Origin of the sequence: Acinetobacter sp. FDAARGOS_559 (genome assembly GCF_003940475.1) — a bacterium.
Lineage (GTDB): Bacteria > Pseudomonadota > Gammaproteobacteria > Pseudomonadales > Moraxellaceae > Acinetobacter > Acinetobacter baumannii.
The window spans coordinates 3,112,778-3,170,448 of record NZ_RKJG01000005.1; the positions used below are offsets into that span (position 1 = coordinate 3,112,778).

The following is a 57,671-nucleotide window of genomic DNA, read 5'->3' on the forward strand; positions in this document are numbered from 1 at the left end:
ACTAAACCGGCAATCCATAGGGGGGTACTAATATATAGTGTCCCACGTTGACCCGCTGGAATGTAGATTGGATCAACTGGTTTAATTACCACTGATCGGTCCGCCAAACGTGGCATGAGTAGAAACTTCGGATTAGTTTTCCGAAACATATAACGTTCGACTTGTACAGAATGTGGAAAACCAAAATTTGAATCCGTTATGATGTGCCAATCTTGCTCATTATCATCTTGGAGAGTCGGGCGATAATATTCGATACGCCATTCTTTTATGCCGCGTGTTAAACGAAAGAGCATTGAACCGAATTGCCATGCTTTGGACTGGTTAATTTCAAAGTGCTGTTCACCCCACCATTTTAAAGAATTCTGGGGGTGAGGCTGATATTCATTATTTTCAAACAAGACGTAAAATTCCTCTACCGAGTTGTTAAACAGACTTCACGCTGTAATCTGCTTAGAGTACACTCAAAATCATCTTACTCATCATTATAAATTGTGATGCAAATATTGAAACAAATACAAGTTCCATATAGTTTTGCCAAGCGTCATGGTGTTTTATTTCGTTATGACGGTGATCAAGTTTTTATTGTTAGACGTCAAAATACAGAAAAAGTTGCATTGCAGGAAGCAAGACGAATTTTGGGGAAACCTGCACACTATCAATTATGCACTGAACAAGAATTCAATAGCTTATTAAGTACCAGTTATGCAGGTGATACAGGTGAATCTCAACAAGTAGCTGCGGGCTTAGAAGACCATCCAGATTTATTAAGCCTTGCAGATCAGGTGCCTGAAACAGAAGACTTAATGGATCAAGAGGATGACGCGCCTATTGTTCGTCTAATCAATGCTCTTCTTTCTGAGGCAATTCGTGTTGGAGCTTCAGATATCCATATTGAAGCCTTTGAGAAAAAGCTATCAGTTCGTTTACGGGTAGATGGTCAATTACGTGAAATTGTGCAGCCACGCCGTGAACTGGCCCCGTTACTTGTTTCGCGTATTAAAGTTATGGCGAAACTCGATATTGCCGAAAAGCGTATACCGCAAGATGGACGTATTTCTTTACGTCTTGCTGGTCGTGAAGTCGATGTCCGTGTTTCAACTTTGCCATCGTCACATGGTGAAAGGGTGGTCATGCGTTTACTCGATAAACAAGCGGGTCGCCTTAATATGACTCACCTAGGTTTAATGGCAAATGACTATGAACGTTTAACTCAGCTAGTACATCGTCCGCACGGTATTATTTTGGTCACAGGGCCTACTGGTTCGGGGAAAACGACGACTTTATATGCTGCCTTATCTGATCTAAATGACAATACCCGTAACATCTTAACTGCCGAAGATCCAATTGAGTATCAGCTTGAAGGTATTGGCCAAACTCAAGTGAATACCAAAGTGGATATGACTTTTGCTCGAGCTTTAAAGGCAATGTTACGTCAAGATCCAGATGTGGTGATGGTGGGGGAGATTCGTGATCTGGAAACTGCTGAAATTGCAGTTCAAGCATCTTTAACAGGTCATTTGGTTTTATCGACGCTACATACCAACACTGCTATTGGTGCAGTGACTCGACTTAAAGATATGGGGATTGAACCTTTCCTGCTTTCAAGCTCTTTAATTGGGGTGGTTGCGCAGCGTTTGGTTCGTACTTTATGTCCACATTGTATGACATGGCGTGAAGCCGATACTTTTGAGAAGCAAGTTTTTCAGCATATTTCCCATGAACCAAGTTTAAAGTTACCAGAGGCTCAAGGGTGTGATCAGTGTTCTCATTTAGGGTTTAATGGCCGTACAGCGATTTATGAAATTGTACCTATTGATGAACCTATGCGCCGTCTCATTCATGGTAATGCAGCTGAATTTGAATTAGAAAATCATGCTCGTCAGTATTCTGGTTCTATTCGCGATGATGGTTTACGTAAGGTGCTCTCAGGTAAAACTACACTTGAAGAAGTGCTTCGTGTAACCAATGAAGCAAGTGAAGCATAATTTGTAAGATATAAAAAATGCCCGATATGATTCGGGCATTTTTTATATTAAAACTTATTCAGTCACAATATTAAACGTCACATCAATATTGTTACGAGTTGCATTTGAATATGGACAAACGATATGAGCTGCTGCAACTAACTTTTCAGCTTCTTCACGGTCCATACCGATTAAATAAACATTTAAAGTAACTTCAATACTAAAACCTGTTGGAATTGGACCAATACCGACTTCACCTTCAACATACGCATCTTTGCTAATATTGAATTTATCGCGATTTGCAACAAATTTTAAAGCACCTAAAAAGCATGCTGAATAACCAGCTGCAAATAATTGTTCTGGGTTAGTTACAGCACCACCAGCGCCGCCCATTTCTTTAGGTACACCAAGTTGTACGTCTAATACACCGTCTGATGAAGTTGCACGACCATCACGGCCACCTGTTGCTTTGGCTTTTGCACGATACACAACTTTTTCTAATGACATCTTTTTATTCCTAAATTAAATTGAATGCAAATATATCGTACACGACTTAATTATTTTAACAAGTCAATTTTGTAAAAAAATTGGTGATTATTTAGCTATATTTGTACGGAGTTGTGTTAATTGATCTTTGAGACCGAGAAGGGTAGCCGTATCACAAGAACTGGCCTCTAAGATATGCGTTGGAATATTTACGGCCTGTTCTTTAAGTTTTTTCCCCTTTTCGCTAAGCGTGATAATGACTTGTCTTTCATCTTCTTTTGAACGAGTACGATTAAGAAGCTGCAATGCTTCTAACTTTTTTAAAATTGGAGTTAAAGTTGAAGATTCTAAAAATAACTTACTGCCAATTTCTGAAACAGTAATCTCATCTTTTTCCCACAACACCAACATCACCAAATATTGAGGATAAGTAATCCCTAATGGAGTTAAAAGTTTGCGATAAAGTTGATTAAGGGCTAAATTTGTTGAATAAATGAGGAAACATAATTGATTCTCAAGCTTTAGATTTTGACAGTCTTGGTCCATATATTCCTCAGAAAACTAATGGGTGCTTTTCTAGTATATCGCTTTATGTTTAATTTCTTAAATGCTCATAATTTAGAGCTATTGATAAAAATAAGATAACGTAAAAAATGGAGTAATCTAAACATTACTCCATCACTTAAAAATACTAATTTAAAATGGTTACCAAAGGTCGGCAATTTTTTTCATTAAACGAGCACGATATTTTGCAGTTGGGTTATTTTCATTACGTTGTTGCTCTTGTTCATAAAAATCTTGCCAAGCCGTGATCATTTCTAAAGTTGTTCCTTGTTTTTTAATCATAGAAACATCGGCAGGCTGAATATTCTCTAAACGCTGTCTGGCACCTTCTGCACCTGTCCCCCAACCAATAATCCGCTGGCCAAAAGCAGGCAGAGGAATATTTTTTGGAGTAGGAGGTAGTACATTTTGTTTAAGCTGCAAATTTGGAGAGACAAAATTATTCGTTGTCCCGAAATCAGTCGCATAACAGTGAATATTTGCCCCTAAGCAAAAAATGCTAAATAAGTATTTCCACATGAATAATTAAGCTTTTAATAGTGAATTAATTTACGATGCATCATTAAAGGCATTGATGTACGCACAAGTTCTTGAGCAGCTAAATCAAAAGGTACCGTAATTAAACCGTTCCCTTCATAACCAATCATACTTAAAACTTGACCACGACTATCAGTTGCTCCTGCATGCCCCCAAGTTTGGCGTTTTTCCCCATGCCAACCTTGTTGCGCAGCCCCTAAAACATAGCATTGGCTATCCATTGCACGTGCTTGCAGCAAAAGCTGCCAATGCATCTGACCTGTTGTATAGGTAAATGCAGCAGGAGCAGTTAATAGATGAGCACCTTGCTGTCTAAGGGTTAAAGCTAACTCAGGAAAACGCAAGTCATAACATACCATTAGGCCAATATTGCCAAAAGGGGTAGATGTGACTACAACGTCTGTTCCTGGTTCAAAGAAACGAGATTCCTGATATCCACCCACAGCATCGCCAACTTGTACATCAAATAAATGTATTTTGTCATAACGTGCTTCGGTACGTTCAGGACTGATGCATAAACTCACTGTGCGCACTCGACCATCTTGTATGATGGAACCATCCGGACGAAATGGGCACGGTAGAGTGCCTGCAACAATCCAGATTTGATACTGATGGGCAAGTTTCTCAAGTCTTTGTTGAATCGACTCAAATTGCTCTGCTGTTTCACGCTGTTTGCCAGCCGCAAAACAAACAAAGTTTTCGGGAAAAACAATTAAGCTGGCATTTTGAGCCTTGCTTTGCTGAATCAATGACTCAATCACTTGAAAGTTGCTTTCAATGTCATCTTGAGAATTCATTTGAACAACCGAAACAAGAGTCATATACACATCCAGATTAGCAATAAAGTTTAGGCATTTTGCTTATCAGATACTTGTTCAAGCGTGTCTTGTTCTTTTTGCAATTGCTTAACAAGCGGCTCAAACATGTTCTGATTATTTGCATTGAGTTTCATCAATGTCTTATGTGCGTCCAGAACGGTTCTTAGCATCGCATTATGAGTAATGTGCTCGTCAGTTAACGTTAAAGTGCAAACGTTAGGATCGCCACAATAATTCAGGATGACAAAAACCTGCCCTAGCCCCATGCTGTTGGCTAAGGTTGTGATATCTGGATTGGTAGATAGCATCACAGCTTGAATATGATGAGTCTGTTTCAGTTTTAATCCTAGCTTAGCTAGGATACCTAATACAGTACTATCAATAAATGTTGTTTGGGTTAAATCAACGATTGCACCAACAACATTTTCTTGCTGTTCAATTCTGTTTAAAAGTTTGTCTAGACTTATACAAGAATGGGCTCGCACTTCACCAATAAGCTTGAAAATATGCGTTCCATTTAAACTTGCATATTCAACATGACCTGTTGACATATAAATGCCATTTTCAGAGAAGGATAGAAAAATTATCACATAGTGCCATCTCAGACTCAAGAGTCCTTAAGTCGTATATTGTGTAATTAATTGATTCTTAAATTAATTCATTCGACAAAGACTAAAGATGGCAATGTCATCAGCAACGTGATCAGGGGCTTGGAATGATTGATTTTGCAAATGTTGAACTAATTGTTGAAACTGATCATTCAAGCCGCCATCAAATGGTTCTAGTGCTCCATCTGAGCAAATAATGAAACGTGCATGACGATTTAATGTGCATACATGTTCTTCAACTTCTAACTCATCAGTTAACCCTAAGGGAAAGCTGCTGGTGGTTAAAATTTTTGGAGGTTGATTAGGTTCAAAAATAATTGGAGGAGGGTAATGACCTGCACTAGACCAGCGAAGACTATGAGTTTCAAGATTTAGAATACCGACCACAATTGTAATATGTTTTTCAATATTCTCTTGAACCAGCATCCCATTTAACTTTTTGATTAACTGTCGTGGTGTTTTGGAGCGACCATGAAAGGCTGCCATCCAAGAAGTTAATAAGCTACTTGTTACACCATGCCCCGATACATCGGCGAGATAAAATAAAACCTCTTTATCATTGAGCTTCCAGTAGTCGTACCAGTCGCCTGATAAATAGGCAGAAGGTTGGAAAAAAGTTTCAACCTCATAATTTAATAAATCAATAGGATTTGGCAATAAACGTTTTTGTAATTCTGCTGCCGAAGGTAAATCACGGCTATCCTGATTACGTTTATATTGTGCATCAATTCTTGTTAAAGCTTTATTTAGATCTTTAGGTAACTGGTTCCATACCCATCCTGCAAGAGCACCAGCTTCCCATGCTTGAGCTAAAGCACTACCTTCATGCTCAAAAGCAATCACGATTGTAGGTAAACGCCATTTATAAGTTAGGAAATCTTGTACATCAGCAATTGCGATAATTGTTGGGTCGTATAAATCGAGATCATCTATGTGAATGACTTGTAAGTCTGGTAATGCTTCCAGAGCTTGCTCTACGAAAGGGATAGAGCGTGTCGGTTTAATAAAATACATAGAAGATATGGTAGTCCTTTTTCAAGATCACTTTATCCATCATAGAGGATGTATGACCAAAATCAAGGTATTGCCTTATTATAAGAAAAATGCAATACCTTGATTTGTCCTTTAATTATTTTTCGGTTTTATCAGTGTTATCTTCTGGTACATCTTCGGATTCGTCATCATCAATAAAAGACACATCTGCCGAATCACCTTTTTTCTCGGCAATTTGGAACGCTTTACGTTGGAGATATAAATCACGAATCATTGCATATTGATCGCCTTGTATAGTTTGGTCTAAATCTAGATATTGAGCGCGTGTATCAACAGCTTGTAATAGATTAGTCGACCAATACAGGCCATCTTGATCATCCATAATGTATTTTTGTGGACGGGCCTGAGCATCTACAGCCAAGCCAACGCCATCACGTAAAGTGCTTGGCCCAAAGAAAGGCAGCATAAGAAATGGTCCAGAAGGAACGCCATAGTAACCGAGAGTTACACCAAAGCTTTCTTCTTCAGGAGGTAAGCCTAAGCGGCTCGCTGGATCGGCTAAACCTAAAGTTGTTAACGTATTAATAGTAAAACGACCTAAAGTTTTTGCTGCGCGGCCAGGACGTCCTTGAATTAGCTGGTTAACAGCATTCCATGGTTCGCCAAGGTTTTTACGAAATTGTCGGTAAGAACCACGTACATCTTCTGGCGTCTTTTCTCTATATTCAACAGCAACGGGACGCAAAACATGGCGGTCTAACATATCGTTAAAAGAATAAATTGGACGGTTCAGTGACTGTAACGGATCTTTCACTGTATCCGGTTGAGCAGCATTTGCGTTGATCTTTAAATCTTTAACTTTTATGCCTTTCAAATCTTTAATAATTTGTAAGTGAGGTCGGCTATGCTGAGTCTGGGTTGAAGTAACATCTTCCGAACTAGCGGCAGATTCTTCAGTAAGATTTTCTTGAGCATGGGCTGAGGTATAAAGACCTACAGTTAATAAGCTCGACAAAAGTAAATTAGAATAATTCATATAATTCCTTAACCGCTAGCCAGGCTATATTCAATATGCAGTTGGGTAGAGATATATTTTAATACAGAAGCGATAAGCTATTATCAATGTAAAATTGATCAAATTATCAAAATACACGACAATTTTTGCAGAATCTGCCAGCCAATGATGTTCTCCTTACTGGTTCACGCGGCACAGGAAAATCTTCAATTGTCCGTGCCCTTTTAACCGAGTATAAAGATCAAGGATTACGTTTAATTGAAATTGAACGTGATGATCTGTCCGATCTTCCTGAAATCCAGAAGCTCATCCAGAAGCGTCCGGAAAAGTTCATTGTCTACTGCGATGATCTGGCCTTTAATGCTGAAGATGAAAACTATCGCAGCTTAAAAAGTGTACTTGATGGCTCATTACAGTCAGGTTCAAGTAATTTTATTATTTATGCAACCAGCAACCGTCGACATCTGTTACCAGAATTTATGCATGAGAACACGCCAGTGACTCGTGTAGATGTACCGCAATATACCGAGTTGCATCCACAAGAAGCCATTGAGGAAAAAATTTCACTCTCGGATCGTTTTGGAATGTGGCTTTCATTCTATCCAATGGATCAAAACCTGTATTTAACCATTGTAGAACACTATCTTGCTAAAACAGATATGCCAATGAATGACGAAGCCCATGCTGAAGCCCTACGCTGGTGTCAGGCACGTGGTCAACGGTCAGGACGTGCCGCCTATCAGTTCTCTAAACACTGGATTGGATCACAACAACTAAAAGCACTGTAAAATTTTAAACTAGAAAAATTAACAGGTTTCATTATTAGTCAGATTATAAAAGGCCCATTTATCTCAAATGGGCTTTTTATAAAATTAGAGTTTCTGTCAAGCTCTTAAATAATATTCAGCTGTTTTAATGATTTCATCAATAATTCATTACGTATAGATGCCGGCATTTCTGACCGCATTTCCATATTTAATGCAAAAGCGACAATTTTTCCATCTGGCTGCTCAACCCAGCCGGTCAACCAGCCCACTTGTGGTTTTATATCCATTGCCCAACCAGTCTTTCCAAAAATTTTGTAGCCATTACTCTCTTCTAAAAGAAGCATATTTTTTACATTAGCCTGCACTTTTTCACTAAATGGAAGCTGTGTATGTGCTAATTGGGAAACAAACTCTACCTCTTGAATAGGCGTAACCTTTAATGGTCCTACCAACCAGAAATTATCAACCTGCTGTCCAATTTCAGCATTACCGAAACCAATACGTTTTACTTCTTTTTGCATGAGATCAAGACCGATACGTCGCGCAAGTTCCTGATAGACTGGGACTGCAGAAAGCTTCATGGCTTCTCCTAGTGTCATGTCTTTTTCCCAAGCGGTAAATGACCTTTTCTCGCCCTTCCATTTAAATATTTCATTAATATCCGTTTTCTGGTTCTCCAATCCGATCAGGGCATTCAACATTTTAAATGTAGAGGCTGGCACATATTCTGTATTTGCGCGGCTTAGAGCATTACCATATAGATTAATTTTTTTATCTGTTTGAATAACCAGCACACCTGAGGTGTTTTTTTCATCAAAGTATTGATGAATCACCTGATTATGTCCTTGAACAATCTGACTCGGGGTTTCATTTATTAAATTATGCTGAACCGTACAACCAGAAAGAAAAAGAGAAGCAACCACATAGCAAGTAAAATATTTATTCATTTTAAACACCAGATCAATAGAAAATAACTCTGTACACGACAAAAATAGATAACTCATTGAAATAATGTCACAATAATTGTTTTCTAACGACGAATACTATGACACATCTCAATGAGTTATATCTTATCTTAAACAAATCTCTAAAATGGAACAAGTCACATTTAAAGTGCTTTGCGCTCATCATGCTTGTGATTATTTTAAAGCAAACATGTAATCTTTCTTCTGCATCTAAAGCCTTGCCCATCAAGTGTTTACCACAATCATTTTATCGACGTATGCAGCGCTTCTTTGCAGGTCAGTATTTTGATTATCGTCAAATTTCTCAGTTGATTTTCAATATGTTTTCATTCGACCAAGTGCAACTGACTTTAGATAGAACCAATTGGAAATGGGGAAAACGAAATATTAATATCCTGATGCTCGCAATCGTTTATCGTGGAATAGCGATACCTATCCTTTGGACATTGCTTAATAAACGTGGAAATTCAGATACGAAAGAGCGTATTGCTTTGATTCAACGCTTTATAGCCATTTTTGGTAAAGACCGTATTGTGAATGTGTTCGCAGACAGAGAGTTTATCGGTGAGCAGTGGTTTACATGGTTAATTGAACAAGACATCAACTTCTGCATTCGTGTTAAAAAACTTCATTGTCACCAATCATTTAGGAAAGAATCATAAAATTAGTGATTTATTTCGCCATCTTAAAGTTGGTCAAATTGAATGTCGTAAACGACGGATTTTGGTTGGTCGGGTGAAACTATATATAAGTGCACTACAGTTAGAAAATGGAGAGCTTTTACTCGTCGTTTCTCCTCAGTTTAATGCCAATGCTATTCAGGATTATGCATTACGCTGGGAAATTGAAACCTTATTCAGTTGTCTCAAAGGACGCGGGTTTAATCTTGAAAATACGCGCTTGACAGACCCTAGACGAGTGAAAAAATTGATTGCGGTGTTAGCTATAAGCTTCTGTTGGTGTTACTTAACGGGTGAATGGCAACATAATCAAAAAAAAGCGATAAAAATAAAGAAGCATGGACGACTCTCAATGAGTTTATTTCGCTATGGTTTAGACTATGTTCAAATGGCGATTCAGCGTTTAATTGGTTTTGGGAAAAAAGAAGAGTTTAAGGAAATTTTGGCAATTTTAAGAAAGCAGAATCCTGATAGGATAAGGGTTCTGTGAAATTTGTCGTGTACAGAGTCAAATTATATAGAAATATAGCCAAAAAGCCTAAAAAATGTACGCTTGATATGAAATGCTAGAAAAAGGGGTTGCAAAGGGAGAGAGATGGTCTATAATGCACATCCATCGGCGGTGATGCAGATAGAAACTTGTTGAAAAACAGTTACTTGTGATTAGATTGGTTGCTTTAAGCGATGAGTTTGATGGTAAGTTGGTTTAGAGACTAAGTTTTAAAAATATCGAAATTACCTGTTGACTTTTAAGAGATTAAGAGTAATATAGCCGACCTAGCTTGCTGGTGACGAACCAGTAAGAAGATCATTAAGAGAATTGAAGAACAACTTGTGTGGATTTTTACTGATTGATTAATCGAAATAATTTTCATTGATTGATTGGTTTAAATTACTCGAAGTTTATTTGAGCGAAATTTAAGTCAGTAATTGATGAGCCAGAATTGGTACCTTGTCTATAAATAAGGTACAAAATGATTTTAACTGAAGAGTTTGATCATGGCTCAGATTGAACGCTGGCGGCAGGCTTAACACATGCAAGTCGAGCGGGGGAAGGTAGCTTGCTACCGGACCTAGCGGCGGACGGGTGAGTAATGCTTAGGAATCTGCCTATTAGTGGGGGACAACATCTCGAAAGGGATGCTAATACCGCATACGTCCTACGGGAGAAAGCAGGGGATCTTCGGACCTTGCGCTAATAGATGAGCCTAAGTCGGATTAGCTAGTTGGTGGGGTAAAGGCCTACCAAGGCGACGATCTGTAGCGGGTCTGAGAGGATGATCCGCCACACTGGGACTGAGACACGGCCCAGACTCCTACGGGAGGCAGCAGTGGGGAATATTGGACAATGGGGGGAACCCTGATCCAGCCATGCCGCGTGTGTGAAGAAGGCCTTATGGTTGTAAAGCACTTTAAGCGAGGAGGAGGCTACTTTAGTTAATACCTAGAGATAGTGGACGTTACTCGCAGAATAAGCACCGGCTAACTCTGTGCCAGCAGCCGCGGTAATACAGAGGGTGCGAGCGTTAATCGGATTTACTGGGCGTAAAGCGTGCGTAGGCGGCTTATTAAGTCGGATGTGAAATCCCCGAGCTTAACTTGGGAATTGCATTCGATACTGGTGAGCTAGAGTATGGGAGAGGATGGTAGAATTCCAGGTGTAGCGGTGAAATGCGTAGAGATCTGGAGGAATACCGATGGCGAAGGCAGCCATCTGGCCTAATACTGACGCTGAGGTACGAAAGCATGGGGAGCAAACAGGATTAGATACCCTGGTAGTCCATGCCGTAAACGATGTCTACTAGCCGTTGGGGCCTTTGAGGCTTTAGTGGCGCAGCTAACGCGATAAGTAGACCGCCTGGGGAGTACGGTCGCAAGACTAAAACTCAAATGAATTGACGGGGGCCCGCACAAGCGGTGGAGCATGTGGTTTAATTCGATGCAACGCGAAGAACCTTACCTGGCCTTGACATACTAGAAACTTTCCAGAGATGGATTGGTGCCTTCGGGAATCTAGATACAGGTGCTGCATGGCTGTCGTCAGCTCGTGTCGTGAGATGTTGGGTTAAGTCCCGCAACGAGCGCAACCCTTTTCCTTACTTGCCAGCATTTCGGATGGGAACTTTAAGGATACTGCCAGTGACAAACTGGAGGAAGGCGGGGACGACGTCAAGTCATCATGGCCCTTACGGCCAGGGCTACACACGTGCTACAATGGTCGGTACAAAGGGTTGCTACACAGCGATGTGATGCTAATCTCAAAAAGCCGATCGTAGTCCGGATTGGAGTCTGCAACTCGACTCCATGAAGTCGGAATCGCTAGTAATCGCGGATCAGAATGCCGCGGTGAATACGTTCCCGGGCCTTGTACACACCGCCCGTCACACCATGGGAGTTTGTTGCACCAGAAGTAGCTAGCCTAACTGCAAAGAGGGCGGTTACCACGGTGTGGCCGATGACTGGGGTGAAGTCGTAACAAGGTAGCCGTAGGGGAACCTGCGGCTGGATCACCTCCTTAACGAAAGATTGACGATTGGTAAGAATCCACAACAAGTTGTTCTTCATAGATGTATCTGAGGGTCTGTAGCTCAGTTGGTTAGAGCACACGCTTGATAAGCGTGGGGTCACAAGTTCAAGTCTTGTCAGACCCACCATGACTTTGACTGGTTGAAGTTATAGATAAAAGATACATGATTGATGATGTAAGCTGGGGACTTAGCTTAGTTGGTAGAGCGCCTGCTTTGCACGCAGGAGGTCAGGAGTTCGACTCTCCTAGTCTCCACCAGAACTTAAGATAAGTTCGGATTACAGAAATTAGTAAATAAAGATTAAGATCTTGGTTTATTAACTTCTGTGATTTCATTATCACGGTAATTAGTGTGATCTGACGAAGACACATTAACTCATTAACAGATTGGCAAAATTGAGTCTGAAATAAATTGTTCACTCAAGAGTTTAGGTTAAGCGATTAATCTAGATGAATTGAGAACTAGCAAATTAACTGAATCAAGCGTTTTGGTATGTGAATTTAGATTGAAGCTGTACGGTGCTTAAGTGCACAGTGCTCTAAACTGAAATGTTGAAGTTACTAACTTGTAGGTAACATCGACTGTTTGGGGTTGTATAGTCAAGTAATTAAGTGCATGTGGTGGATGCCTTGGCAGTCAGAGGCGATGAAAGACGTGATAGCCTGCGAAAAGCTCCGGGGAGGCGGCAAATATCCTTTGATCCGGAGATGTCTGAATGGGGGAACCCACCTACTTTAAGGTAGGTATTGCAACATGAATACATAGTGTTGCAAGGCGAACGAGGGGAAGTGAAACATCTCAGTACCCTTAGGAAAAGAAATCAATTGAGATTCCCTCAGTAGCGGCGAGCGAACGGGGATCAGCCCATTAAGTTATGTGTGTTTTAGTGGAACGCTCTGGGAAGTGCGAACGTAGAGGGTGATATTCCCGTACACGAAAGGGCACACATAATGATGACGAGTAGGGCGAGGCACGTGAAACCTTGTCTGAATATGGGGGGACCATCCTCCAAGGCTAAATACTCCTGACTGACCGATAGTGAACCAGTACCGTGAGGGAAAGGCGAAAAGAACCCCTGTGAGGGGAGTGAAATAGATCCTGAAACCGCATGCATACAAGCAGTGGGAGCACCTTCGTGGTGTGACTGCGTACCTTTTGTATAATGGGTCAGCGACTTATATTCAGTAGCGAGGTTAACCGTATAGGGGAGCCGTAGAGAAATCGAGTCTTAATAGGGCGTTTAGTTGCTGGGTATAGACCCGAAACCAGGCGATCTATCCATGAGCAGGTTGAAGGTTGGGTAACACTAACTGGAGGACCGAACCCACTGTCGTTGAAAAGCCAGGGGATGACTTGTGGATAGGGGTGAAAGGCTAATCAAGCCTGGTGATAGCTGGTTCTCCCCGAAAGCTATTTAGGTAGCGCCTCGGACGAATACCATAGGGGGTAGAGCACTGTTTCGGCTAGGGGGTCATCCCGACTTACCAAACCGATGCAAACTCCGAATACCTATGAGTACTATCCGGGAGACAGACTGCGGGTGCTAACGTCCGTAGTCAAGAGGAAAACAATCCAGACCGCCAGCTAAGGCCCCAAAATCATAGTTAAGTGGGAAACGATGTGGGAAGGCATAGACAGCTAGGAGGTTGGCTTAGAAGCAGCCACCCTTTAAAGAAAGCGTAATAGCTCACTAGTCGAGTCGGCCTGCGCGGAAGATGTAACGGGGCTAAAACTATGTGCCGAAGCTGCGGATGTATACTTTGTATACGTGGTAGGGGAGCGTTCTGTAAGCCGATGAAGGTGTGTTGAGAAGCATGCTGGAGGTATCAGAAGTGCGAATGCTGACGTGAGTAACGACAAAACGGGTGAAAAACCCGTTCGCCGAAAGACCAAGGGTTCCAGTCCAACGTTAATCGGGGCTGGGTGAGTCGACCCCTAAGGCGAGGCCGAAAGGCGTAGTCGATGGGAAAATGGTTAATATTCCATTACTTCTGTGTAATGCGATGAGAGGACGGAGAAGGCTAAATCAGCCTGGCGTTGGTTGTCCAGGTGAAAGGAAGTAGGCATGTATCTTAGGCAAATCCGGGGTACTCTATGCTGAGATCTGATAGCAAGCTGTACTTGTACAGCGAAGTGGTTGATGCCATGCTTCCAGGAAAAGTCTCTAAGCTTCAGTTACACAGGAATCGTACCCGAAACCGACACAGGTGGTCAGGTCGAGTAGACCAAGGCGCTTGAGAGAACTCTGCTGAAGGAACTAGGCAAAATGGTACCGTAACTTCGGGAGAAGGTACGCTGTTGTTGGTGATGGAACTCGCTTCCTGAGCTGACGACAGCCGCAGAAACCAGGCCGCTGCAACTGTTTATTAAAAACATAGCACTCTGCAAACACGAAAGTGGACGTATAGGGTGTGATGCCTGCCCGGTGCTGGAAGGTTAATTGATGGGGTTAGCGTAAGCGAAGCTCTTGATCGAAGCCCCAGTAAACGGCGGCCGTAACTATAACGGTCCTAAGGTAGCGAAATTCCTTGTCGGGTAAGTTCCGACCTGCACGAATGGCATAATGATGGCGGCGCTGTCTCCAGCAGAGGCTCAGTGAAATCGAAATCGCTGTGAAGATGCAGTGTACCCGCGGCTAGACGGAAAGACCCCGTGAACCTTTACTGCAGCTTGACACTGAACTTTGACCTTACTTGTGTAGGATAGGTGGGAGGCTTTGAAGCTGGAACGCTAGTTCCAGTGGAGCCGTCCTTGAAATACCACCCTGGTAATGTTGAGGTTCTAACTCTGTCCCGTGATCCGGGACGAGGACCGTGTCTGGTGGGTAGTTTGACTGGGGCGGTCTCCTCCTAAAGAGTAACGGAGGAGTACGAAGGTGCGCTCAGCGTGGTCGGAAATCACGCGTAGAGTATAAAGGCAAAAGCGCGCTTAACTGCGAGACCCACAAGTCGAGCAGGTACGAAAGTAGGTCTTAGTGATCCGGTGGTTCTGTATGGAAGGGCCATCGCTCAACGGATAAAAGGTACTCTGGGGATAACAGGCTGATACCGCCCAAGAGTTCATATCGACGGCGGTGTTTGGCACCTCGATGTCGGCTCATCTCATCCTGGGGCTGAAGCAGGTCCCAAGGGTATGGCTGTTCGCCATTTAAAGAGGTACGCGAGCTGGGTTTAGAACGTCGTGAGACAGTTCGGTCCCTATCTACCGTGGGCGCTGGAAATTTGAGAGGATCTGCTCCTAGTACGAGAGGACCAGAGTGGACGAACCTCTGGTGTACCGGTTGTGACGCCAGTCGCATCGCCGGGTAGCTATGTTCGGAAGGGATAACCGCTGAAAGCATCTAAGCGGGAAGCCTACCTCAAGATAAGATTTCCCTAGGACTTTATGTCCTCTAAAGAGCCGTTCGAGACTAGGACGTTGATAGGTTGGATGTGGAAGCATAGTGATATGTGAAGCTGACCAATACTAATTGCTCGTGAGGCTTGACTATACAACACCCAAGCAGTTGTATATGAAGCATCAATCGATTCTTAAATATGCAAGACAACTTGATTTAGTTATACCTCTAGCTAAAATGAACAGATAAAGTAAGATTCAATCAGCCCAGTCTGTTACAGATTTGGAAAACGCTTCGGCATTAAATAAGACCCAGGCAAGTATCCATAAACAGTTGTGCTGGCGACCATAGCAAGAGTGAACCACCTGATCCCTTCCCGAACTCAGAAGTGAAACCTCTTAGCGCTGATGGTAGTGTGGGATTACCCATGTGAGAGTAAGTCATCGCCAGCTCATTATTCTAAACACCCCAATCTCAAAAGAGGTTGGGGTGTTTTTTTATAGCCGGTAAATCAATCAATAAAGAATTATTGCAAAGAATCATCGATACTAAAAGAATAAGACAGAATAAAAATCCTATCGTTTTTAAGAAATAAATTTCTATTTTTCTTATGAATTGATGAGTCAATGTATAGGATAAATCATTACTCTATGCTATAAATAATTAATAGGCATGATTTTTGCTTGTTTTTTGGAAAGAGAAATATATGAAATTATCTGTTGGATTGAAAGTTGCGAATTCATTATCGTTAACGCCTCAATTGCAGCAGGCAATCCGTTTACTACAACTTTCTAGCCTAGAGTTAGAGCAAGAAATCCAAATTCAATTAGATAGTAATCCATTACTTGAAAAAGTAGAAGATGAATCACTAGCAGAAAGTTTATCTACTTTAGAACACAAAGAAACAGATGACCTTACAACAGAGTTGAATGCTGATCACTTACCTGATGACTTGCCTGTTGATACTGAATGGGATGACATTTATACACATCAATCCACTGCTTTGGGCACTCCTGAGTTCGAAGAGCGTGAAGATAATCGCCAAGTTCACCTGACGCTTAAAGAACATATTTTGGAGCAAGTGAACTTACTACATTTTTCAAAAATAGATCAGTTGATTGCTTATTGCATAGTTGATGCTTTAGATGATAAAGGTTTTCTGGATGCTGAATTAGAAGAGATTATTTTGGCAGTACAGCATTTATTAAGTGAGATGGATATAGACGAGGAAGTGGAAGAGGATGAAGTTTTAGTAGTCTTAAAACATATTCAACGTCTTGATCCAATTGGTATCGGAGCTCGTAATTTAGCTGAATGTTTAAAAGTTCAGTTGGAGTTCTTGCCTCGAGAAACTGAATATTTGAAAGAAGCCAGAAGTCTACTTCAATATTACGAATTACTGATTGCGAATGATCTTAATAAATTATTGAAGCAAACAGGGCTTTCCAAAGAACAATTAAAATTTGCAGTTGATTTATTAAAAACATTAAAGCCTTATCCAGGCATGGATTTTGAAAAGCAAGAATCAGAGTATCAAATTCCTGACGTAGTCGTTGCCAAGAAGGACTTGCATTGGCAAGTTCAGTTAAACCCTGATGTGATGCCAAAATTAAGAATCAATTCTTTTTATTCGAGTATGATTCGTAGGGCAGATCAAAGTGATGATAATTTATACCTACGTAATCAAATGCTTGAGGCTAAAAATTTTATAAAAAGTATTGATGAACGGCACAAAACATTATTAAAAGTTGCGACTTGTATTGTTGAGCATCAAAAAGCATTTCTTGAAATAGGTCCCGAAGCAATGAAACCTTTAGTACTAAGGGATGTTGCAGAAGAAGTAGAATTACATGAGTCGACCGTTTCTCGCGTTACAACAAATAAGTATATGCTTACTCCACGTGGACTTTTTGAGTTGAAATACTTCTTTTCTAGTCATGTGGGGACAACCACAGGAGGTGAGGCTTCTTCTACCGCAATTCGGGCGATGATTAAAAAGTTAGTTTCTAATGAAAATCCGCGTAAACCTTTGTCTGATAATGCAATTGCTGCTTTATTGAAAGAGGAGGGAATAGAAGTAGCTAGAAGGACTGTAGCAAAATATAGAGAATCGTTACATATTCCATCGTCATCCGAGAGAAAAGTCTTGATCTAAATTTTGAAGTATGGCTATTCTACTCATTCATTATGACGAAATAATGAAATTTCATTTTCACCAAGAGGAGTAGCTAAAATGGTTTAATTGTCCCAAATCATCTTTTTAGATTGCATTAAATCGTTTTAGTTCTTCTTTATATAACCCAAAAAGGTGAGGGATAGAATTATGCAAATAACGATTCGTGGACATCATTTAGCAATTACACCAGCTATAGAAGAAAATATTAAAGCAAAATTTAATCAGTTAACGAAACATCTTGATCAGGTGAATAGTATGCAGATTAAGTTAACGAAAGATCATCAGATTGATAAGCGCTCACATAAGGGTAGCTCTAATCATGTGGCTGAAGCGATAGTTCGATTACCTGGAATTGAGCTATTTGCTCAAGCAACAGCGGATGATATGTATACTTCAATAAAAAAACTGACTGAAAAATTAAAAAAACAATTGTTAAAATATCGGAAAATGCAATGTACGTATTCTCAAGTTGCTGTTTCTATTTAATAAGTTTTTAATAATTGAGAGAGGCTTGAAATATAGCCTCTTTTTTATTGATAAAATATAAACACGTACTGAATTCTTTGAAAAAGTTATAGTAAAATACTTCGTTTTACACCGTAGGTTGTGTCAGAGGTCTTTGCAATGAATAGTGAACAGCTCACTCAAATTTTAAAAGAAGCTTTTCCTGAGGCGGAAGTAGTGGTGAGCGGACAGGCTGGAAAATTTGACCTCCGTATTGTGGATGATCAATTTGAAGGTAAGCGTACTGTTGCCCGCCAACAAGCAGTTTATGCACCATTAAATACTTATATTGCAAGTGGCGAAGTTCATGCCGTAACAATTCGTGCGATGACCAAAGATGAATGGCGCAAAGCAAGCCTTTTCGGAGCTTAAATATTAATGGATAAATTTTTAATCACGGGCGGTGTTAAGCTCGAAGGGGAAGTACGCATTTCTGGTGCTAAAAATGCGGCTTTACCGTTACTTGCGGCAATGATTCTTGCTGACTCTCCAATTACATTAACCAATGTTCCAAATCTTAAAGATGTAAATACTTTGGTGAAATTAATTGGTGGACTGGGTGTCACAATTAGTTATGAAAATGACACGGTTAAGGCGGATACTTCTACTTTAGATAACCAGTTTGCTCCTTATGAGCTTGTCAAAACAATGCGTGCATCTATTTTGGTATTAGGGCCATTATTAGCGCGTTACGGAAATGCCAAGGTTTCATTACCTGGCGGATGTGCTATTGGCTCTCGTCCAGTAGATCAACACTTAAAAGCCCTAGAAGCATTGGGTGCACATATCGAAGTTGAAAATGGTTATGTACATGCCACTGTTGATGGTCGTCTGAAAGGCGGCGAAGTGGTTTTTGATATGGTTACCGTTGGTGGTACCGAAAATATTTTAATGGCAGCTGCTTTGGCAGACGGTGTAACCACAATCCGTAATGCTGCACGTGAACCTGAAATTACTGATCTTGCGCAAATGCTTATTAAAATGGGCGCAAAAATTGAAGGTTTAGATACGGATACATTGGTTGTTACTGGTGTAGAAAGTCTACATGGCTGTGAATATGCAGTTGTTGCAGACCGCATCGAAACAGGTTCCTACTTAGCTGCTGCTGCGATTACTGGTGGACGTGTAAAAACCACCCATACAGATCCTTCATTGCTTGAGGCTGTTTTAGATAAGTTTGAAGAAATGGGTGCTGAAGTTACCCGTGGCGATGACTGGATTGAATTGGATATGTTGGGTAAGCGTCCTAAAGCAGTAAGTTTTAGAACACTACCTCACCCAGAATTCCCGACCGACATGCAAGCACAAATTATGGCTGTAAATGCAATTGGCCGCGGGTTTGCAACGATTTCTGAGACCATTTTTGAAAATCGTTTCATGCATGTTCCTGAATTGTCACGTATGGGTGCTAATATTCAGGTCGAAGGCCATGATGCTGTTGTAACTGGTGTTGAAAAATTACAGGCAGCACCTGTAATGGCAACAGATTTACGTGCCTCATTCTCTTTGGTTTTAGCGGCTTTGGTTGCTGAAGGTGATACATTAATTGATCGTATCTACCATATTGACCGTGGTTATGAGCATGTCGAAGAAAAACTTCAAGGTTTAGGTGCCAAAATTAAGCGAGTAAGTTAATGAATGACGTAAGAAACGATGATCCTAATTTTAACGTAATGGGTAATTTTGATCATGGTTTGACCTTGGCACTGAGTAAAGGACGTATTTTAAAAGAAACTTTACCTTTACTTGCTACAGCCGGTATTAACTTGCTTGAAGACCCGGAAAAATCGCGTAAGTTAATTTTTCCAACCACACATAAGCAGGTTCGTATTTTAATTTTACGTGCATCTGATGTGCCAACTTATGTTGAGAATGGTGCAGCTGACTTAGGTGTAGCTGGTAAAGATGTACTTATGGAACATGGCGCTCAGCATGTCTATGAGTTATTGGACCTGCAGATTGCGAAATGTAAATTAATGACTGCTGGTAAAGTAGGAATGGAACGCCCAAAAGGTCGTTTAAAAATTGCCACTAAGTATGTCAATCTTACACGTCAATATTATGCGAGCTTAGGCGAGCAGGTGGATGTTATTAAACTTTATGGTTCTATGGAGTTAGCACCATTAGTTGGTTTGGGCGATTATATTGTTGACGTAGTGGATACTGGAAATACTTTACGAGCAAATGGCCTTGAGCCATTAGAAGAAATTTGCAAAGTATCTTCACGTCTTATTGTCAATAAAGCGAGCTTTAAGCGTAAACAGGTTTTATTGAACCCAATCATTTCCCAACTTGAACAAGCTGTTCAATCACGTTAAAAGTAATTTCCTATCATGCTTTTGCGATAGTTGTAGATATGATGCCCACAAGAGCTTAGAAAAAGAGTAAACTTGGTTTTTCTTTTTCGCCTTGTGGGTAAATTGATGCGACGTTTATCGACTCAAGATCAGAACTTCAAACAGGTTTTTGCCGAGCTTTTAGCTTTTGAAACCGTTAATGATCCTAATTTAGTTCAAACAGTAGATCAAATTATTGCTGATGTTCGTCAGCATGGTGATGATCATGTTTTAAAACTTACTCAACAGTTCGATCGACATCCAGCGCATCAATTTTCCGATCTAGAATTGTCTCAACAACAACTTAAAGCTGCTTTTGATGGTTTAAATCAAGAGATTCGTGAAGCCCTGCAACTTGCAGCTGATCGTATTCGTACTTTTCATGAAGCTCAAAAACAAGATAGCTGGACTTATGTGGATGATTTGGGTAATACCCTAGGACAAAAAGTGACGCCACTTGACCGTGTTGGTATTTATGTACCAGGCGGACTCGCATCTTATCCTTCATCTGTACTTATGAATGCGGTACCAGCACATGTGGCCGGTGTACCTGAAATTATTATGGTTGTGCCAGCGCCAAATGGTGAACTAAATCCACTCGTTTTAGCCGCTGCCTATTTAGCAGGTGTTAGCCGAGTATTTACCATTGGTGGGGCACAAGCTGTTGCTGCTTTAGCTTATGGTACTCAAACTGTTCCACGTGTTGATAAAATTACGGGTCCTGGAAACCGATTTGTGGCAGCTGCTAAACGTGCTGTATTTGGTCAGGTGGGTATCGACATGATTGCTGGGCCTTCTGAAATATTAGTTTATGCAGAAGGTGTGAATAATGCTGAATGGTTAGCGATGGATGTATTATCTCAGGCTGAACATGACACAGTAGCTCAAGCTATTTTCATTACTCCAGATGAAGCATTATTAGAAGCAGTAGAGTCTGCAATTGAAAAACATTTAAATGAATTGCCTAAAGCCGAGATTGCGCGTACATCGATTGAAAATCGTGGTGCATTAGTTTTGGTAAAAGACCGTGCTGAAGCAGTTGATTTGATCAATCAGGTTGCACCAGAGCATTTGGAATTATGCCTTGATGATGCCGAAGCGATGAGCCAAGATATTCGTCATGCAGGGGCAATTTTTATGGGTCGCTATACACCTGAAGCAATTGGTGATTATTGTGCTGGCCCAAACCACGTATTACCGACATCTGGCACAGCTCGTTTCTCTTCGCCACTTGGTGTATATGATTTTCAAAAGCGCTCTAGTTTGATCATGTGTTCAAAAGATGGTGTTAAGACTTTGGCTAAAACAGCTGATGTACTTGCTGTTCAAGAAAATCTCGATGCCCATGCACGCTCGGCGCGTTATCGTTATCAATAAGTTTTAAGCCTATCAGTGTTTTTCATGATTATTCAGGGCTGACTTTCAGCCCTTTTTTGAGATAAGACTATGACTGTATCTACAGCACAAATGCGTTTTTGGAGTCCTGAGGTTCGTGAATTAGAGCCGTATGTGCCAGGTGAACAACCTAAAATCCAGAATCTATTAAAGTTAAATACCAATGAAAACCCGTATCCACCTTCACCAAAAGTAGTAGAAGCAGTTCAAGCGGTGTTACATGAACAAGCCGATGTGCTGCGTCTATATCCAGATCCGGATGCGACAGCGTTAAAGCAAGCAATTGCGAAACAACAGAATATTGATGTATCTCAAGTTTTTGTAGGTAACGGTTCTGATGAGGTATTGGCTCATATCTTTAAAGCATTTTTTCTTCAAGATGAACCAATCCTGTATCCGGACATCACTTATAGTTTCTATCCAGTTTATAGCCAATTTTTTGGCACAAAAACAAAAGAAATTCCTCTCAATGAGAATTTCGAAATTGATGTGCGAGATTATACCCAGCCAAATGGTGGGGTTATTATTACCAACCCAAATGCACCAACCAGTATTGCGCTCAGCTTGGCAGAAATCGAACAAGTATTACAGGCAAATCCGGACCGCGTGGTTGTGATTGATGAAGCTTATGTTGATTTTGGTGCTGAGTCAGCTGTAAGTTTGATAAACCGCTATGAAAATCTTGTGGTATGCCAAACGACTTCAAAGTCCCGTTCTTTAGCAGGCCTACGAGTCGGGTTTGCGATTGCTCAGTCTCACTTGATTGCAGCACTTGAGGCTGTAAAAAATAGTTTTAATTCATATCCAATTGATCGCTTTGCTATTGCAGCAGCAGTAGCTTCTTTTGAAGATCAGGCTTATTTTGAAGAGCAGTGTCAAAAAGTTATAACAAGTCGAGAGAAACTTGTTCGTGATTTAACTGTACTTGGTTTTAACGTTTTGCCATCGAAAGCGAATTTTATTTTTGCTACGCATTCACAGCATGATGCTGGGCAACTTGCACAAAAATTACGTGAGCAGGGCATTATTGTTCGTTACTTCAATAAGCCTCGCATTAATCAGTTTTTACGTATCACGGTTGGAACTGATGAGCAAAACGCGCGTTTAGTTCAAACTTTGAAGCAAGATATTCTTTAATACTTATTCTGCTGTGCTGTTCATCAAGTTCAGCATAGCAGAGATTTTATCAAGGCTTTCCTGATATTCAGCCTCAGCCTCTGAAGCAATAGTAATACCGCCGCCTGCCCAAATAGAGAGCTGGTTTTGATATTGTTGAAAACTACGAATTAAAATATTCCAGCGTCCAGTACCATCGAAATTAAAATATCCTAAAGTGCCGCAATATGCTCCCCGAGGTGCGCCTTCTAGCTCTTCAATAATTTGCATTGCCCGAATTTTAGGAGCTCCTGTAATTGAGCCTCCTGGTAAAGCAGTGAGCAACATCTGCATAGGATTAATATCATTTTTAAGTGTAGCCGTAATCTCACTCACCATATGATGAACTTGATTGAAGCTCTCAATTTCGAATAGTTTTGTTGTTTTTACCGAACCTGTATTGGCATAAATGCTCAAATCATTACGTAATAGATCTACGATCATCACATTTTCCGCTTGATCTTTTTTAGAATTTTTTAAAGTTTGTTTTGAAAGTAAATCCTGCTCTTTATTCTCATAACGAGGCATTGTACCTTTAATGGGTCTGGTTTTAATTTGCTTATCTACATTAAATTCAATAAATAATTCAGGAGAGCAACTTAACAACTCAAATTCTGTTGATTTTAAATAACCAGAATATGGTGCATTGGTTAAATTCCATAGCTCATCTGCTTTATTTAATAATGAACCAGTAAAATTTGCTTTGAATTCTTGAGTAAGGTTAATTTGATAACAGTCTCCTGCTTTAATATATTCTTGTATTTTATGAAAAGCAGTTAAGTATGTATTTTTAGACCAGCGGGGATGAATATTTTGTTCTAGTTTAAAATTGTTTTTTTGTAGTTTGCTAGAAGGTTTATTGAGTAGAGCTGAAAGATAGTTAAAAATTTCAAAAGCATTATTTTCATCGCTAAAAAAATACCAGTCATTATTTATTTTTTTAATAAAAGAATAATAGGAACCTATAAATAAAGACGGTTGTTTATGTGATTGATTATTTATAAATTGATGTGCAGAAAAGTCATAACTAATAAAACCAATGTACCCACCCTTAAAACTTATTTTTTCTCTATTGCTATTTTTTAGTTCTTGAGATTGGAATTGTGTAAAATCTAAAAGATTTTCTATATAAGATGAAAACTTATATTTATTTAAAGCAGTTTTAGTGAATAAAAAGTTTTGGTTATTTTGAGTGATTAAATAATTTTTTGGCAAAAAACCAATAACAGGATTGTTATCATCTTGAAGATATACAAGTCCAGTTAACTCTTCTAATTTTTTTAAAATATCGGCAGCGGAGTAATAGCTTTCTAAAGAGATTTTTTTCTTTAAATGAGACATTTTAAACATGTGAGAGTTTGGAAGAGGTGGCATAGTTTACTACAAGTTAGAGTTCAACAGGCAGTTGAGTGAAAAGACCCTAACATTTCGTGGAAAAAATAACCGAATTATCCTTCAGCCTTCAGAGTAGTAATAAATCTTTTTAGTTAGTCAGACACCGTACCGTTTGTCGGGTAATTGGCAAAAAATGTATTACAGTAGTTGAACAAAAATTAACGTAGCTGTAATTTAGTAATTGCTAAGCAAAACTACTCAAGGATTGGAAGTTTCGGTTGCCATAAAAGAAAAATGCAACTTGAGACAGTAAGAGTGGTTAAAGTCAAAAAATAAATGCTCTTGGGAGAGTGCTCAATGAAAATGTTCACTAAACTTGCTTTAGTTTCTTCTTTAGCTATCAGTGCAAATGCAATGGCAATGCAATCAATGGATGATGCAGCGCTTAGTGCTGCTACAGGTCAAGATGGTATTAATATCGGTATTGCTTTGGGTTCTAGTGGTATTTCTATCGATAAGCTATACCTACATGATAATGATGGTTTAGCGTCAGCTACTGGTATCACTGGTGCTTCAGGTACAGCGGGTTCAATCGCAATTAGTGGTGTTACGGTAACTCAAAAAGGTACAGGTAATCTTTTAGATTTAAAAATTGATACAAATGGTGCTGCAGATTCAAATGGTGCTTTCTTAAACGTTGCAGCAACAGTGGGCGCAGTTGATGTACATGTAGGTTCAATTGGCGTAGGTACTTCTGGTACATTAAATACGACTACTGCTGTACGTGGTATTACTGAAACAGCTCCAACTGAAATTATTTCTGGCTTAGATTTATCTTTGGGTCAAATTTCTGCAAATGTTCAGTTAGGTTCAACTCCGCAAGGCGCGATGATCAAAGTGAATTCTAGCTTAAAAGGTGGTTTAACACTATCTAACTTCGGTATTAATGATGCTGCTGGTGGTGGTAAAATTGTCCTAGACAAAGTAATGGTTCGTGGTGCGGGTGCGGGTAATACAACTGGTGACTTGGATGTGAATGCGAACATTTCTGTTGTTCCTACAGGTTTACGTATCCAAAATAACAGTACACAAGGTATGAACGTTTATGCACAGGGCGTACACCTAGGTGCAGCGGGTAATGCTTCAATTGGTGACTTAGAAATCCAAGGTTTAAATGTAGGAACTTCTACAATTACTATTTCTGGTCACTAATTTAAAGGCTGATAAAAAGCGCGTTTATACGCGCTTTTTTATTTATCTTAATAAAACTAATATCTACGCTTTTCTGTTTAAATAATATTAGCTTATATAATAAGAAAGATTATAAAACATTTGAAATGAGAATTAATTATCAGTTTATAAATGTAAAACTATGCATTCATCAAAAAGATTAAAAAAAAGCTGTTTTTTACAAAAAAAAAAGGTATCTTCAACACACAGGGATGTAGAGCTATTGCTCTAAGAATAAAATGAATAAGGCCGGTAGGCCACCATTTAGACCAAGTGCTTATGTTAGAGATAGTTTTAGGCTCAGCATTGATGTATTACTTTGCGACAGAAGCCTTCGAAATAGAAAAAAAGCCGCCGGGAACTGTTTATTATACAGAGACTGCCGATTCACGTAATTTATCATTTCATCGAAACCATATTGAACCTGTCACCATAAAACCAGCTGTTGAAGACCAGTTTCGTGGCATTGTTCGACAAGCCTATGATTATAGCTGTGGTTCTGCTGCACTTACGACTTTATTAAACGGCTATGTTGGAACGAGCTTAACTGAACAGCAAACAATGAGCGGTTTGCTTCAGTATGGCGAATATCAACGTATTATTGAGCGTCGAAGTTTCTCATTACTTGATATGAAGCGCTTTGTCACAGCAATTGGTTTAGAAAGCGGTGGTTATCGAGGTGACTTTTCTGATTTAGTCAAACTGGGGCAGCCAGCAATTGTGCCTATTTCATATGCTGGTTTTAAACATTTTGTCGTATATAAAGCTTATAAAGATGGACGAGTATACGTAGCTGACCCTGCTTTAGGGAATATCAGTTTTGATGAGGGACGTTTTAAAGAAATTTGGGATAATAATACTTTATTTGTTATTTCTGTTCCTGAATCACAGCGTAAAGACTTATTGGCGTTAAAAGATGCAGATATGCGCCATGTGGAAGACGCAACGGTCAATAGATATGCTTTTGTTGATGTGCAATATCCGGCGTTTAATTATGATCGTTTAGCAAACAAAGCTTCAACTATGAGACGTGTCTTGGATAACGATAATCATTCTGCGACTTATGGACAGCCGATAGAAACCTATATGCGGCTTTATTACAAACGTAAATAGTCAAATTTAAAGTTAGTAAAATAAATAAATTGGGTAGGAAAAACATGAATAATCGATGGATAAATATGAGTGTGTTGGCTTTAAGTATGAGCGCCATTACAGGGACAATTTATGCCGAAGATCAGGTACAACAAACACAGGTAGAATTATCGAATCAGAGCACGGATGCAGGAGTCGAGGTAAATTCTCTAGCTGCTGAAGCAACAAATTCTTCTTCTGTTGGTACAGATGCGGGAACACAAGCTTCTGAAACACCTTCTACAGAGAATGTATCTGAAAATAATAGTGGGGCAAATCAAGCTGCTAACGCCCTACAGAAGAAAGAAGGTGATGCAACTCAAGAGACAAATTTACAAGAGGTATTTACTTCAAATGAACGTCAATACTCTTTGATTAAGAAGGGCGTAATTTCTTCTTATTATGATCTCGATTATACCTATTATCGCGATACTCGAATTGATTTGGCTTTAGCAGATAATTCATCTCAGCTTAATCGTTTACGTGTTGAAGAAGATGCAAACCATACATTAACGAATAGTTTTACTTTTCAATATGGGGTATTGGATAACTTAACTTTATCCGCAACTCTTCCTTTTGTAGCAAAGTCTGAAATTATTCGAGATACAACAACTGCAGGATTGGGTGATATTTCACTTGGTGCGCGTTGGGAACCATTTCCTTTAAAACAAGGCCGTTTACCCTTGGTTCTTTTTGGTAGTGTCTCTACAAAAACAGGGGATAGCCCTTATGAGATTGGTTTAGATGAGCTATCAACGGGTAAAGGTTATTACTCGGTTGGTGTAGGGGCCAGTACCCGTAAATATATTGATCCAGTCGTTCTCTTCGCTTCTGCCTCTGCCAATTACGGTTTTAAAGAAAGTGGTCTTAATCAAGCCCGAGGTTCTCGTACATTAACCTCATTTGATCCAGGAGTTAGTGGTGGTTTCTCATTTGGCTTTGCTTACTCATTTAACTATGACGTGTCTTTAACCATGTCATATCAGCAGAGCTTTAATATGGATGCTGAATTCCAGTTTGAAAATGGAGAAAGCTATAAATCACCTGATCAAAGTAGTGCAATGTTATCTTTCGCATTGGGTGTTCGTGTTTCGCCTGAAACGATCGTTAACGGTACGGTTGGTATTGGTTTAACTGAAGATGCACCAGATATTTCACTTGGTCTGTCATTCCCGTTAGATATTTTAGGTTTTAATAAAAAACAAAAATAAGGAGATATGCAGGTGAAATATCCTAAATTATGTCCTTTAACGGCGGCAATTGTTATCTCCGGTTTTTCTAGCTTTGCCAATGCTCAATTAGGACAAAACTTAGCTGTTGATATTCGCTCACTATCGATGGGGAATGCTGTAACTGCAGACCCCCCTGGTATTAGTGCAGTTCATTTTAACCCTGCAGCTTTAGCAAAAATTGATGGCCTGCAAACAGATGTGCAGGGGATCCTTGCTAACTTTGATATTCAGCGTGAGTTTTCAGCTCCACCTGGTTATAACATCTTTGGTTATTCAGATGACCCTCTCGTTTGTAATGATGGTCCTGAGGTTTCAGCTAATATTTGTACAGATTTTAAAGGGACAGTACATGGTGATGTGGAGTACGCGAGCCTGTATGTACCTATTCTTAAAAAAATGGTAGATCTCGGAGCTGGTTATCCACTAGTTGCTCCTACAGCAGGAATTGCCTATAAACCACCAGGTTCAAAAATTACCTACGCGACCGCCATGTATGCTCCATTAGTCGCAGGTTTTGGGGCAGAGAATGGTAATCCAGGTAACTACATGGGGCAACAAGTTGCAGTTGAGCGGATCACCTATTTATCCCCATCTTTCGGTTATCAGGTAAATGATCATTTATCGATTGGTGCTTCCGTAGGGATGTCCTATAACGCAATCGCACTGAAAACTGATTTACGTTTTCCGAATGAGATGATTGGTGTATTGCGTATGGTTGATGAAGTTGTGTGTGCTCCCTTTAAAAATAATAGTGACATGATTACTGATTTACTATTATTTGGTATGTGTAATGCCCAAGAAGGTATGAATCCATTTAATAAAATGGGGGCATTACAAGTTTCATTAGAACAATCATTAAGTCCAAGCTATAACTTAGGCTTACTTTGGGAACCAACAGACGATTTTGGTTTTGGTATGGTATATCAAAGTGCTGCCAAAATGCGTTTAAAAGGAAAATATCTGATTGATAATGCGAAGGCTCCCCAAGAACTTATAAAAGGCCTTAACTCATCTGCTACCGGGCAAATTTTAGCTGCTATTCTTGGTCTACCTGGTTATGTCCCTGATATTGAGTCTGGTTTGGTTGCAATGGATCTTGAATATCCAGCACATTTCCAAGCGGGGATTAAGTATAAAATATTACCAGATTTACAAGTTAACTTTGACGTAGGATGGACTGACTATTCGGCTTGGGACAAGTTTAAATTTGAGTTTGACCGACAAATCACCTTATTAAAAGTAGCTAAACTTTTATCTAATGACGTTACCGATAATTCATTGGCATTGCCATTGAAATTTACTTCGCCGTGGAGCTGGGGAATTGGCCTTGAATATTCAGCAACTGATCGTTTGAAATTAAGGGCTGGTTACGAGCCTCGTGCCAGTTCAATACCTAATGATAAACGCAATACTATGGTTCCGATCAATAATGCGCAATTATTTGGTCTCGGGTTAGGGTATCGTTTTGATGCTGATACAGATCTGGATCTTTCAGTAGGGTTCCTTCGTAGTCGTGATAACATTCCAGCTTGTACGAGTACTTTATCGAATAAATGTGGTGTCGATAATATTTTATTAAACCCTTATTCTGGCTTAGATGTAAAAACGAATACAAAAGTTACAGTACTTGGTTTGAGCTATAGAACAAAATGGTAAAACAATATAAATGGATGTTTCGACCTAAATTTGCTATTTCGGCTTTATGTATTGCGATAGCAAGTATTTCTGTATCTTATGCAGATGGTTTCTATACAATCATTGGTCCAGATGGGCGGCCTATGATTGTACCAAGTAAAAGAATTGATCAGAAAAAACAACCTATCCCTAAAATAGAGGAAAGAAAACCACAAACTCAGCAGAATCAACCAATAGTAGATGCTGTACAAAAAACATCTAAAGAAAAAGAGCAAATTAAAAATTTACCGAAAAAACTGGAACAACATGTCCAAGACAAATTAAATACTGCACCGACTGCACCGACTGCACCGACTGCACCGACTGCACCGACTGCACCGACTGCACCGACTGCACCGACTGCACCGACTGCACCGACTGCACCTAAGCATTCCTTAACTCATATTAAGCCTAATCAGGGAGAAATTAAGGAACAAACGAATATTGCTAGAGTACTAAAGAGTCAAAGTAGTCCTTCTAGAATAATGAGTGAAGAAGTAAAGAAAGTTGATAGCTCTTCTTTATCTATGCCAACTACCACACAGGCTGGCGCAAATTCGGATTCTTCAGTGGATAAATCTAAATTTATAACTATTGATGGCGTAGAGTATGTAAATAATGAATATCTTGAGGATCAAGAATTTAATCTGGAAGGTAAGAAACGCTTTTATATTATGCCGAATGGTTTAGGACGAACGGAGTCTATTGAACGTCAGAAGGGTGTGAGTAAATCTACGTTAGAACAACTCTTTCATAAACAATCTCAAGATGATCGTGCAGCAATTATTCTAGCACCAACTTATATCCGGCTATCTCAAAAAGAATTAGAAACGACTTTTGAGCAAGATAAGTGTTTTGTGCAAGGCTACAAGAAGTCAATTAAGATTCTTGGATCAAAAAAAGAAGTGAATTTATGGCCACGGAAGCCATTAAAAGAAAAGTTTGAATACGAGTTGGTGAAACTAGATCCCTCTGTACAACATTTACAGCTTATGTCATTTGCAGCGAGTAGTTCAACACCTCTCTATTATTGGCCTTTGGCTATATTCTTAGATGAAAAGGGATGTATCTTAGAGGGAGCAAGTGGTTTTAAGAGCAAATCTTATCCCTCTACCATACTACAACATGCATCGATTCAAGGTACTTTAAAAGTGCCGGCTCATGCACGTTATATAATGTTAACTCCATTATCTTCTTCTATAGATGTAGCAGAACATGAGTTATCAAATCAGGGACAGATTCAAATTTCGGTATTACGTTAAAAATAAGTAGGGTATCTAATGAATAAAAAATTATTATGGCCTTTTGCCTTAACCACGTTAGCAATAATGCTGAATGGTTGTGGTGGTGGCAGCTCAACCATTAATGAAGATCCTACAAATGGGTCTGGAAGCTCAAATGCGAATGGAAGTTGCGCTGTCTCAAGTAATGATTGTTTACAGTTTTCACTCGATTATCCGGTTGCTGGCCTTAATTTTACCTGTAGTAGTGCTACAAATCAGAGTTTCGTTACTAAGGCTTCAGGAAACAGTGTTGTTGGCACATGTAAACTGGGCGATACAGCCAACTTCTTTTTACAAGGTACCCAGACTAAAACAAAAATTGATCTGGGCTCTATCAATTTAGATAATATTTCAAAAATTAAGGTAGTTGTTCCACCACGTTTAAAAGTTATGGATATGGCTACTGCTTTAACTGGAGTAGCGCCAGCCTCATTAAGTCAAGATGATCCGACCATTCGTGTAGCAATGGCTTTAATTAAGCTTTTCCAAAGTGTAGGTTTAGAACGTGGTGATAATGTAATTGGAGATATACAGCCTACCCAATTTACAGAAGATAAAAAAAATACATTAAATGTTGTACTTCAAAATATTACTACTACTGAATGGAAAAGTGGTGCATATATTAATATTTTGAAACCTTGGTTAGATGTGAGCCAAATTAATGATAATGAAGCTTTTGCTTTACTAACTCAGTTGGCTCATTTAAGTTTAGTGGGCTTGTATCAATCTGATTACTTGACGTTAGCTCAACCTAATTTAATTTCTGAAAATTTTTATGGTTGTAATTTAGCTAATTTAGCGGATTGTCCGAAGAATACAGCTAATACCCAACATGTGATAGGTAATTTGTTCTTACTCTCAGATCGTCAAGGTTATACATTTGGTTATGGCTTACAATGGAAAGGTACAAGTACTACTACAAGTAATTCAACAGTTACAGCAGTAATGGAGGTATTAACTAAAGCTAAGCCAGCTCAACTTACTGCAAATGCTCAGACTACATGGCTTGATCCCTTACAAGCTGAGATTAAACCAACACAACCATTCCATTTAAAAGCCTCAGCTAATAGCAATGAAGATTTACTGATTTATCAAGGTAAATTATTAAATGACTCATTTATTGCTGGTCGTGAAAGTTTGTATTTAGGCGCAATAAATAGTAAAACACCAAATCCTCAACATTATGCATTATGGCGTCAAAGTATAAGTAATCAAAATTATAATGGTTCGATGGATATCTATAAGATAACTCCAGCAAGTTATCTTTCAAAGGATATCTTTAGAACTTCAAAAAATGTAAGCGTGGGCCAAACTTATATTTTCCCGTTATACGCCACTTTAAATATTAAATTTGATACAGCTGGAATTTCCCCAATCGATCTGGGTATTGTGATTGATGAAAATGGAGATATTCGAACTGATATTAAACCTAATGCAACACCAACAGATATGTCTGGTCAGTGCGGCATTGTTTCAGATAATACTTTAATTGATAACAATGGCGTTCAACAGTATCGCATAGGAACAACGGGTGGCACTGAATCTGCTTCAAATGATAAATCAATTACAGTAAAAATGATTTTTGCTGAACCTAAACTCGGTAATCTCAATGGTATTATGGCTGGGTTAAACTCGAATGTTGTTCAAGCTACTACCGAGACAGGCGGTCAAACATTAATTGTAAGTGGAGCAAAAATTAACGTTGCTAACTTGTTACAAGGGCAAGTAAATGGAATTAATCTTACGACTTATGATAACAAAACAGTTTCATGGTTAAATCCATATGCCTTCTATCAACGAGTCTATAATAATATTAAGGATGTGAGCCCCGCTCCTACAGAAGAGGATAAAGCCTTAGCTGAGCGAATGAGTGGAACGATAACGATTAGAACGGCTGATTGTTATCAAATTAAGACAAAATAAAAGCCATAAAAAAGACCGCGAAAGCGGTCTTTTTTTATTAACTAAATTAACCTGTATGGTCTAAACGAGTTCCTAGTGTTTCTAGGTGCGTTGGAAAAACTTGTTTTTTACGATCTTCAAAATAATGTCTGAGCGTGTGTTCGACACTCGGAAAGGCAAGTTCACCCCATGGAATCTCATGCTCTTCGAATAATCGGCTCTCTATGCTTTCTTCACCCGCACCAAAAAGGCCATCTTTAAGCTGTGCTTTGAACAACACATAAATTTGCCCAATACGGGGAATATTATACATGCAATAAAGTTGTTCTATTTCAATCTCGGCTTCTGCCTCTTCACGAGTTTCACGCGCCGCACCTTGTTCCATAGTTTCGAACAATTCCATATAACCCGCAGGCAAAGTCCATAAGCCATAACGAGGTTCAATCGCGCGACGACAAAGTAATACTTTGTCTTCCCATAACGCTAAGGCACCGCAGATTACTTTGGGGTTTTCATAGTGAATATTTCCACAATGAGTACAAACACGGCGTACTTTATGATCACCTAAAGGAATTTTTTGTTCGGTTTTATGCCCACACGCTACACAGAAACTCATAATTATCATCGAGTATAGAGATACCTCAGCATAACTGAATTTTTAGACTTACGCATCAACTCTATTCCCTAAGTTTGATTTTCAGATATGATGCAAAGAGAGACAGAATAATAGGTGAATGGTATGGAAGAGCACTTGCTAACACAAAAGTTACAGCAAAGATTGCGCTTTTCCACCCGCATACAAGAAGCACAAGCTGCGGTACTTATTGCGATTACGAATGAAAATAATCCTAAGGTACTGCTTACACGCCGTTCAATACATATGAACAACCATGCGGGGGAAGTTTCTTTTCCTGGTGGCAAGCGTGACCCTAGTGATACTAGTAATATTGTTGTAGCGCTAAGAGAAGCTCAAGAAGAGACGGCTTTAAATCCGTTTGATGTGCAGTTGTTAGGCGATTTGCCGATGCAACGTGCAAGAAGTGGCTTGTCTGTAAAACCGATTGTTGGGCTTATTCCTCCTGAGGTAACTTTAATTCCTCAGCCTACCGAAATTGATCGAATTTTCTTTGTGCCTTTACAGCAACTTATAGAGACGCGTCCGACGCCATATGAAGTGCGATATGCTCATCAATCTTTATACTTCCCAAGCTTGCAGATTGATAATGAAATTATTTGGGGTCTCACAGCGCGAATGTTAATTGCCTTATTTAAATATGGTTTAGGCTACCAAAAAGAATGGCCATTTCTACTGAATGCACCAACGTTTGGAATGCCAAAATTTTCTCATAAAAAATAAAGATCAGGACTGATAAATTATGATGTATAGCTATCAAGGTCACCACCCTAAAGCCTTACATGAGCCATGGGATGGCTGGATTGCTCCAACCGCAACGCTTATTGGACAAATAGAACTAGGCCGTCAGGTCAGTATTTGGTTTGGTGCTGTAGTACGTGCCGATAATTGTGTCGTTCGGATTGGTAATTTTTCTAATATTCAAGAAAATTCGGTATTACATACTGATGCGGGTCTTGAGTTAAATATTGGCGAATATGTCACCGTTGGACATAAAGTCATGTTGCATGGTTGTACAATTGGCGATAACAGTTTGATTGGTATGAACGCTGTCATTTTAAATCGAGCTGTGATTGGTAAGAACTGTATTATTGGTGCTAATGCTTTAATACCGGAAGGTAAAGTGATTCCAGATAACTCAGTGGTAATGGGCTCACCTGGCAAAATTGTAAAAACTTTAGATGAAGAAGGCGCATCAAAAATACGCTTGAGCGCACTACATTATGCTGAACACTTTAAAAGCTATGCCGATTTGAAAGAATTCCACTTTTAAAATTTTAGCGAGATATTTTCTATGCCAAGCACCAGCTTGGCATTTTTATTTAGATAGGAACAACTCGCCTATCAGAGCCGAGTGGGGTATCATAACTTCCGTTTTTAATCTGATTGAATACTAAGGTTGTGCATGAAACTGCTGGCGTTGGAAACTGCAAATGAGCAATGTTCCATTTCATTAATCGATGAAACCCAAGAACTCTTTTTCCAACTCGATACGCGAGCGAAAGCACAAACCCAAACCATTTTGCCAATGATTGAGCAAGGATTACAACAAACCGGACTTGACGTAGCTGGTTTAGATGCAATTGCCTTTAGCCGAGGGCCCGGTTCTTTTAGTGGTGTTAGAATTAATGCTGCTGTTGCTCAGGCTTTAGCTTGGTCACAAGATTTACCAGTAATACCAGTTTCTACCTTACAGGCTTTAGCACAAGCGGCTTACCGACTTGAAGGTTTAGAACAGGTGACTGCGGTACTCGATGCACGTATGAATGAAGTTTACATTGCAAGTTTTGTTCTAGATGAGCAAGGCATCATGCAGTGTATAGATGAAGAAAAATTAATGAACTACGAGCAAGCGGCTGCCTATGCAAAGCATTGCTTAATCGGTTCGGGTGCTAAGCTTCTTCAAACTGATGCAGAACATCAAACAATCACTGCCACTGCACAAGACATTGCTTCGATTGCACGTGTGTATGCAGCGCAAAAGCAGTGGGTTGATGCTGAACATGCTTTACCAGTTTACTTGCGTGATGATGCATGGAAAAAAATTGCGGATCAGGGCAAAGCAAATTAAAGGCACTGCGCATGCACATATATTTTGAAGTAGATTTTCAAAAACAAGCACAGCACTACCAAGCTGTGCTTTATTCTAGAGGCGTGACTGTCGATTTACAGCCTATTGAAAAACTTAATGCCCGTTTTTTACGTTTAAATCCTGACTTGGCTCTTTGTGTAGATGAAAACGGGCTTTGGTTATCTGCTAACGGCATGAAAATGCAGCCTGATTGGAAAGCTGAAATTCCTCGTTTAAAACGAGCAAGTCTTAAATCGGAAATGATTGCTCGTGCTTGTCAGTTAGGTGAAAAGCCAGTACTGGTCGATGCTACAGCGGGCTTAGGTCATGACAGCTTACTTATGGCTTATCTAGGAGCCCAAATCCAGCTTGTTGAGCGCCATCCGATTTTATTTACTTTACTTGAAGATTCAGAAGCTCAGGCACAGCATGATCCATTTTTAAGCCAATTTATGGATCGTATTCAACTGATCTTCGCTGACTCTGCAAGCTATTTACAGCAATTAGATCAAGAAGAAAAAACAGTGGATGTGGTCTACCTTGACCCGATGTTCCCACAGCGTGATCAAAATCAACAAACAATTAAAAAACAAGCCCAAGTCAAAAAGCAGATGCAGCTTTTGCATTTACTTTTACCCGAAGATGGAGAAATGGATTTGGGTGATCATTTGCTTGAGCTAGCCAAAAAAGTTGCAAAGCGAGTGATTGTAAAACGTCCACGACATGCTATTTTTTTAGCAAATCAAGAGCCAGCCCATCAGTGGCAGGGGGATGCTTGTCGTTTTGATGCTTACTTTCAGTAAGCTTATGTAAGGTTAAGTTTTATTGCTTGAATAATGCACAAATATATGTGATATAGTTCAAAAGCATGATTGCTAAAATTCTTAGCAGGCATACACTTATGGTGCCTGACAAAAACGAAATTTTTGAAACCTTTTTATGATTGATCTCAAACCTTCCATTAACTTTTGGCATGATTTTAAAAGTAACCAGCTTGCCGGAATGTGGTTATTTTTGGGGTCAAGACGTTCCTTACAGATCGTACATCCCTCTATTCTTCAGCTCATTGTTTGGGGAATATTAGGTGGGTGTACCAACTCACTTTATAGTTGGCTTGTTGCCGGTCAAATTGGCGACTTCAACTCACAAGGTCTAATTGGATACGCACTTTGGCCTTTTATTGCGCTTATTGTTGGTATTTTCTTATCACAGCGTATTAATCAGCCGCGTTTAATGTTGGTTCCAGCCTTATTGTGGTTGGTTTTAGATACCAATATTTTATTAATACAGTGTTTAATTCAATATTTGGGATCTAATGGTTATCTAAACTTTATTCCCGATGCTATTTATAACGGTATTTTACCTGGTTTGTTTGTAGCACTTTTTGTGTGGCAAAGTTTGGCGGTCATTTGGGTGTTCTCACGTGAGCTTAAGTGGCCTTGGTGGGAGCGGGCATTGGTTATGGTTGCGACCATTGCGACCATGGTGGTTTGGCAACTTTCAGTAAAAGATCAGCCTATTTGGAAAGTGGAAGATTCTCCACCTACTTTTGCCGAAGATGCTTTTTATGCACAAAGTAAATTACTTCATGATGCTTTAGAGCAAGTTCAATATGGTGAGTTAGCTAAAAGTCATTGGTATTTCTTGGGTGTTGCAGGCGATAGTTATCAAGACGTTTTTAAATCGGAAGTGGTTCGTATTAAAGAACAATTCGATACGCGTTTTGGTACAGTCGGGCGTTCAATGATGCTGGTTAATAATCCGGATACCCGAACCGAAATCCCGATTGCATCTAAAACCAGTATAGAGTTGGCCTTACGCCGTATGGGTCAGCAAATGAACCGTGATAGTGATGTGTTATTTTTATATATGACATCGCACGGTGAACAAAACCATTTTGAAATTGAAAATGCACCTCTAGATTTGGGGCAAGTCGATCCGAAATGGTTACGTGAAACGCTCGATAAAGCGGGGATACGTTGGCGTGTGATTGTCATTTCTGCTTGTTACTCAGGAAGTTTTATTCCGGCGTTACAGTCACCTGATACTTTAATTATTACGGCATCTGCTGCGGATAAAACTTCGTTCGGTTGTAATAACGAAGCTGACTATACTTATTTTGGACGAGCTTTCTTTGATTTGGCGATGCGAGAGCAGTCTTCTATGAAAGATTCGTTTAATGCCGCTAAGCAAACAGTGACGAAATGGGAAGTAGCTCAAGGTGTAGAACCTTCAGAGCCACAATGGATGATTGGTAAGAATATGGAACTTATGCTACCTCAGTTGGAAAAATATCTTTTTCCTCAACCAAATACAGGTAGTGTAAATATTGCTCAGACACAAACAGAGGCTAAAAACGATGCAACTCCTGCAAAAAAACCGCTGCTTTGAAGGTGAGCAGCGCATTTATCAGTTTGATTCTCAATTATTAAAAGGCTCTACTAAGTTTGGGGTGTATTTGCCGCCTGCTGCTTTAGAAGGTAAACCTTGCTCAACTTTATTTTACTTAGCGGGTTTAACATGTACTGAAGAAACTTTTGCCATTAAGGCACATGCACAGCATATGGCTGCCCAGCTTAGTCTTATATTGATTACACCTGATACTTCACCTCGTGGTGAACAAGTTGCAGTAGGTGACAATTGGGATTTAGGTCAGGGCGCAGGCTTTTATATTAATGCCACAGAAGCACCTTGGTCTGAGCATTATCAGATGGAAAGCTATTTAATCGATGAGTTATATCCACTTATTTTAAAAAGTTTTCCAGTCAATGCTCAACAAGTCGGTATTTTTGGACATTCAATGGGGGGACATGGCGCCTTAACTTTAGCTTTTAAATATCCTGAGAAGTTTAAGTCAGTGTCTGCATTTGCACCGATTTGCGCGCCAACTGAATGTGCATGGGGTGAAAAAGCATTTAGCCATTATTTAGGTACAGACCGCGATAGCTGGTTGGCTCATGATGCCACGGCTTTAGTCTCAAAAAATGGTGCGGTATTTAATGAAATTTTGGTGGATCAGGGGTTAGATGACCAATTTTATGAACAACTTCACCCTGAAAAATTTAAGCAAGCATGTTTAAAGGCAGGACAGCCTTTAACTTTAAGACAACATGCTGGCTATGATCATGGCTATTATTTTATCCAGACCTTTATGGATGAGCATTTGCAGTTCCATGCAATCCAGTTGGAAAAGGTCGCTGGCGAATAATTAGTGGTGCCATTCCACCTGAAATTCTTGTTGAGCCATACGGTTTAGATGATCAAGGACAACTTTTTCCAAGTGGTCATGGTCATCTAACTGGCTATCAATAGCAACATTTAACTGCTCTGTTTCTGGCGCAAGCGTAATAGTTGCTGTAGGCATTAAGATTTTAAAATCTTGTTCAGTTTCTTGTACTTCAAATTTATGTTTCCAATGATTAACTAGACGTTTTGCAATGCGTTTTCCATCATTTGTTAATAGATGAGTTGTGCTTTTCATTATTAATCCTCACATTGGTTTAATGTACCTTAACAAATTCGTTTGGCACTTGGCATTCTATAGTAGCAACGTTACGTTGCAAGTTTGAAATGTTGTCATTTAAGCAAGGAAGAGCGGGCCAAGTAGGTTCTTTTTTGTTATAATTTTTAGCCTCTCCTTAAATTTTTAGCCAGGTCATCCACCTATGTCCAAGCCTTATTTGATTGCTCCTTCTATTTTATCTGCCGATTTTGCTCGTTTAGGCGAAGATGTAGACAAAGTGTTAGCTGCAGGTGCCGATGTAGTGCATTTTGATGTGATGGATAATCACTATGTTCCAAATTTAACTTTTGGTGCAGGTGTGTGTAAGGCTTTAAAAAATTATGGAATTACTGCTCCTGTTGATGTGCATTTAATGGTATCTCCAGTTGACCGTATTATTGGTGATTTCCTAGAAGCAGGCGCAGATATCATTACGTTTCACCCAGAAGCTTCTCATCACATTGACCGTTCATTACAGCTTATTAAGTCTGGTGGTGCTAAAGCAGGATTAGTTTTTAACCCAGCAACACCATTGCATTATCTAGACTATGTTCTTGATAAAGTTGACCAAATTTTATTAATGAGTGTAAACCCAGGTTTTGGTGGACAAAAGTTCATTCCAATGACTTTAGAAAAATTACGTGAAGCGCGTAAAATTATTGATGCAAGTGGCCGTGATATCCGTTTAGAAGTAGACGGTGGTGTTGGTCCTGCAAACATCCGTGAAATTGCAGAAGCTGGTGCAGATATGTTCGTTGCTGGTTCGGCAATTTTTGGTCAACCAGATTATAAAGTTGTGATTGATCAAATGCGTGCAGAGCTTGCAAAAGTCGGTAGTGTAGACGCTTAAAAAAAGAATATTAAGCTGAGAGTAAACTTGTGGATAACTTTGTTTATAACTATATGGATAACTGTGTTGATAACCATATGGATAAGATGTTGGTAAAATAAACAAAATCAGATCAACCGTTTATTCTCTAAGCAAAATGTATGAAAAAAGAACGCCTTGGCGTTCTTTTTCTATTCTATCGGGATATTTTTGGATCTGTTTTTTTATTAAGCTTTGCTAAAAAATAACCTGTGCAAAAAACGAGAAGGCTTGTGTAAAACTTTTTAAAATATATTGAATAGAAAACTGTAAAAGTGTCATGAAAAATAAAGCTAAATTTGATTTAATAAGATTTTAGTAAGAGACCTAGATCATTAATGACAGTAAAAATTTTAGCGGTAGATATGGATGGGACTTTTCTTAATTCTAAGAAGCAGTACAACAAAGCACGTTTTTTAAAACAGTATGAACAACTAAAACAAAATAATATCCGTTTTGTAGTCGCTAGTGGTAACCAGCTTGCAAAGCTTGTTACGTATTTTCCAGAAATTAATCATGAGATTGCTTTTATTGCCGAAAATGGTGCTCATGTTGTAGATGCGGGGCAAGAGTTAGCTTTTGCTCATTTAAGCAAAGAGCAATTCATTGAGATTTTAAATGCGATTGACCCAGTGTATACCTCTAAAATGGTGATCTGCGGAAAACAGAGTGCTTATGTGCATAGCAGTATGAACGGGGAAGATTATGCTAAAGTCGCTCGCTATTTTGAAAAGCTGACGGTTATAGATGACTTTTATGCACTAGATGACTTGGTGTGTAAAATTACTTTTACTGCTCAAGAAAACGAAAGTTTTACGATTTTTGAGCATTTTCAGAAGCAAAGTTTTGTAAAAGATAAGGTTTTGGTACCAGTCTCAAGTGGCTTTAATTTTATCGATTTGATTCTTCCGGACCAGCACAAAGCACATGGTTTGAAGCTATTATTGCAAAAATGGCAGGTTCAACCCGATCAAGTCGTTGCGATTGGTGATAACAATAATGATATCCAGATGATTAAAGCAGCAGGTTATGGGTTTGCAGTCGAAAATGCAGTTGAAGCCTTAAAAGCCGTTGCTCCTTACACAACTGCAAATAATGAGCAAGAAGGTGCATTACAGGTAATTGATTTGGTTCTTCAGCATCAACCTCCATTTGCTTAATGACCTCAATAACAATCATCTAAGATGGAAAATTGTATCTAATTTAAAACTTGGTTATGCTAAACAACTAAGATAAGTAGATTGCTCAAGGCAATAAATGATGACACTGCAACACTTACGCAAGTATGCTTGGTTTGTGTTCCTGATGACTTTAGTTATTGGGTGGAGTGGTGTGTCTATTGCTCAGACACCTATGCAGCATGATCTTCATACTATGCCCTGTCATAGTGAGCAAATGAAGCATCACTCTATGCATATTCAAGCTGATGAGCAGACAACGTGTCATCAATCTATGGGGCAGGTTTCTCACCAACATGGTGAACACTGCCAAGACTGTAATCCGGTTCATTGTCAGATGGTAAATCTGGCTTTACAGCAAGCTGTACCAGATATTGAATCATCATTTATTCCTATTCCATCTCAATTTAGTAGTATTTATCAGGCACAGCATTTAGCCGGATACTGGCAAGAAATCTTACGTCCACCAAAAGCTTAATCCTTTCTTACTTATTTTTTAGTTAAAAGGATTAAAGCAATGTCTCATAAAACGATTAGCAGCATCGTCGCTGTATTTGGTCTATTGGTTTCACCATGGACTCTCGCGGCAATTAAGGAATATCACCTTAATATTAATGAACAACAGGTCAATGTTACGGGCAAACCCCTTAAACGAATTACCGTAAATGGAAAATTTACAGCACCACTCCTTGAGTTTGAAGAGGGGGATGAGGCTGTTATTCACGTCCATAACCAATTAAAGAATCAAGATACCTCTTTACACTGGCATGGGTTGTTACTGCCAGGGTTAATGGATGGTGTGCCGGGTTTTAATAATTTTAAAGGGATTGCTCCAAATGGAGATTTTGTTTACCGCTTTAAGGTGAAACAAAATGGCACATATTGGTATCACGCCCATAGTAAAGGCCAAGAACAAGACGGTTTATATGGGCCGCTTGTGATTTACCCAAAAGGCAAAATACCAGTTGCGGCGCATGAAAAAACTGATCGTGATTATGTAGTGATGCTTTCAGATTTTCATAATTCTTCTAGCGATAGCATTATGAAGAATTTGAAGAAATCTGCTGAGTATTATCAAAACCGCCGTGAAACCGTATCTGATGTTTTGAAGCAAGTTAAAGCACAGGGCTTAAAAGCAACTTGGCAAGATCGTTCGATGTGGAATCAGATGCGGATGTTAAAAACCGATATGTCTGATGTGACGGGCTATACCTTCTTAGTCAACGGCAAGACTCCTCAGCAAAACTGGACAGCTAATTTTAAAGCTGGTGATAAGGTTCGATTGCGATTTATTAATGCATCAGCAATGTCATTTTTTGATGTCAGAATTCCAAATTTGAAAATGACAGTTGTAAGTGCAGATGGGCAGCCAGTTAAACCTGTAGCAATTGATGAGTTTCGTATTGGTACAGCCGAAACCTACGATGTCATTGTGGAACCTACGCAATCAAATTATCAGATTGAAGCAGAGTCTATTGACCGTAGCGGTTTTGCCATTGCTACTCTGCATGATGAAAATACCCAAGCTGTCGGGCCAGTCCAAATGCCAGCACCACGTCCACGTGCTTTATTGACCATTGATGATATGGGCATGAGTCATGGTGATGGAAGTAATGAACATGCTGGCCATCAAATGAACATGCAACATGACATGTCGGCCATGCCTGAAATGAAAAAAGAGACGACTCAGGCTAATCATGATCACACAATGATGAAAATGGATCATGACATGAAAAATATGTCATCTGACGGGCATGATCATTCCATGATGCACATGACACATGATATGTCAGCGATGTCTGAAATGAACCATGATATGCAGGCAATGTCATCTAGCGAGTATGACCACGCTATGATGAATATGAATCATGAGATGCCTGCTCAATCTGAGAATAAGCCTAAAAAGGATGAACCAGTTTATGGCTGGGCAAATGCTTCAACGCCAGCGGGTATAAAAGCACTGCAATATAGCGATTTGCAATCTTTAACACCTCAGCCAGATACCCGTGCGCCCGAACGAGAATTAGTCATTCGTTTAGGTGGCAACATGGAGCGTTATATCTGGACCATTAATGGTAAGAAATTTAGTGACACGACACCTTTACAAGTTAAGTATGGTGAACGCATACGCTTGAAGTTTGTGAATGACAGTATGATGGCTCATCCAATGCATTTACATGGCATGTTTATGCAATTGGAAAATGGTCAACAAGCTGAAAACTTACCAAATAAACATACCATTATTGTTCCACCCGGAAAGACCGTTACTGCGTTATTGACAGCCGATGCGTTGGGAGAATGGGCGATTCATTGCCATCTGCTCTATCACATGAGTGCTGGAATGATGAATAAATTAATTGTTGCTCAAGTCAACGATGGACAACAACCCGCTCAGTCCCAGCCAACTGTTCAATCTGAAAATGAGAAAGGAGCTAGTCATGCGCATCACTAAGTTATTTTCTCAAATGATATGTTGCGGTGCTTTCTCGGGTATATCTGTATTTGCTTTTGCTCAAGAACCTTTAACACACGATCATTTACGCGAACATGGTGGACAGGTTTATCAAGCAACAAAAATTGATACTGGCTGGACTCAAAATGAAGAAGGAGAAGGTAGTTTTTCTTCTGAATTAGAAAGTTGGGTGGGAACGGATGAAAATAAATTGTTCATTAAAGCCCACGTTGAAAAAGCAGAGTCAGAAGATGCCAATTATGGCGGTTCAGTACTTTATAGTCGAAATGTAGCTGACTATTGGGATGTACAGGCTGGGGTAAACTACGAGCGTTTGCAACGAGAAGATGAAAAGCAAGATCGCTGGGCTGGTGTAGTGGGCTTACATGGCATGGCGCCTTACTTTTTTGAAACCGATGCTTATCTTTATGTAGGTGAAGATCAGTTATGGAAGTTAAGCCTAGAGACAGAAAGAGATTTGCTTTTTACTCAAAAGTTGATTGGTAAGCCCTATTTAAAAGCAGATATTGTTTTACAAGATAAATCTCGCTATGCCAGTAAAACAGGCCTGTCGAGTTTACAAGCTGGCTTTCAAACCCGTTATGAAATCAATAAAAAGGTAATGCCATTTGTTGATTTCGGTTACGGTTATGAAAAAGGTTTAAAACAAACCGCTTGGCAAACTGGAACCGACTCAGAACATGGTTGGTATTATGGAGCTGGGTTAACACTAAAATTCTAATTGCCGAACAAAAAGTAAGCTTAATGACATGCCATTGGTTTATACTGATGGCATTGTTTTTTGTGTCAGTTATGGTGCAAAGATGGCTTTAGAAAAACAAGAGAATCAAATAAATGTAAATAAAAGCTGTTCTGGCTGTGGGTGCTCAAATGTAGCAGCTCAGGACTTTTCTGTGGCAAGTGAACCTAGGGTAAATAAAACCCAATGGGTGAGTTATTATCATATTCCCCGTATGGATTGTGCAGCCGAAGAACAAATGGTACGAATGGCTTTAGCTTCTTATGCTGAACATATTCAAGAACTTCATTTTGATTTGCCCGCCCGCCACTTAGCGGTGTATCACAGTACTCAAGACGAAAAGATTACTCAGTGCCTGCAACGTCTAGGTTTAGGAGCCGAATTACAACAAACCCAACCACATTATGAGCCTGTTGAAAAACCCAAAAAGGTTCGACCAAGTTCCTCAACTAATGCAGCACAAAAACAGGTACTACAATGGCTGTTACTCATTAATGGGGTCATGTTTATCATTGAGTTAATGGCAGGCATCATTGCCTCCTCCACAGGGTTAATTGCTGACTCGCTCGATATGTTTGCCGATGCTGCAATTTATGGTATTGCATTATTCGTGGTGGGTAAAAACCTCGACGCTCAATTAAAGGCTGCACATCTTTCCGGATGGTTTCAGTTTGGTTTAGCCATAATCGTTTTAATTGATGTGCTGCGCCGTTTTATATATGGCAGTGAACCAGTTTCAATTTTAATGATTTTAATTGGGGGATTAGCGCTTGCGGCCAACATTAGTTGTCTTTACTTAATGAGTGACCATAAGGAAAGTGGGGCACATATGAAGGCCAGTTATATATTTTCTGCAAATGATGTCATCGTAAACTTAGGTGTCATTATTGCGGGAATACTGGTTGCAATCACAGGTTCGCGTTATCCTGATTTAATTATTGGATTGATTATTGTTTTGTTCGTTTTAAATGGTGCACGAAAAATTTTACAGTTAAAAAATGAATAATATTTTCTGATAGAGACAAGTTTGAGTTCGGGTTTGCCTTCATTTTTTATTTTAAAGTAAACTGAGTCCTCACATAAAGGAGGAACGACCTCCCCCATAATGGGTAATCATGTCGGGACGACCTGGCACTATAAAAATTAGTGAATGTTATGGCTTGGGCTATTTTAATTTTAGCAGGTGTATTTGAAGTGATTTGGGCATATTCTATGAAAATGTCTGAAGGTTTTACACGCTTAACACCTAGTATTATTACCGTAGTTTTTATGATTTTGAGTGTAGTTCTACTTTCAATTTCAATGAAAACTTTACCCCTTGGTACTGCTTATACAGTTTGGACAGGCATTGGTGCAATTGGGTCATTTCTTGTAGGTATATTTTTTCTTCATGAACCTATTGGAGCTATGCGAATGATTGCCGCTGTATTGATTGTGTCAGGTTTGGTTTTAATGAAAATTTCATCGCCGTCTTAAGAGAATAAAACTATGTTGCTGTCTTATAAGTATATCAATTCGCCTGTTGGGCAATTAAAACTGGTTGCGAATGAAAATGCTTTGGTGGCAGTACTTTGGGACAATGAAAATCCAAAACGTGTTCGACTGGCAGAGCTGGTCGAACAAACTGAACATCCTATTTTATTAAAAACTGAGCAACAATTAGTAGAATATTTTGAAGGTAAACGCCGTGAGTTCACTTTGCCATTAGATTTTGAAGGGACTGCATTTCAAAAACAGGTCTGGGCGGCATTACTGACGATTCCGTATGGTGAAACAAGAAGTTATAAAGATATTGCTGTTCAGATCGGAAATGAAAAAGCAGTGCGAGCAGTGGGTGCTGCAAATGGCAAAAATCCGATTTCAATTATTGCACCTTGTCACCGAGTCATTGGGGTAGGTGGCGCTTTGGTTGGTTTTGCCGGTGGTCTTGATAAGAAAGATATTTTATTAAGATTAGAGCAAAAATAAGCTATTTTTAGCGCTCGATTTTTTCAGGCTTTTCTAATAAGCTGTCAATTCTGATATTTCATATAAAGCGTGTTTTATAATCTCGCTATTTACTGAAATATTAATCTTTTCATAACAAACTCTGGATGTTTTAAAAATGGCTGTCGGTGACGTAACAATGCCACAAATGCATGTGGTAAAAGGTGTAAAAATTGGCTCAACAGAAGCATATGTACGTTACCCAAACCGACGAGATCTAGTCATTTTTGAATTTGCAGAAGGTTCAAATGTTGCAGGTGTATTTACGCAAAATGCATTCTGTGCGGCACCTGTTCATGTCTCTAAAGCCCATCTTGCCGAAGGCAATCCTCGCTATTTAGTGATTAATACAGGTAATGCCAATGCTGGTACTGGTCCTACAGGTTTGAAAAATGCTCAGGATACTTGTGCAAAGTTAGCGGAGCTTGCTGGCGTTAACAGTTTCGAAGTACTTCCATTTTCTACAGGTGTGATTGGTGAGCAGCTTCCGATGGAACGTTTACTCGCTGGCTTACAGCCTGCATTAAATAGCGTACAAGACGCTGCATGGAGTGATGCGGCATCTGGCATTATGACAACAGACACAGTGCCTAAAGGTGCATCTGAACAATTTGAGCTTGATGGTATGACTTATACCATGACCGGTATTAGTAAAGGTGCTGGGATGATCCGCCCAAACATGGCAACTATGCTGAGCTTTGTGGCAACAGATGCGCCTATTCACCGCGATTTAGTACAAAAGCTATTAAAGACTACAGTTGAGCATTCATTTAACCGTATTACCATTGATGGTGATACTTCAACAAATGACTCTTGTATTTTTGTAGCAACTGGTCAGGCTGGTGGTGCTGAAATTACATCGGAAAGCGATGCACGCTACGCTAAAGTATTAGAAGTACTTGCTCGTGTAATGAACCGTTTAGCACAGTTAATTGTCCGTGATGGAGAAGGTGCAACCAAGTTTATTACTGTTGCTGTTGAAGGCGGTGCAAATACTCAAGAATGTTGTGACATTGCTTATAGCATTGCGCATTCACCTCTTGTTAAAACTGCACTTTTTGCATCGGATCCGAACTGGGGACGTATTTTAGCTGCAATCGGCTATGCTGGAGTGAAAGACTTAGATGTGTCTAAAATTCAGGTATGGTTAGACGACGTGCAAATCTGTAAAGATGGTGGCGCAGCCGAGGACTATACCGAGGAAGCAGGTGCTCGTGTTATGGCACAAACCGAAATTACCATTCGTGTTGACTTAGGCCGCGGACAAGCCAAAGACACGGTATATACATGTGACTTATCTTACGACTATGTCAAGATTAATGCAGATTACCGTTCGTAAATATTCAGTTATAATCAAGCCTCGACAAAGAGGCTTTTTTATTAGCCCCATCTTTTGATATTAAATGATTGAATTTAGTAAATCGTTTAAGCAGTAACGTTATATGCGAGCAGGTATGCCAGCATGAAGGATAGAGAAGACGTTTTATGAGTGATGCGACTTTAATTGCCAACGATGCAAAAAACATTGTACAAGCGCATTTAGACCGTTTAGGTGAACCAAAAGACAACCGCCTAAGTGAAGAAGCAAAACAACAAAAGTTTGCACAGATCGAAGCAGAGCTCAAAAAACGTGATGCTGTCCTTGTTGCTCACTACTATTGCGATCCAGATGTACAAGAACTTGCCGAAAAAACAGGTGGATGCGTTTCTGACTCTTTAGAAATGGCCCGTTTTGGACGAGATCATGCAGCCTCTACACTGGTTGTGGCTGGCGTTAAGTTTATGGGCGAAACAGCAAAAATTCTGTCTCCTGAAAAAACGATTCTTATGCCGACGCTTGAAGCAACCTGTTCACTTGACTTAGGTTGTCCAGTCGATGAGTTCACGGCATTTTGTGATCAGCACCCTGACCACACTGTAGTAGTTTATGCCAATACATCGGCTGCTGTTAAAGCTCGTGCGGATTGGGTGGTGACTTCAAGCTGTGCAGTTGAAATTGTTGAGCATCTAGATAGCTTAGGTGAAAAAATTATTTGGGCACCAGATCAGCACTTAGGCCGTTATATTCAAAAGAAAACCGGCGCTGATATGTTGCTTTGGGATGGCGCATGTATTGTGCATGAAGAATTCCGTGCACGTGGCATTGCTAACATGAAAGCACTGTACCCAGATGCGGCTGTATTGGTCCATCCTGAGTCACCAGAGTCGGTGGTAGAAATTGCAGATGCAGTGGGTAGTACATCTCAATTGATTAAAGCTGCACAAACTTTGCCACACCAACGTTTAATCGTGGCAACGGACCGTGGCATTTTCTACAAAATGCAGCAAGCAGTACCAGATAAGATTCTGGTTGAAGCCCCAACAGCGGGTGAGGGCGCAACTTGTCGTTCATGTGCACACTGTCCGTGGATGGCGATGAATGAACTTGATGGAATTTTAGAAGTTTTACAAAAAGGTGATCAAGAAATACACGTTGACCCAGCACTTGCTGAACGTGCCAAAATGCCTTTAGATCGAATGTTAGCCTTTAGTGCATCATTAAAACGTTAAAAAGCCTCAAAATGCTTGTTAAATATACATTTGATAAGGATTTTTAACTTTTTTTGACAATAGGTGTTGACGTCTGAGGGCGTCGCGCCTAGAATGCACACCGTACCGCACGATGTGCGATACAGCAAAAGCTGAGATAGATCGGAGCATAGCACAGCCTGGTAGTGCACCTGGTTTGGGACCAGGGGGTCGTAGGTTCGAATCCTACTGCTCCGACCACTTAAAAGAATATTTTAAGATCGGCGAAGTATCGCATGATAAGCATCATCGGTTAAGCGCCTGTAGCTCAGTTGGATAGAGCATCCGCCTTCTAAGCGGATGGTCACAGGTTCGAATCCTGTCAGGCGCGCCATTTGGTAGCTTGGTACGTAGAACTTATTTGATGGTGGATGTAGCTCAGTTGGTAGAGCCCTGGATTGTGATTCCAGTTGTCGCGGGTTCGAATCCCGTCATTCACCCCAATTTCGGAGCATAGCACAGCCTGGTAGTGCACCTGGTTTGGGACCAGGGGGTCGTAGGTTCGAATCCTACTGCTCCGACCATATTTAAAAGCGTTTAAGCTTTCTAAAATATCCCATATATTAAAATCATTTCTTCTTATCTTATGGATAGAAGGAATTTTTTTGTTTTCTATAATAAAATTTTTATTCCAAATTGCTCCAATATCTGAACTTAATTATATAAGCTCTGTTCTCTGTTCTCTGTTCTCTGTTCTCTGTTCTCTGTTCTCTGTTCTCTGTTCTCTGTTCTCTGTTCTCTGTTCTCTGTTCTCTGTTCTCTGTTCTCTGTTCTCTGTTCTCTGTTCTCTGTTCTCTGTTCTCTGTTCTCTGTTCTCTGTTCTCTGTTCTCTGTTCTCTGTTCTCTGTTCTCTGTTCTCTGTTCTCTGTTATTGATATTTCTGTCTTAACTCATCTTTTTCTTGATGTGATAAAAATGCGATTTTAAGTCCATTTTCTTGAGCTGTATAAATTTGCTCAGGACTTAAACCTGCCAATGGGGCAGCAGTTAAATATTCATGTTGTATTTCAATGCCTTCTACAGCAGGGTCATCTGTATTAATAGTGGCAAGTACACCATGTTCTAAAAAAGTCTTTAATGGATGCTCTGCTAAAGAAGGCACTGTGTTGGTTTGAATATTTGAAGTAAGACAAGATTCAATACCAATCTGATGTTTTGCCAAATAATCTAAAAGTTTTAAATCTTGAACTGCTTTAACACCATGTCCAATCCGTTCGGCACCTAATTCTTCAATGGCTTGCCAAATACTTTCTGGGCCGGCAGCTTCGCCTGCATGTACGGTAATGTGCCAACCTGCATCACGTGCTTTTTTAAAGTGATCAATAAATAAATTGCCCGGAAAACCAAGCTCATCTCCAGCGAGATCCAGCGCTTTAATATCATTTTTATGGGCGAGTAGAGCATTTAACTCTTTTTCACAGGCTTCTTGGCCAAAAGTACGACTCATAATGCCAATTAGGTTCGCTTTTACGCCGTACGCCTGACTACCTTCTTTTACTCCAGCAATCACAGCTTCCACAACGCCCTCAAGGGGGAGTTGATGTGTCATTCCCATATAGCCCGGTGAAAAACGTAGCTCTACATAGTCTAGGTCTTGCTGTGCTGCATCCTGCATGTTTTCAAAAGCAATACGTTTGCAGGCATCTAAACTGGCTAATACTTTTACGCCCCAATCGAGCTTAGATAAAAAACTTAATAAGTCTGGTTGGTTATCCATCACTTGTACGTGTGGCCGTAAAGATTCAATGTCGTAAGCAGGCAAATCTAAATTGTATTGTTGCCCCAATTCTAAAATGGTTTGAATGCGGATGTTGCCATCAAGGTGGCGGTGTATATCTGTAAGTGGAAGCGTTTTAGTAATCATAAATTTCTTCTTATCAATTTGTCTTAATTCATCATGCCTGTTTAGGGCTGCTGATAAAAGTTTGGATTTGCTATGTTTTTGTGAAAAGCTTTGAGTTGAGTTTTTTGAACTTACTATATTTGTATAAGTTTTAATTTTGATGACATTGTTCTGGCCTAAGAAGATAACGCAGTCTGTGTAAGATACAAGCATCAAGATTTTTATTGTTTTTAATTTCGCTGAGCCTATTTTTTGTTGACTCTTCAAGAGCGGATTGGCTGAAGAATGGTCATTGGTATTTTGCCTTTTACTTGTAAAGATGAATAAAGGCTTGCTAAAGACCAAACCGATAAAGCGATTAATTTATCTGTAGAAATCTATTTCTGGCAAGTAAATGAAAAAGAAGAAATAGGAAGCACTCAAATGAAGTCGGTACTTTGTCATCAAGCAACATTGCAAGTAGTGGACCAACCGAACTTAACACCTGCAAAAGGACAAGTTTTATTGGAAGTGGTGCGATGTGGGATCTGTGGTTCAGATTTACATATGCAGCATCACTGCGACCACATGCATGATTTGGCTGCACGTGTCGGGTTTAATGGTTTAGCGAAGTCTACAGACCCATTTGTACTTGGACATGAGTTTTGCGGCAAGGTTTTAGACTACGGTCCAAAAACACGCCATAAATTTAAAGCGGATACACTCGTTTGCGCAATGCCGCTTTTGAATGTAGATCAGCATGGTTATTTGTCTACAGGGCTTTCCCCAAATGCTTCGGGTGGCTATGCCGAGCAAGTATTGGCTCAATCAAGCTTGATGTTTGAAGTACCGAATGGTCTAGATGCGGATAGTGCTGCCATGACCGAACCTATGGCGGTTGCATTGCATGCTGTTCGCCGTAGCCGTGTAAAAACAAGTGAACCTGCGATTGTGATTGGCTGTGGTCCTGTCGGGCTAGGTGTCATATTAATGCTTAAAGCTGCTGGGGTTAAAACCGTAGTTGCCAGTGACTTTTCTCCAAACCGACGTAAGCTTGCCGAGCAATGTGGTGCGGATATTGTGGTAGACCCTAAAGAGACATCGCCATTTGCCAACTGGAAAGAATTTGGTTTACTTGGCAATGTTTCGGATGCCATTAACATGGGCATGGGACTGTTTGATAAGTTACAAGCGACACGCTTACCTTGGTGGCATGGATGGCGCATGATTGATAAATTGGGCGCTCTGCCAAAACGTCCTGTTATTTTTGAGTGTGTGGGCGTACCGGGCGTTTTGCAGCAAATTATTGAAGGTGCACCTTTGTTTTCTCGAATTGTTGGGGTGGGTGTATGCATGCAAAGTGACAAAATAGAACCAGCACTTGCGATTAATAAAGAGCTAGAAATTCAGTTTGTGTTGGGCTATACACCACTTGAGTTTAGAGATGCGCTGCACATGATTGCAGAAGGTAAAGTGAACTGTTCACCGCTCATTACCGGTGTTGTTGGCCTAGAAGGCGTAACTAATGCATTTGAAGCATTACGTGACCCTGAACAGCACGCCAAAATCTTGATTGACCCTAAACGTAGCGGTTCAGATATTCAATTGATGAGTCATTAATTTCAAAGTCATTTACACTTAACTAAAAAGGTTGTGATTTAATTAATCACAACCTTTTTTTATGAGTATTGAGCATAAGTAAAACCTGCTGAGCTAATTCGTATTAGTCTTTAGTTGTTCTAGTTCTTGGTAAATCCATTCAACAAATTTTTGAATGGTTGGGGTTATGTCTTGGCTTGAATGGATGAGATAGTATTTTCGGCTACCTTTTAGTTTCTTATTGGAAACAATCACCAGTTCTTTTTTTTGTAGTTCAGACTCAATCAACATTTGTGGAATTAAGGCCATTCCCATGTCATGGCTTGCAGCAACCGCAAGCATTGAAAATAACTCATGGCGTTGTCCATCAAAAGGTTTAGGGTGTTGCATCTGATGAGTTAGAAACCATTCTTGCCAAATGCTAGGCCGAGTGGTTTGTTGCAGTAGAGGAATTTTCAGCAAATCTTCCGAGCTTAAATCATAGGTATTTTCATTGATCATGACTGCATCTGGAAAATACTTTTCGATGAGCCTCGGCGAGCACACGGGTACAATTTCTTCATCCATTAAATAATGTGCTTGTATGCCGGGCCAGTGATCAATTTGCTGCTGCGTACCTGCAAAAATAGCGGCGTCAAAAATATTGTCATTAAATAAAAAGGGCTTGGTACTGGTTTCTAAGTGAACCGTAATTTCAGGGTGTTTTTGATTTAAAAGATGGAGCTTGGGTAACAACCAGCGCGTTGCAAAGGTAGGTACTACACCTAACTTTAGTGTGCCACCTAAACCTTTATGAGAAATCACATCGGCTGTACATTTTTCTAGACCTAATAAGTAAGGCTTAATACTTTTAAAATACTGCTGACCTGCAATGGTGAGTTCAACACCATGCCGAGTACGTATAAAAAGTTCAACGCCCAAGAAATCTTCTAATTGCTGAATTTGGCGCGAGACTGCACTTTGGGTAATACATAACTCTTGCGCAGCATAGGTATAACTTAGATGTTTTGCTGCACTTTCAAAGCAAATTAGCCCCTGAATGGACGGGATGCTTCTTCGCATAAATAAATCCTTTTATTTGTCATCATATTTCAAAACAGCATATGACATACATGCAGATATCCGAGTTTAGTATAAAAATGAGCCATTTTTAATAAAATACAACGAATTAAATATGTAAATTTAACGTAACTCATTTTAAATATGCGTAAGTCGCATATCTGCATGAACATTTATCGTTTGATTACTGCATTTTTCACGCATAACATCGAGTTAAATAAAGAAGATCCAATCAAGCAGAGGATGCGATGAATCACATGGTGACAACAAAAAAAGCAAAAGTTCAATTTAACTGGCAAGACCCATTTTTAATTGAGCAACAGCTTAGCCCAGATGAGCGCATGATTCGTGATGCGGCTCATGCCTATTGTCAAGAACGTTTGCAACCCCGTGTACTTGAACAATTCCGTCATGAAACAACAGATCCATCTATTTTCCGTGAAATGGGAGAGCTTGGCTTACTTGGCCCAACCATTCCTGAGCAATATGGCGGCGCGGGTTTGAACTATGTGAGTTATGGTTTGGTTGCGCGTGAAATTGAATATGTGGATTCGGGCTACCGCTCTATGGCGAGCGTGCAAAGCTCATTAGTCATGGTTCCGATTCATGAATTTGGTACTGAAGAGCAAAAGCAGAAGTACTTACCTAAACTGGCTACTGGTGAATACATTGGTTGTTTTGGTTTGACCGAACCTGACCATGGTTCAGATCCGGGCAGTATGATTACCCGTGCTAAAAAAGTTGAAGGTGGTTACCGTTTAAGTGGCGCCAAAATGTGGATTACCAACAGTCCAATTGCAGATGTATTTGTGGTTTGGGCAAAAGAAGTTTCTGCTGAAGGCAATGTCGGTGATATTCGCGGCTTCATTTTAGAAAAGGGCTGGGAAGGCCTATCTGCACCCGCAATTCATGGCAAGGTCGGTTTACGTGCCTCGATTACAGGTGAAATTGTAATGGATAACGTATTTGTACCTGAAGAGAATGCATTCCCTGAAATTCGAGGTTTAAAAGGCCCATTTACCTGTTTGAACAGTGCTCGTTATGGTATTGCATGGGGGGCGATGGGTGCTGCCGAGTTCTGCTGGCATACTGCACATCAATACACCATGGACCGCAAACAATTTGGTCGCCCGCTGGCTGCAAATCAATTGATTCAAAAGAAACTGGCAGATATGCAAACTGAAATTGCTTTGGGTTTACAGGCAGCTTTACGTTTTGGCCGTATGAAAGATGAAGGTATTGCATCGGTTGAAGGTACATCTCTCATTAAGCGTAACAACTGTGGAAAGGCGCTTGATATTGCCCGCATGGCACGTGACATGATGGGTGGAAACGGCATTAGTGACGAGTTTGGCGTAGCACGTCATTTGGTCAATCTTGAAGTTGTAAATACCTACGAGGGCACACATGACGTTCATGCCTTGATTTTAGGTCGTGCACAAACAGGCATTGCCGCATTTAGTAACTAACTCACTCATTTTTTTAAGATAGAGGTGTTCTTTCGGGAGCACCTTTAGGGATTTTTTACACAAAAATTTATGGATAATGACAAGATTCATCGTAAGGATACTCATGTGAAGATGTGCCTCTGTGTACTTAAAACCAAATGTAAGATGATGAAAATATAAAAGATTAAGTCATACAGAAAACATAAGTAAGCTATCGATGACTCATTTGGGAAAATGAGGAACTAAAGATGAACAATGACGTTCAAGTAATATCGAAAGAATTAAGAACCACATTTCCAAGTAACCTTGGAACATATGAAAAGATTGGACCAAATACATGGAAATGGGCGTTGTTATTTGCCTATTTTGCGATGGTGGTCGATGGCATTGATATTATGCTGCTGTCTTATAGCTTGACCAGTTTAAAGGCAGAGTTTGGGTTAACTACCTTTCAAGCGGGTGCATTAGGCAGTGCTTCTTTGGCAGGTATGGGTATTGGCGGTATTTTGGGTGGCTGGGCATGTGACAAGTTTGGTCGCGTACGAACCATTGCCAACTCGGTGACTTTCTTTTCTGTAGCGACTTGTTTATTGGGCTTTACGCAAAGCTTCGAGCAATTTATGGCTTTACGTTTTATTGGTGCTTTGGGTATTGGAGCACTCTATATGGCGTGTAATACCTTAATGGCTGAATATGTGCCAACCACTTACCGTACAACGGTCTTGGGCACATTACAGACGGGCCAGACCGTAGGTTATATTGCTGCAACGTTATTAGCTGGCGTAATTATTCCAGATTATGGCTGGCGCGTTTTATTCTTTCTGACCGTAGTACCTGCTTTCGTTAATATTTTCCTGCAACGGTTTGTACCAGAGCCAAAATCTTGGCAGCTCACCAAAATTGAAAGCTTACAAGGCAACAGACAGCCTAAAGAAAGAGTGGTGGCTGAAAAGCCAAAAAGTAGCAGTATCTACAAACAAATCTTTAATAACTTTAAGCACCGTAAAATGTTTTTGTTGTGGATGACGACAGCATTCTTCTTACAGTTTGGTTATTACGGCATTAACAACTGGATGCCAAGTTATTTAGAAACAGAAGTACATATGAACTTTAAAAACTTAACCAGTTATATGGTGGGTTCATATACAGCAATGATTCTAGGAAAAATTTTAGCAGGGTATCTTGCTGACAAATTTAACCGCCGTGCTGTTTTTGTATTTGGCACAATTGCCAGTGCTGTGTTTTTGCCAATTATTATTTTCTTCAATACTCCTGACAATATTTTGTATTTATTGATCACTTTTGGCTTCTTATATGGCATTCCATATGGTGTAAACGCGACCTATATGGCTGAAAGTTTTTCAACCGATGTGCGAGGAACAGCCATTGGCGGTGCTTATAACATTGGTCGTGTCGGAGCCGCTATTGCACCAGCTACCATTGGTTTCTTGGCATCGGGTGGTACGTTTACCATGGCCTTTATTGTGATGGGAGCTGCGTATTTTGTTGCGGGTGTATTGCCGGGCTTATTTATTAAAGATCGTCAGTACGATCCACAAAGACAATCATAAACAATGAAAAGAAGGTGCGTTGAGTGCCTTCTAAAAGATAAGGGTATCGTTATGGGTGCATTACAAGGAATTCGGGTTTTAGATTTAAGTCGTGTGCTTGCAGGGCCTTGGTGCGGACAGATCTTGGCAGACCTTGGCGCGGAAGTCATTAAAATTGAACGTCCTCGAGTCGGTGATGACACCCGTATGTGGGGACCACCATGGATGCCCGATCAAGATGGAAACATGACCCGTGAATCTGGCTATTTTCAGTGTACCAACCGAAATAAATATTCGGTTGCGGTAGACATTACCACACCCGAAGGACAGGCTTTAATTTATGAAATTGCCAAGACTGCAGATGTCGTGATTGAAAATTATAAGACAGGGTCTTTGGCTAAATATGGTTTGGACTACGCGTCATTAAGTGAGTTAAACCCAAATATTGTTTATTGCTCGATTACCGGTTTTGGGCAAGATGGCCCACGTGCAGAAGAGCCCGGCTATGATTTTATTATTCAGGGTATGTCAGGCTTAATGAGCATTACCGGTGAGCCTGATGATGTGGCAGGTGGTGGTGCACAAAAAGTTGGAGTGGCTGTGGTAGATATTCAAACTGGATTGTATTCCACCATTGCCATTCAAGCGGCACTGATTGCACGCTCACACACAGGACGCGGTCAGTATATTGATATGTCACTCCTTGATGTGCAGGTCGCGGCACTGGCAAATCAGGGAATGAATTATTTAGCTTCAGGTAAAGCGCCACAACGCATGGGTAATCAACACCCAAGTATTGTGCCGTATCAAACTTTTAAGGCTAAAGATAAAGAATTTATTATTGCTTGTGGCAACGACAAACAGTTTAAAGATTTGTGTATTGCGATTAGTTATCCAGAGTTGCTCGAAAATGATAAGTTTGTGCGCAACCAAGACCGCGTAAAATATCGAAATGAACTGATTCCTTTATTGTCGGAACACTTTTTGCAGAAAACTGCTAAAGAGTGGGTCGAGAGGATTCATGCACTTAAAGTACCCGTAGGTGTTATCAATTCTATTGAAGATGCTTTGGCTGAACCACAAATCGTGCATCGTAATTTGGTGGTCAATATTCCTCATCGTTTAAATGAAAACTTCCAAACCATTGGCTCACCCATCAAACTGTCTGATACTCCCGTTGAATATCATCATGCACCTCCAGAGCTTGGTGAACATACTGCTCAAATCTTATCGAGATTTAAAACAGCAGAAGAGCTAGCTGCGTTAAAAGAGAAAGGCATTATTGATGGGAAAATTGCTTAAGCTATTACCGTTTTCAATATGTCCATTCAATTATCATTGTAGTTGAATATAAAAAACCGCTTTTATAGCGGTTTTTTATTAGGAAGTTTTTCTAATCTTAAACATTATGACTTCTTGGAAATACGCTCTTCGATGGCAAATTTAAGTAAAGAAGCGCTGCGGTAAAAACCGTGTGCGAACTTTCCAAATGGCATGGTAATAAAAAACGTCATGACCGTAGCTAAATGGAAAATCAGTAAAAGTGCCATGTAAGGGGT

Annotated in this window: 50 protein-coding genes, 6 tRNA genes, 3 rRNA genes and 1 pseudogene (2 of these 60 running past the window's edge); 45 read left to right on the forward strand and 15 right to left on the reverse strand. The window is 39.9% G+C overall.

Annotated elements, in window-relative coordinates:
* Positions 1 to 398 carry the start of a hypothetical protein gene (locus EGS71_RS16435; RefSeq protein ID WP_000462733.1) on the reverse strand. 424 nt of this gene lie to the left of the window's left edge, so the window shows 398 of its 822 coding nt (coding positions 1-398); the start codon lies at positions 396 to 398; its stop codon lies off the left edge, out of view.
* Between the two features lie 96 nt (positions 399 to 494).
* Here EGS71_RS16435 and gspE point away from each other — a divergent pair, with 96 nt between their 5' ends.
* Positions 495 to 1,985, forward strand: a complete 1,491-nt coding sequence (gene gspE, locus EGS71_RS16440; RefSeq protein WP_001166326.1) for a type II secretion system ATPase GspE — start codon at positions 495 to 497, stop codon at positions 1,983 to 1,985.
* A gap of 54 nt (positions 1,986 to 2,039) precedes the next feature.
* On the opposite strand, the gene EGS71_RS16445 is transcribed toward gspE, so the two are convergent.
* The 7 genes from EGS71_RS16445 to EGS71_RS16475 form a co-directional block, all read right to left on the reverse strand.
* Complete coding sequence (locus tag EGS71_RS16445; RefSeq protein ID WP_000051124.1) at positions 2,040 to 2,471, reverse strand: organic hydroperoxide resistance protein; 432 nt, start codon at positions 2,469 to 2,471, stop codon at positions 2,040 to 2,042.
* Between the two features lie 87 nt (positions 2,472 to 2,558).
* Positions 2,559 to 2,996 (reverse strand): MarR family winged helix-turn-helix transcriptional regulator, encoded by a 438-nt coding sequence (locus tag EGS71_RS16450; protein WP_000371731.1) that lies wholly within the window; start codon positions 2,994 to 2,996, stop codon positions 2,559 to 2,561.
* A gap of 159 nt (positions 2,997 to 3,155) precedes the next feature.
* The gene (locus EGS71_RS16455) at positions 3,156 to 3,533 is read right to left on the reverse strand and encodes a DUF4951 domain-containing protein (RefSeq protein WP_000266123.1); all 378 of its coding nucleotides are present in this window, start codon (positions 3,531 to 3,533) and stop codon (positions 3,156 to 3,158) included.
* A gap of 14 nt (positions 3,534 to 3,547) precedes the next feature.
* Entirely contained in the window at positions 3,548 to 4,372 is an 825-nt protein-coding gene (locus tag EGS71_RS16460) for a carbon-nitrogen hydrolase family protein (RefSeq protein ID WP_000177091.1), read from the reverse strand.
* Between the two features lie 26 nt (positions 4,373 to 4,398).
* Positions 4,399 to 4,920 (reverse strand): anti-anti-sigma factor GigB, encoded by a 522-nt coding sequence (gene gigB / locus EGS71_RS16465; protein ID WP_000103065.1) that lies wholly within the window; start codon positions 4,918 to 4,920, stop codon positions 4,399 to 4,401.
* 102 nt (positions 4,921 to 5,022) lie between these two features.
* Entirely contained in the window at positions 5,023 to 5,991 is a 969-nt protein-coding gene (gene gigA, locus EGS71_RS16470) for an RsbU family protein phosphatase GigA (protein ID WP_000273589.1), read from the reverse strand.
* Positions 5,992 to 6,106: 115 nt separating this feature from the next.
* Positions 6,107 to 7,006 carry a VacJ family lipoprotein gene (locus EGS71_RS16475; protein WP_001109856.1) on the reverse strand — a complete coding sequence of 300 codons (900 nt, stop codon included), beginning with the start codon at positions 7,004 to 7,006 and terminating at the stop codon, positions 6,107 to 6,109.
* Between the two features lie 107 nt (positions 7,007 to 7,113).
* Here EGS71_RS16475 and EGS71_RS16480 point away from each other — a divergent pair.
* Positions 7,114 to 7,773: pseudogene (locus EGS71_RS16480) on the forward strand (ATP-binding protein); the annotation flags it as partial.
* 104 nt (positions 7,774 to 7,877) lie between these two features.
* Here EGS71_RS16480 and EGS71_RS16485 read toward each other — a convergent pair.
* Complete coding sequence (locus EGS71_RS16485) at positions 7,878 to 8,699, reverse strand: OXA-23 family carbapenem-hydrolyzing class D beta-lactamase OXA-23 (protein WP_001046004.1); 822 nt, start codon at positions 8,697 to 8,699, stop codon at positions 7,878 to 7,880.
* Between the two features lie 98 nt (positions 8,700 to 8,797).
* Here EGS71_RS16485 and EGS71_RS16490 point away from each other — a divergent pair.
* The 13 genes from EGS71_RS16490 to hisC all read left to right on the forward strand — a co-directional run bounded on the left by EGS71_RS16490 (position 8,798) and on the right by hisC (position 22,810).
* Positions 8,798 to 9,887 (forward strand): IS4-like element ISAba1 family transposase gene (locus EGS71_RS16490; RefSeq protein WP_085940648.1). Its coding sequence is split into 2 segments (ribosomal slippage): positions 8,798 to 9,339 and positions 9,338 to 9,887, totalling 1,092 coding nucleotides; the frame shifts between segments, so codons are not numbered across the junction.
* A gap of 491 nt (positions 9,888 to 10,378) precedes the next feature.
* Positions 10,379 to 11,915, forward strand: a 16S ribosomal RNA gene (locus tag EGS71_RS16495).
* Positions 11,916 to 11,974: 59 nt separating this feature from the next.
* Positions 11,975 to 12,051 (forward strand) — tRNA-Ile (locus EGS71_RS16500).
* 55 nt (positions 12,052 to 12,106) lie between these two features.
* Positions 12,107 to 12,182 (forward strand) — tRNA-Ala (locus EGS71_RS16505).
* A 340-nt stretch (positions 12,183 to 12,522) separates the two neighbouring features.
* Positions 12,523 to 15,415 (forward strand): 23S ribosomal RNA (locus EGS71_RS16510).
* 184 nt (positions 15,416 to 15,599) lie between these two features.
* A 5S ribosomal RNA gene (rrf, locus tag EGS71_RS16515) occupies positions 15,600 to 15,714 on the forward strand.
* The 16S, 23S and 5S rRNA genes sit together here with 2 tRNA genes alongside, the layout of an rRNA operon.
* A gap of 254 nt (positions 15,715 to 15,968) precedes the next feature.
* Positions 15,969 to 17,417, forward strand: coding sequence for an RNA polymerase factor sigma-54 (locus EGS71_RS16520; RefSeq protein ID WP_000778202.1), 1,449 nt, complete (start codon positions 15,969 to 15,971; stop codon positions 17,415 to 17,417).
* A gap of 168 nt (positions 17,418 to 17,585) precedes the next feature.
* Entirely contained in the window at positions 17,586 to 17,924 is a 339-nt protein-coding gene (gene hpf, locus EGS71_RS16525; protein WP_001167461.1) for a ribosome hibernation-promoting factor, HPF/YfiA family, read from the forward strand.
* 138 nt (positions 17,925 to 18,062) lie between these two features.
* Positions 18,063 to 18,314, forward strand: coding sequence for a BolA family iron metabolism protein IbaG (ibaG, locus tag EGS71_RS16530; protein WP_001083680.1), 252 nt, complete (start codon positions 18,063 to 18,065; stop codon positions 18,312 to 18,314).
* 6 nt (positions 18,315 to 18,320) lie between these two features.
* Complete coding sequence (gene murA, locus EGS71_RS16535) at positions 18,321 to 19,577, forward strand: UDP-N-acetylglucosamine 1-carboxyvinyltransferase (RefSeq protein WP_000357156.1); 1,257 nt, start codon at positions 18,321 to 18,323, stop codon at positions 19,575 to 19,577.
* Positions 19,577 to 20,260, forward strand: coding sequence for an ATP phosphoribosyltransferase (gene hisG / locus EGS71_RS16540; protein WP_001000724.1), 684 nt, complete (start codon positions 19,577 to 19,579; stop codon positions 20,258 to 20,260). Before murA ends, hisG begins: the two co-directional genes overlap by 1 nt.
* Positions 20,261 to 20,365: 105 nt before the next feature.
* Entirely contained in the window at positions 20,366 to 21,655 is a 1,290-nt protein-coding gene (gene hisD, locus EGS71_RS16545; protein WP_001253725.1) for a histidinol dehydrogenase, read from the forward strand.
* A gap of 69 nt (positions 21,656 to 21,724) precedes the next feature.
* Positions 21,725 to 22,810, forward strand: coding sequence for a histidinol-phosphate transaminase (hisC, locus tag EGS71_RS16550; RefSeq protein WP_000218883.1), 1,086 nt, complete (start codon positions 21,725 to 21,727; stop codon positions 22,808 to 22,810).
* A 3-nt stretch (positions 22,811 to 22,813) separates the two neighbouring features.
* On the opposite strand, the gene EGS71_RS16555 is transcribed toward hisC, so the two are convergent.
* Positions 22,814 to 24,202 carry an anthranilate synthase component I family protein gene (locus tag EGS71_RS16555; RefSeq protein ID WP_001134886.1) on the reverse strand — a complete coding sequence of 463 codons (1,389 nt, stop codon included), beginning with the start codon at positions 24,200 to 24,202 and terminating at the stop codon, positions 22,814 to 22,816.
* A gap of 318 nt (positions 24,203 to 24,520) precedes the next feature.
* Between EGS71_RS16555 and EGS71_RS16560 the strand changes: the two genes are divergently transcribed.
* The 6 genes from EGS71_RS16560 (at position 24,521) to EGS71_RS16585 (ending at position 32,636) form a co-directional block, all read left to right on the forward strand.
* Positions 24,521 to 25,375, forward strand: coding sequence for a DUF6160 family protein (locus EGS71_RS16560; protein WP_000781583.1), 855 nt, complete (start codon positions 24,521 to 24,523; stop codon positions 25,373 to 25,375).
* A 297-nt stretch (positions 25,376 to 25,672) separates the two neighbouring features.
* On the forward strand, positions 25,673 to 26,506 hold the full coding sequence (locus EGS71_RS16565) for a C39 family peptidase (RefSeq protein WP_002015438.1): 834 nt from the start codon (positions 25,673 to 25,675) through the stop codon (positions 26,504 to 26,506).
* A gap of 44 nt (positions 26,507 to 26,550) precedes the next feature.
* Positions 26,551 to 27,735, forward strand: a complete 1,185-nt coding sequence (locus EGS71_RS16570; RefSeq protein ID WP_004735929.1) for a hypothetical protein — start codon at positions 26,551 to 26,553, stop codon at positions 27,733 to 27,735.
* Positions 27,736 to 27,747: 12 nt separating this feature from the next.
* The gene (locus EGS71_RS16575) at positions 27,748 to 29,412 is read left to right on the forward strand and encodes an OmpP1/FadL family transporter (RefSeq protein ID WP_004735931.1); all 1,665 of its coding nucleotides are present in this window, start codon (positions 27,748 to 27,750) and stop codon (positions 29,410 to 29,412) included.
* Positions 29,406 to 30,692: a putative pilus assembly protein FilE gene (filE, locus tag EGS71_RS16580; RefSeq protein WP_002009334.1), complete on the forward strand. Its 1,287-nt coding sequence runs from the start codon at positions 29,406 to 29,408 to the stop codon at positions 30,690 to 30,692. Before EGS71_RS16575 ends, filE begins: the two co-directional genes overlap by 7 nt.
* An 18-nt stretch (positions 30,693 to 30,710) precedes the next feature.
* Entirely contained in the window at positions 30,711 to 32,636 is a 1,926-nt protein-coding gene (locus EGS71_RS16585; protein ID WP_001035646.1) for a hypothetical protein, read from the forward strand.
* A 46-nt stretch (positions 32,637 to 32,682) separates the two neighbouring features.
* Here EGS71_RS16585 and EGS71_RS16590 read toward each other — a convergent pair whose 3' ends face one another.
* Positions 32,683 to 33,231, reverse strand: a complete 549-nt coding sequence (locus EGS71_RS16590; RefSeq protein ID WP_000006666.1) for an NUDIX hydrolase — start codon at positions 33,229 to 33,231, stop codon at positions 32,683 to 32,685.
* 114 nt (positions 33,232 to 33,345) lie between these two features.
* Between EGS71_RS16590 and EGS71_RS16595 the strand changes: the two genes are divergently transcribed.
* The 6 genes from EGS71_RS16595 to fghA all read left to right on the forward strand — a co-directional run bounded on the left by EGS71_RS16595 (position 33,346) and on the right by fghA (position 38,528).
* Positions 33,346 to 33,972, forward strand: coding sequence for a CoA pyrophosphatase (locus EGS71_RS16595; RefSeq protein WP_002000136.1), 627 nt, complete (start codon positions 33,346 to 33,348; stop codon positions 33,970 to 33,972).
* Positions 33,973 to 33,994: 22 nt separating this feature from the next.
* On the forward strand, positions 33,995 to 34,522 hold the full coding sequence (locus tag EGS71_RS16600) for a gamma carbonic anhydrase family protein (RefSeq protein ID WP_085944021.1): 528 nt from the start codon (positions 33,995 to 33,997) through the stop codon (positions 34,520 to 34,522).
* A gap of 132 nt (positions 34,523 to 34,654) precedes the next feature.
* Entirely contained in the window at positions 34,655 to 35,320 is a 666-nt protein-coding gene (gene tsaB / locus EGS71_RS16605) for a tRNA (adenosine(37)-N6)-threonylcarbamoyltransferase complex dimerization subunit type 1 TsaB (RefSeq protein ID WP_000770256.1), read from the forward strand.
* Positions 35,321 to 35,331: 11 nt separating this feature from the next.
* A complete protein-coding gene (locus tag EGS71_RS16610) occupies positions 35,332 to 36,123 on the forward strand; it encodes a class I SAM-dependent methyltransferase (RefSeq protein WP_002009521.1) in 792 nt (263 codons plus the stop codon).
* A 136-nt stretch (positions 36,124 to 36,259) separates the two neighbouring features.
* Positions 36,260 to 37,711 carry a C13 family peptidase gene (locus tag EGS71_RS16615; protein ID WP_000566251.1) on the forward strand — a complete coding sequence of 484 codons (1,452 nt, stop codon included), beginning with the start codon at positions 36,260 to 36,262 and terminating at the stop codon, positions 37,709 to 37,711.
* The gene (gene fghA / locus EGS71_RS16620) at positions 37,680 to 38,528 is read left to right on the forward strand and encodes an S-formylglutathione hydrolase (protein ID WP_001176396.1); all 849 of its coding nucleotides are present in this window, start codon (positions 37,680 to 37,682) and stop codon (positions 38,526 to 38,528) included. The genes EGS71_RS16615 and fghA overlap by 32 nt, the downstream gene beginning before the upstream one ends.
* On the opposite strand, the gene EGS71_RS16625 is transcribed toward fghA, so the two are convergent.
* Positions 38,529 to 38,801, reverse strand: a complete 273-nt coding sequence (locus EGS71_RS16625; protein ID WP_000843451.1) for a DUF2218 domain-containing protein — start codon at positions 38,799 to 38,801, stop codon at positions 38,529 to 38,531.
* Between the two features lie 184 nt (positions 38,802 to 38,985).
* On the opposite strand from EGS71_RS16625, the gene rpe reads away from it, so the two are divergent.
* The 14 genes from rpe to EGS71_RS16695 all read left to right on the forward strand — a co-directional run bounded on the left by rpe (position 38,986) and on the right by EGS71_RS16695 (position 49,158).
* The gene (gene rpe, locus EGS71_RS16630; protein ID WP_000043044.1) at positions 38,986 to 39,672 is read left to right on the forward strand and encodes a ribulose-phosphate 3-epimerase; all 687 of its coding nucleotides are present in this window, start codon (positions 38,986 to 38,988) and stop codon (positions 39,670 to 39,672) included.
* 356 nt (positions 39,673 to 40,028) lie between these two features.
* Positions 40,029 to 40,850, forward strand: a complete 822-nt coding sequence (locus tag EGS71_RS16635; RefSeq protein WP_000216421.1) for a Cof-type HAD-IIB family hydrolase — start codon at positions 40,029 to 40,031, stop codon at positions 40,848 to 40,850.
* A 100-nt stretch (positions 40,851 to 40,950) separates the two neighbouring features.
* Positions 40,951 to 41,346 carry a hypothetical protein gene (locus EGS71_RS16640; protein ID WP_000174931.1) on the forward strand — a complete coding sequence of 132 codons (396 nt, stop codon included), beginning with the start codon at positions 40,951 to 40,953 and terminating at the stop codon, positions 41,344 to 41,346.
* A 39-nt stretch (positions 41,347 to 41,385) separates the two neighbouring features.
* Entirely contained in the window at positions 41,386 to 43,320 is a 1,935-nt protein-coding gene (locus EGS71_RS16645) for a copper resistance system multicopper oxidase (protein ID WP_000018535.1), read from the forward strand.
* Complete coding sequence (locus EGS71_RS16650; protein ID WP_001223257.1) at positions 43,307 to 44,062, forward strand: copper resistance protein B; 756 nt, start codon at positions 43,307 to 43,309, stop codon at positions 44,060 to 44,062. Before EGS71_RS16645 ends, EGS71_RS16650 begins: the two co-directional genes overlap by 14 nt.
* 28 nt (positions 44,063 to 44,090) lie before the next feature.
* Positions 44,091 to 45,086, forward strand: a complete 996-nt coding sequence (locus EGS71_RS16655; protein WP_001131868.1) for a cation transporter — start codon at positions 44,091 to 44,093, stop codon at positions 45,084 to 45,086.
* A 149-nt stretch (positions 45,087 to 45,235) separates the two neighbouring features.
* Entirely contained in the window at positions 45,236 to 45,556 is a 321-nt protein-coding gene (locus tag EGS71_RS16660; RefSeq protein WP_000312237.1) for a DMT family transporter, read from the forward strand.
* A gap of 12 nt (positions 45,557 to 45,568) precedes the next feature.
* Positions 45,569 to 46,048 (forward strand): methylated-DNA--[protein]-cysteine S-methyltransferase, encoded by a 480-nt coding sequence (locus tag EGS71_RS16665; RefSeq protein ID WP_000927491.1) that lies wholly within the window; start codon positions 45,569 to 45,571, stop codon positions 46,046 to 46,048.
* A gap of 136 nt (positions 46,049 to 46,184) precedes the next feature.
* The gene (gene argJ / locus EGS71_RS16670; RefSeq protein ID WP_000268125.1) at positions 46,185 to 47,405 is read left to right on the forward strand and encodes a bifunctional glutamate N-acetyltransferase/amino-acid acetyltransferase ArgJ; all 1,221 of its coding nucleotides are present in this window, start codon (positions 46,185 to 46,187) and stop codon (positions 47,403 to 47,405) included.
* Between the two features lie 146 nt (positions 47,406 to 47,551).
* Entirely contained in the window at positions 47,552 to 48,616 is a 1,065-nt protein-coding gene (gene nadA, locus EGS71_RS16675; protein ID WP_001278262.1) for a quinolinate synthase NadA, read from the forward strand.
* Between the two features lie 142 nt (positions 48,617 to 48,758).
* Positions 48,759 to 48,835 (forward strand) — tRNA-Pro (locus EGS71_RS16680).
* Between the two features lie 56 nt (positions 48,836 to 48,891).
* Positions 48,892 to 48,968, forward strand: a tRNA-Arg gene (locus tag EGS71_RS16685).
* Positions 48,969 to 49,001: 33 nt separating this feature from the next.
* Positions 49,002 to 49,077 (forward strand) — tRNA-His (locus tag EGS71_RS16690).
* Between the two features lie 4 nt (positions 49,078 to 49,081).
* Positions 49,082 to 49,158, forward strand: a tRNA-Pro gene (locus tag EGS71_RS16695).
* A gap of 344 nt (positions 49,159 to 49,502) precedes the next feature.
* On the opposite strand, the gene add is transcribed toward EGS71_RS16695, so the two are convergent.
* A complete protein-coding gene (gene add, locus EGS71_RS16700; protein WP_000629037.1) occupies positions 49,503 to 50,498 on the reverse strand; it encodes an adenosine deaminase in 996 nt (331 codons plus the stop codon).
* Positions 50,499 to 50,900: 402 nt separating this feature from the next.
* Here add and EGS71_RS16705 point away from each other — a divergent pair, with 402 nt between their 5' ends.
* A complete protein-coding gene (locus EGS71_RS16705) occupies positions 50,901 to 52,076 on the forward strand; it encodes a zinc-binding dehydrogenase (protein WP_000843791.1) in 1,176 nt (391 codons plus the stop codon).
* 93 nt (positions 52,077 to 52,169) lie between these two features.
* Here EGS71_RS16705 and EGS71_RS16710 read toward each other — a convergent pair whose 3' ends face one another.
* Complete coding sequence (locus EGS71_RS16710; protein ID WP_001254615.1) at positions 52,170 to 53,117, reverse strand: LysR substrate-binding domain-containing protein; 948 nt, start codon at positions 53,115 to 53,117, stop codon at positions 52,170 to 52,172.
* 245 nt (positions 53,118 to 53,362) lie between these two features.
* On the opposite strand from EGS71_RS16710, the gene EGS71_RS16715 reads away from it, so the two are divergent.
* The 3 genes from EGS71_RS16715 (at position 53,363) to EGS71_RS16725 (ending at position 57,414) form a co-directional block, all read left to right on the forward strand.
* Positions 53,363 to 54,583, forward strand: coding sequence for an acyl-CoA dehydrogenase (locus tag EGS71_RS16715; protein WP_001016271.1), 1,221 nt, complete (start codon positions 53,363 to 53,365; stop codon positions 54,581 to 54,583).
* A 227-nt stretch (positions 54,584 to 54,810) separates the two neighbouring features.
* The gene (locus EGS71_RS16720) at positions 54,811 to 56,133 is read left to right on the forward strand and encodes an MFS transporter (RefSeq protein ID WP_001058269.1); all 1,323 of its coding nucleotides are present in this window, start codon (positions 54,811 to 54,813) and stop codon (positions 56,131 to 56,133) included.
* A 51-nt stretch (positions 56,134 to 56,184) separates the two neighbouring features.
* A complete protein-coding gene (locus tag EGS71_RS16725) occupies positions 56,185 to 57,414 on the forward strand; it encodes a CaiB/BaiF CoA transferase family protein (protein ID WP_000501141.1) in 1,230 nt (409 codons plus the stop codon).
* A gap of 104 nt (positions 57,415 to 57,518) precedes the next feature.
* Here the strand turns inward: EGS71_RS16725 and tcuB are convergent, their stop codons facing one another.
* Positions 57,519 to 57,671, reverse strand: the 3' end of a protein-coding gene (gene tcuB / locus EGS71_RS16730; RefSeq protein WP_000994370.1) for a tricarballylate utilization 4Fe-4S protein TcuB. It continues 981 nt past the right edge of the window; the window shows 153 of its 1,134 coding nt (coding positions 982-1,134); its start codon lies beyond the right edge, outside the window — the gene reads right to left on this strand; its stop codon occupies positions 57,519 to 57,521.

Excerpts from the sequence above, each read along its gene's own strand:
- EGS71_RS16560 (WP_000781583.1), top strand. The coding sequence starts at position 24,521 with ATGAAAATGTTCACTAAACTTGCTTTAGTTTCTTCTTTAGCTATCAGT.
- EGS71_RS16715 (WP_001016271.1), top strand. The coding sequence starts at position 53,363 with ATGAATCACATGGTGACAACAAAAAAAGCAAAAGTTCAATTTAACTGG.
- EGS71_RS16655 (WP_001131868.1), top strand. The coding sequence starts at position 44,091 with ATGCCATTGGTTTATACTGATGGCATTGTTTTTTGTGTCAGTTATGGT.
- EGS71_RS16650 (WP_001223257.1), top strand. The coding sequence starts at position 43,307 with ATGCGCATCACTAAGTTATTTTCTCAAATGATATGTTGCGGTGCTTTC.
- hpf (WP_001167461.1), top strand. The coding sequence starts at position 17,586 with ATGCAAATAACGATTCGTGGACATCATTTAGCAATTACACCAGCTATA.
- tsaB (WP_000770256.1), top strand. The coding sequence starts at position 34,655 with ATGAAACTGCTGGCGTTGGAAACTGCAAATGAGCAATGTTCCATTTCA.
- hisD (WP_001253725.1), top strand. The coding sequence starts at position 20,366 with ATGCGACGTTTATCGACTCAAGATCAGAACTTCAAACAGGTTTTTGCC.
- gspE (WP_001166326.1), top strand. The coding sequence starts at position 495 with ATGCAAATATTGAAACAAATACAAGTTCCATATAGTTTTGCCAAGCGT.
- EGS71_RS16445 (WP_000051124.1), bottom strand. The coding sequence starts at position 2,471 with ATGTCATTAGAAAAAGTTGTGTATCGTGCAAAAGCCAAAGCAACAGGT.
- rpe (WP_000043044.1), top strand. The coding sequence starts at position 38,986 with ATGTCCAAGCCTTATTTGATTGCTCCTTCTATTTTATCTGCCGATTTT.
- gigA (WP_000273589.1), bottom strand. The coding sequence starts at position 5,991 with ATGTATTTTATTAAACCGACACGCTCTATCCCTTTCGTAGAGCAAGCT.
- EGS71_RS16615 (WP_000566251.1), top strand. The coding sequence starts at position 36,260 with ATGATTGATCTCAAACCTTCCATTAACTTTTGGCATGATTTTAAAAGT.
- EGS71_RS16660 (WP_000312237.1), top strand. The coding sequence starts at position 45,236 with ATGGCTTGGGCTATTTTAATTTTAGCAGGTGTATTTGAAGTGATTTGG.
- argJ (WP_000268125.1), top strand. The coding sequence starts at position 46,185 with ATGGCTGTCGGTGACGTAACAATGCCACAAATGCATGTGGTAAAAGGT.
- murA (WP_000357156.1), top strand. The coding sequence starts at position 18,321 with ATGGATAAATTTTTAATCACGGGCGGTGTTAAGCTCGAAGGGGAAGTA.
- EGS71_RS16640 (WP_000174931.1), top strand. The coding sequence starts at position 40,951 with ATGACACTGCAACACTTACGCAAGTATGCTTGGTTTGTGTTCCTGATG.
- EGS71_RS16520 (WP_000778202.1), top strand. The coding sequence starts at position 15,969 with ATGAAATTATCTGTTGGATTGAAAGTTGCGAATTCATTATCGTTAACG.
- EGS71_RS16460 (WP_000177091.1), bottom strand. The coding sequence starts at position 4,372 with ATGACTCTTGTTTCGGTTGTTCAAATGAATTCTCAAGATGACATTGAA.
- EGS71_RS16665 (WP_000927491.1), top strand. The coding sequence starts at position 45,569 with ATGTTGCTGTCTTATAAGTATATCAATTCGCCTGTTGGGCAATTAAAA.
- hisC (WP_000218883.1), top strand. The coding sequence starts at position 21,725 with ATGACTGTATCTACAGCACAAATGCGTTTTTGGAGTCCTGAGGTTCGT.
- EGS71_RS16610 (WP_002009521.1), top strand. The coding sequence starts at position 35,332 with ATGCACATATATTTTGAAGTAGATTTTCAAAAACAAGCACAGCACTAC.
- fghA (WP_001176396.1), top strand. The coding sequence starts at position 37,680 with ATGCAACTCCTGCAAAAAAACCGCTGCTTTGAAGGTGAGCAGCGCATT.
- EGS71_RS16635 (WP_000216421.1), top strand. The coding sequence starts at position 40,029 with ATGACAGTAAAAATTTTAGCGGTAGATATGGATGGGACTTTTCTTAAT.
- EGS71_RS16725 (WP_000501141.1), top strand. The coding sequence starts at position 56,185 with ATGGGTGCATTACAAGGAATTCGGGTTTTAGATTTAAGTCGTGTGCTT.
- gigB (WP_000103065.1), bottom strand. The coding sequence starts at position 4,920 with ATGTCAACAGGTCATGTTGAATATGCAAGTTTAAATGGAACGCATATT.
- EGS71_RS16720 (WP_001058269.1), top strand. The coding sequence starts at position 54,811 with ATGAACAATGACGTTCAAGTAATATCGAAAGAATTAAGAACCACATTT.
- EGS71_RS16705 (WP_000843791.1), top strand. The coding sequence starts at position 50,901 with ATGAAGTCGGTACTTTGTCATCAAGCAACATTGCAAGTAGTGGACCAA.
- nadA (WP_001278262.1), top strand. The coding sequence starts at position 47,552 with ATGAGTGATGCGACTTTAATTGCCAACGATGCAAAAAACATTGTACAA.
- EGS71_RS16590 (WP_000006666.1), bottom strand. The coding sequence starts at position 33,231 with ATGAGTTTCTGTGTAGCGTGTGGGCATAAAACCGAACAAAAAATTCCT.
- EGS71_RS16565 (WP_002015438.1), top strand. The coding sequence starts at position 25,673 with ATGTTAGAGATAGTTTTAGGCTCAGCATTGATGTATTACTTTGCGACA.
- EGS71_RS16570 (WP_004735929.1), top strand. The coding sequence starts at position 26,551 with ATGAATAATCGATGGATAAATATGAGTGTGTTGGCTTTAAGTATGAGC.
- EGS71_RS16450 (WP_000371731.1), bottom strand. The coding sequence starts at position 2,996 with ATGGACCAAGACTGTCAAAATCTAAAGCTTGAGAATCAATTATGTTTC.
- EGS71_RS16555 (WP_001134886.1), bottom strand. The coding sequence starts at position 24,202 with ATGCCACCTCTTCCAAACTCTCACATGTTTAAAATGTCTCATTTAAAG.
- hisG (WP_001000724.1), top strand. The coding sequence starts at position 19,577 with ATGAATGACGTAAGAAACGATGATCCTAATTTTAACGTAATGGGTAAT.
- EGS71_RS16645 (WP_000018535.1), top strand. The coding sequence starts at position 41,386 with ATGTCTCATAAAACGATTAGCAGCATCGTCGCTGTATTTGGTCTATTG.
- EGS71_RS16485 (WP_001046004.1), bottom strand. The coding sequence starts at position 8,699 with ATGAATAAATATTTTACTTGCTATGTGGTTGCTTCTCTTTTTCTTTCT.
- EGS71_RS16600 (WP_085944021.1), top strand. The coding sequence starts at position 33,995 with ATGTATAGCTATCAAGGTCACCACCCTAAAGCCTTACATGAGCCATGG.
- add (WP_000629037.1), bottom strand. The coding sequence starts at position 50,498 with ATGATTACTAAAACGCTTCCACTTACAGATATACACCGCCACCTTGAT.
- EGS71_RS16455 (WP_000266123.1), bottom strand. The coding sequence starts at position 3,533 with ATGTGGAAATACTTATTTAGCATTTTTTGCTTAGGGGCAAATATTCAC.
- EGS71_RS16710 (WP_001254615.1), bottom strand. The coding sequence starts at position 53,117 with ATGCGAAGAAGCATCCCGTCCATTCAGGGGCTAATTTGCTTTGAAAGT.
- EGS71_RS16625 (WP_000843451.1), bottom strand. The coding sequence starts at position 38,801 with ATGAAAAGCACAACTCATCTATTAACAAATGATGGAAAACGCATTGCA.
- filE (WP_002009334.1), top strand. The coding sequence starts at position 29,406 with ATGGTAAAACAATATAAATGGATGTTTCGACCTAAATTTGCTATTTCG.
- EGS71_RS16475 (WP_001109856.1), bottom strand. The coding sequence starts at position 7,006 with ATGAATTATTCTAATTTACTTTTGTCGAGCTTATTAACTGTAGGTCTT.
- EGS71_RS16585 (WP_001035646.1), top strand. The coding sequence starts at position 30,711 with ATGAATAAAAAATTATTATGGCCTTTTGCCTTAACCACGTTAGCAATA.
- ibaG (WP_001083680.1), top strand. The coding sequence starts at position 18,063 with ATGAATAGTGAACAGCTCACTCAAATTTTAAAAGAAGCTTTTCCTGAG.